The sequence below is a fragment of the Streptomyces sp. NPDC001717 genome (genome assembly GCF_042892775.1).
In the GTDB taxonomy this organism is placed as follows: domain Bacteria; phylum Actinomycetota; class Actinomycetes; order Streptomycetales; family Streptomycetaceae; genus Streptomyces.
The window spans coordinates 280,760-326,574 of record NZ_JBIAUK010000007.1 but is presented as its reverse complement, the minus strand read 5'-3'; the positions used below and the strand labels follow the sequence as shown (position 1 = coordinate 326,574).

The following is a 45,815-nucleotide window of genomic DNA, read 5'->3' as shown; positions in this document are numbered from 1 at the left end:
GTCGGCGGGGGGCCGCCGCAACTGGTTCGGGGTGGGGGCTTTGTTGGCGGCCATCATGGGCTCCCGCCCTTTTAATTCGGCCCGGGGGGGGGCCCCCCCGTGGGGGGCCCCCCCCACCGGCACGTCACGCGCCGATCCGATCCTGGGACCGGCCTCTGCCAACGTCTGCCGACCTGCCTAGGAGACCTTGAGCAGCGAGTCGTCGCGCCACTTCAGCATCTTGTCGAAGCTGACCACCGCACCCCGGCCCGGCCGGTTGCGGAAACGGACGTGGTCGGCCAGTTCCGCGATCAAGTGCAAACCCCGGCCGCTCTCGGCCAGGGAGGGTCTGCGACGGGCCACCGTCGCGGCGGGAAAGCCCGGCCCCGAATCACTCACCTCGATGCGACAGCGATCCCCGTCCAGATAGGCCGTGACGTGGTACGCCTCGGCCTCGTCCGGAAGATCGCCGTGCCCGCCGTGCTCCACCGCGTTCGCACACGCCTCGCTCAGGGCCACGGAGAGGTCGAAGGAGATGTCCGGGTCCACCCCCGCGGTCTCCATCGTCCCGAGCAGCAGTCGCCTGGCGAGCGGCACGCTCGCGGCTTCGCGCCTCAAGTGGAGAGACCACCAGATGCTCATAGGGTTACGTATTGCCGCCCGCGGGCGGTCGTAAGCGCTCCGCAAGCGCTTGGACACGCAATGCCCCCGTTCGGCCGATGGCGACTCTCCCGGGCGGCGGTGTATGCGGGCACCGGCACCTCTCCGCGGACCGGCCTCGAGCCATCCCCAGAGCGGACTCAAGGGACCTTCCGGACCTGCCGTATGAACCGCCCAAGCCCAGTGCGATGATGACCCGGCCATGACTGCCCCCCACACGACACACTCCGGAGCCGGGCTCCGGATGATCCGGGCCGCGGTGTTCACCGCGGTCTGTGTCGTGCTGTCCGGGGCCGGGCACGCCCTGGCGTCCTGCGCCACCGTGCCCTGGTGGTCACTGTGCCTCGGCTTCGTGGCCGTCCTCGCGGTCGCGGCCCCGCTCGCGGGACGCCGCCGCACACTGCCCGGCATCACCGCCGCGCTCGCCACCGGACAACTGGCCCTGCACACGCTGTTCGGCCTCGGCCAGCACAGCGCCGCTGCCGGGCAGGCACCGGCCGGTGACGCCTCGCTCGCCGCGCTCGCCGCCCGGCTGGTGTGCGGGGGCAACTCCGTACCGCTCAGCCCGGCCGACGCCCGGCAGGTCCTGGAGAGCGCCGGCCTGGACCCGGCGGCACTGGCCGCACAGGCCGGGAACCTCGCCGCGCAGGGCCACAGCGGGCACGCGCACCTGGCCCATGCCTCCACCGGCGCACCCGCCACCGCGCTGCTCACCCCGGGCATGATCATCGGCCACCTGCTGGCCGCACTCGCCGCCGGCTGGCTGCTCGGCCGCGGCGATGCCGCGCTCTCCCGACTCCTCGAACTCTCCCGGCTCTCCGCAGAAGCCGGCCCGGTACGACCGCTGCGCGTCGCGCTGGCCCTCGTACGGGCCCTCGGCGCCGGACTCCCCGCCGCGCCGTCCCCGGCCCGGCGAACCCCGCGGACCGGGACCGACCCGTCGGCCTCCACCGGCCGTGAGGCACTCCAGCACACGGTGATCAGGCGCGGACCGCCCACGGCGCTCGCCCTCGCAGCCTGACGCGGCACCCGCCTTCCCCCGACACCCGACGGGAACACCGGTGCCGCGAACTCCGCGCGCGCCCGTGCGCGGAGCCGACGTCACCACTGCTTCCCCGGAGTGTTTCTGCCATGAAGACCTCTCGCGTCTCCTTCGCCGCCGCCCTCGCCGCCGGTACCGTCCTCGTCCTGTCCGGTACCGCTTTCGCCCACGTCGGCGTCCAGCCCATCGGAGAGGCCGCCAAGGGTGGCTACGCGACGCTCAACTTCAAGGTCCCCAACGAGCGCGACAACGCCTCGACCACCCAGCTGGAGGTCAACTTCCCGATCGACCAGCCGCTGACCTCCGTCATGCCGCAGGACATCCCCGGCTGGACGTCCACCGTCGAGAAGACCAAGCTCGACAAGCCGCTCACCGTCCACGGCAAGCAGATCAACGAGGTCGTCACCAAGGTGACCTGGACCGGCGGCAAGATCGAGGCCGGCAAGTTCCAGCAGTTCCCGGTTTCCGTCGGCAAGCTGCCCGAGAACGCCGACCAGATGGTCTTCAAGTCCATCCAGACCTACGACAACGGCGAGGTCGTCCGCTGGATCGAGGAGGCCAAGGAAGGCGCCGCGGAACCGCAGAACCCGGCGCCCGTCCTGAAGCTGACCGCCGCCAAGGGCGCGGACGACCACCACGACGACGACAAGAACGCCAAGGACGCGAAGACGGACAAGGACGCCCACGGCCACGACGAGGCGGCCTCCGAGCACGGCGCCGACAACACGGCGCGCGCCCTCGGCATCGCCGGCATCCTCGTCGGGCTCGGCGGTGTCGCCTTCGGCGTCGCCTCGCGCCGCCGCTCCTCCTGACCCGTCCGACCCATCCCCGATCACAGGGACACCTCTTTCATGCGCACCACACGTGTGACGGTCGCCGCCCTCCTCGCGGCGGCCGCACTCACCCTCACGGCCTGCGGCAGCGAGCCCACCAAGCCCGGCTCGGTCACCCAGATCGCGGGCGGCCAGAGCGGCGCGAAGGCCGCGACCGTCCTCGACCGACCCTTCACCAAGCCGGAACTCGTCCTCACGGACACCACCGGCAAGCCGTGGAACCTGCGCGAGCAGACCAAGGGCCGGCCGACGCTCATCTACTTCGGCTACACCAACTGCCCCGACGTGTGCCCCCTGACGATGAGCAACATCGCCGTCGCCAAGAAGGCTCTCCCCAAGGCCGACCAGGACAGGCTCCAGGTCGTGTTCGTCACCACCGACCCCGACCGGGACACTCCCGAATCCCTCGGCGCGTGGCTCAAGGCCCAGGACCCGGCGTTCGTCGGACTCACCGGGGACTTCGCCACCATCCAGGCCGCCGCGCGCACGCTCGGCATCGGTATCGAGGCCGCCAAGAAGGAGGCCGACGGCAGCGTCGTCTCCATGCACGGCGCCCAGGTCATCGCGTTCTCGCCCAAGACCGACGAGGGCTACGTCCTCTACGGCGAGGGCGCCACCGTCGACGACTACACCAAGGACCTGCCGAAGATCATCAAGGGAGAGAACCCGTGAACGCCCGCACCACCCGCACCCTCGCCGCCGCCCTCTCCCTGACGGCAGCACTCGCCATATCCGGCTGCTCCTCGGACGCCGGCGGCTCCGGCGACTCCGCCGGCGGCAAGCCGAAGATGACGGTCAGCGGCGGGTACATGCCCGAGCCCGTCAACGACAAGATGGCCGGCGCGTTCATGGTCATCAAGAACGACTCCAAGACCGCCGACAAGCTCACCGGCGTCACCTCCCCGCTCTCCGACGATCTCCAGATCCACGAGTCGAAGGACCAGAAGATGCAGCAGGTCCACTCCATGGACGTGCCTGCCAACGGTGAACTCGAACTGGCGCGCGGCGGCAACCACGTCATGTTCATGGGGCTCAAGAACACCCCGAAGGTCGGCGACAAGGTCACGGTCGAGCTGCACTTCGAGAAGGCCGACCCGGTCAAGGTCGAGCTCGACGTGAAGGAACGGACGTACAACGCCCAGAACAGCAACGGTCACTGACGGACCCGCACCGAGGGACTGACACGCCATGACGACCACCGCCCCCGCCCCCTCCGCGGCCCGCGTCCGCGCCACGGCACTCCTGCCACGGCTCGCGCTGGTCCTCGCAGCCCTGCTGGCAACCCTGTTCACCGCGGCCACCCCGGCCACGGCACACGCAGCACTCACCGCGAGCGACCCCAAGGACGGGGCGGTGGTCGCCACGGCCCCCGCCCAGGTCACGCTCTCCTTCTCCGAGCAGGTCGCCATGGGCGGCGACTCCATCCGCATCCTGGATCCCCAGGGCAAGCGCGTGGACACCGGCGAACTGCGCGACCTGTGCAGCGGGAACACCGTCCGCTACGGCACCGCCCTTCGCAGCGGCCTGCCCAACGGGACCTACACCGTCGCCTGGCAGGCCGTCTCCGCCGACAGCCACCCCATCTCCGGCGCCTTCACCTTCTCCATCGGCGCCCCGTCCGCCACCACCGTCAAGCCGGCAGCCCAGCCGGCGGGCGGCGGCCCGGTGGGCATCGCCTACGGGATCGCCCGTTACGCCGCCTACGCCGGCTTCACCGTCCTCGTCGGTGCGGCCGCCTTCATCCTGCTGTGCTGGCGCCGGGGTGCGGCGCAGCGGCCGCTCCAGAAGCTCGTCGTCCGGGCCTGGGTCACCCTGACCGCCGCCACCCTCGTGATGCTGGTGCTGCGCACCCCCTACACCGGGTCCGGGAAGTTCGCCGACGCCTTCGACCTCGACGGGCTGCGGGCCGTCCTGGCGACCAAGACCGGCGCCTCTCTCGTCTCCCGGCTGCTCCTGCTGGGCGCGGCCGCCCTCTTCATCGCGGTACTCCTCGGCGTCTACGCCCGCCGCCAGAACGAACCCGAAAACACCGCGGAGGCCTCGGCGGAAGAATCCGAGGAGACCCGGGACACCGACGACCTCACCTTCGGCCTGGCCATCGGCGGCACGGTCGTCTCCGCCGGCATCGCCGCCACCTGGGCCCTGTCCGAGCACGCCTCCACCGGCATCCAGCCCGGCCTCGCCATGCCGGTCGACATCGTTCACCTGCTGGCCGCGGCCACCTGGCTCGGCGGTCTCGCGGCCCTGCTCGTCGCCCTCCACAAGGTCCCCGGGATCGAGCGGGCCGCCGTCCTCCGGTTCTCCAAGGTCGGCTTCGTCAGCGTCCTGGTCCTGGCCGTCACCGGCGTCTACCAGTCCTGGCGCCAGATCGGCAGCTGGTCCGCGCTGACCGGAACCGACTACGGACGGCTGCTGCTCCTGAAGGTCGGCCTGGTCGCCGTCCTCATCGGCCTCGCCTACGTGTCCCGCAAGTGGACCGGCCGGCTCGCCGATGTTTCACGTGAAACGACCACCTCGGTCGCCGCGACCACCGATGTTTCACGTGAAACCGAGTCCGTCACCGTCCCGGCCGACCCCAAGCGCGCCGCCCAGCTCGCCCGCCAGCGCGCCGCCCGCGAGAACGCGCGAGAGAAGCAGGTCCGCAATGCGGACACCGACCGCGTGGGCCTGCGTCGTTCCGTCCTCGCCGAGGCCGCCGTCGCCGTGATCCTGCTCGCCGTCACCACGGTCCTCACCAGCACCGAGCCCGGGCGCACCGTGGAACGGGAGGCAGGCAGCGGTTCCGCCGCCCCCGCCGTCCCCGACCGGGCGGTCAAGATCACCCTGCCGTTCGACACCGGCGGCTCGAACGGCAAGGGATCCGTCCGGCTGGAGCTCGACCCCGGCCGGGTCGGTGCCAACACCCTGCACCTGTGGGCCGACTCCGGGGACGGCCGGCCCCTCGACCTCCCCGAGGTCAAGATCGCCTTCACCCTCCCCGCCAAGGACATCGGACCCCTGCCGCTCGTCCCCGACCACGCCGCCCCGGGACACTGGACCGCGTCCGGAGTCCAGCTGCCGCTCGCCGGGGAATGGCGCATCGACGTGACCGTCCGCACCTCCGACATCGACCAGACGACCGTCCAGAAGAACGTGAAGATCGGCTGAACAGCGTGACCGAGAGCAACTCCGACATCGAGATCTCCCGGCGCCGACTGCTGGGCACCGTCGGTGCCGCGGGCGCCGCGGGCCTGGCGCTGGGCGCAGCAGGCGGCGCCCTGGCGCACTCCGCACTCGCCGACTCCGCTCCCGGCTCCGCCGCGGGCGCAGCCGGGAGCCTGTCCTCCCTCGGTGCCACCCAGGTCGCCTTCGACGGGGACCACCAGGCCGGAATCACCACACCCCTCCAGGCCAAGGGCCACGTCCTCGCCTTCGACCTCGCCGCGGGCGCCGGCCGTACCGAGGCGGCGGCGCTGCTGCGCCGCTGGTCCGAGACGGCCCGGCGACTGATGGCGGGCGAGACCGCCCCGACCTCCGACAGCGGGATCGCCCTCGACGCCGGCCCGTCGTCCCTCACCGTCACCTTCGGCTTCGGCCACTCCTTCTTCGACCGCACCGGCCTCACGGCCCGCCGCCCCACGGCCCTCGACCCGCTCCCGGACTTCTCCTCCGACCGGCTCGACCCCCAGCGCAGCAACGGCGACCTGTGGATCCAGATCGGCGCGAACGACGGACTCGTCGCCTTCCACGCCCTGCGCGCCCTGCAGAAGGACGCGGGGGACGCCGCCAAGGTCCGCTGGCAGATGAACGGCTTCAATCGGTCTCCCGGGGCCACCGGCACTCCGATGACCGCCCGCAACCTGATGGGCCAGATCGACGGCACGGGCAACCCGAAGCCGGCGCAGCCCGACTTCGACAGGCGGATCTTCGTTCCCGCTGCGGGTCCCGGACCGGTCGAACACGCGTGGATGGCAGGAGGCTCGTACGCAGTCGTACGGCGCATCCGCATGCTCCTGGACGACTGGGACAAGCAGTCGCTCGCACAGCAGGAGCAGGTCATCGGCCGCACCAAGGCCACCGGTGCCCCGCTGACCGGCGGCACCGAGACCACCCCGCTGGACCTGAACAAGTTCGGGACCGACGGCAAACCCGTCATCCCGTCCAACGCCCACGCGCGGATCTCCGCCCCCGCGCAGAACGGCGGCGCCGCCATGCTGAGGCGCCCCTTCTCCTTCCACGACGGGATCGCCGCCGACGGCACCCCCGACGCGGGGCTCCTCTTCATCTGCTGGCAGGCCGATCCGCTGCGCGGTTTCGTGCCCGTCCAGCGCAAGCTCGACCGCGGCGACGCGCTGTCGGAGTTCATCCGGCACGAGTCCAGCGGCCTGTACGCCGTGCCGCCCGGCCCGCGCTCCGGGGAGTACGTGGGACAGAGACTGCTCGAAGGATGAACGGCACCACGGGGGCGGGCACCGCGGCATTAGGCTGACCGCATGTCGGCCACCCGCTTCACGTATCTCGGTCCCGAGGGCACCTTCACCGAAGCCGCCCTGCGTACGCTCCCGGAAGCCGCCACCCGGGAGCTCGTCCCGATGGTGTCCGTTCCGGCGGCCCTGGACGCCGTGCGCAACGGCGAGGCCGCCGCCGCCCTCGTCCCGATCGAGAACTCGGTCGAGGGCGGGGTCACCGCCACCCTGGACGAGCTCGCCTCCGGCGAACCCCTGATGATCTACCGCGAAGTGCTGCTGCCCATCGCCTTCGCACTGCTCGTGCGGCCCGGTACGGCGCTGTCCGACGTCAAGACCGTCACAGGGCACCCGGTGGCCCAGCCGCAGGTGCGCAATTGGCTGCGGGCGAACCTCCCGGACGCGGTGTGGGAATCGGCGGCCTCCAACGCCGATGGCGCCCGGCTGGTCCAGGAGGGTCGCTTCGACGCGGCCTTCGCCGGCGAGTTCGCGGCCGCCACCTACGGGCTCGTACCGCTCGTCACCGAAATCCACGACGCGGAGAACGCCGAGACCCGGTTCGTGCTCGTGGGACGCCCGGCCCGGCCGGCTGCCCCGACGGGCGCCGACAAGACCTCCGTCGTGCTGTGGATGGGCGACGACCGTCCCGGTGCGCTGCTGGAACTCCTCCAGGAGTTCGCCGTGCGCGGGGTCAACCTGATGCTGATCCAGTCCCGCCCGACCGGTGCCGGCATCGGCAACTACTGCTTCGCCGTCGACGCCGAGGGACACATCTCCGATCGGAGGGTCGGGGAGGCACTCATGGGGCTCAAGAGGACCTGTCCCCAGGTCCGCTTCCTCGGTTCCTACCCGCGGGCCGGTGTCGCTCTGGGTGACGTCGGTGCGCCCAGGCCGGGGACCTCCGACGGTGACTTCACGGACGCCTCCGACTGGCTGACTCGCTGCCTCGACGGCCGCGCGTAGTCCTCCGTCCGCTGTCCACAGAGTTATCCACAGGCCGAGAGGCAGACCTGGGGACAAGTCGACAGAGTCACGCGACAAGGTCGACATATCGGTCGGAGGACTCAGGTTTCGCGCTGGAGAGCGGAAGGTGAACGGCGTCACCCCCGTATCACCGATCAACTCTTTGGGGCGAGCCATTCCCACCCGAATGAGTGTGTGAGGGCGGTTTGAACCCTGATTCACCTTGGTCGCCCACCGATCGGGAATGATCTATTTCCGTGTCCACAGATGCGGCACACAGCCTGTGGATAAGATCGGCCGGCCGCGAATTCCTGTGGACAAGAGAGGGCTCCGGCCCTGCTCAGGGGTCGACCACCGGTCGACCCCCTGTCCCTTTTCCGGAGAATGGGCCGCTTTTATCGACCGCCCGGTCACGATCACTTCCGGCCGCCCACTCAAGGCTTACCCTTTCGCCGCAATTAGGACATAGCGACACGCAGCGTGATATCGGTGTGATCCCAGGAACCCCAGCCCGGTAGCCTGGAGGGGTGATTGACCTCCGGCTGCTCCGTGAAGACCCTGACCGTGTCCGCGCCTCGCAGCGCGCCCGTGGGGAGGACGTCGAACTCGTCGACGCACTGCTCTCCGCCGACGAGCGCCGCAGGTCGTCGGGCATGCGCTTCGACGAACTGCGCAATGAGCAGAAGTCGCTGGGCAAGCTCATCCCCAAGGCCTCCCCCGAGGAGCGTGCCGAGCTGCTCAAGAAGGCCGAGCAGCTCAAGCAGGACGTCAAGGCGGCCGAGGCCGAGCAGAACGAGGCCGACGAGGTCGCGAAGCAGCTGCTCCTCAAGCTCGGCAACATCGTCCACGAGGACGTCCCCGTCGGCGGCGAAGAGGACTTCGTCGTCCGGGAGACGCACGGCACCATCCGCGATTTCGCCGCAGAGGGCTTCGAGCCCAAGGACCACCTGGAGCTCGGCGAGGCGCTGGGCGCCATCGACGTCGAGCGCGGCGCGAAGGTGTCGGGCTCGCGCTTCTACTACCTGACCGGTGTGGGCGCCCTGCTGGAGCTCGCCCTGGTCAACGCGGCGATCGCGCAGGCCACCGCCGCGGGCTTCGTCCCGATGCTGACCCCGGCGCTGGTCCGCCCGCGTGCCATGGAGGGCACCGGCTTCCTCGGTCAGGCCGCGGAGAACGTGTACCACCTCGAGAAGGACGACTACTACCTGGTCGGCACCTCCGAGGTCCCGCTCGCCGCGTACCACATGGACGAGATCATCGACGCCGACAAGCTTCCGCTGCGGTACGCCGGCTTCTCGCCGTGCTTCCGCCGTGAGGCCGGTACGTACGGCAAGGACACTCGCGGCATCTTCCGCGTCCACCAGTTCGACAAGGTCGAGATGTTCTCGTACGTCGCGCCGGAGGACGCCGAGGCCGAGCACCAGCGGCTCCTGGAGTGGGAGAAGCAGTGGCTGACCAGCCTGGAGCTGCCCTTCCAGGTGATCGACGTGGCGACCGGTGACCTGGGCGCCTCCGCCTCCCGCAAGTTCGACTGCGAGGCGTGGATCCCGACGCAGGGCAAGTACCGCGAGCTGACTTCCGCCTCGAACTGCGACGGCTTCCAGGCCCGCCGCCTGTCGATCCGCTACCGGGACGGCAAGAAGACGCAGCCGCTGGCCACGCTGAACGGCACGCTGTGCGCCGTACCGCGCACGATCGTCGCGATCCTGGAGAACCACCAGCAGGCGGACGGTTCGGTGCGGGTGCCCGAGGTGCTGCGTCCGTACCTCGGCGGCCGCGAGGTCCTGGAGCCGATCACCAAGTGAGCCCGGTCCCGTTCCCGTACAAGCTCGTCGCGACCGATCTCGACGGCACGCTGCTGCGTGGCGACGACACCGTCTCGGAGCGCACCCGTGAAGCGCTCGCCGCGGCCACCGCGGCGGGCGCGGCGCACATCATCGTCACCGGCCGGGCCGTGCCCTGGACCCGGAACGTCCTGGACGACCTCGGCTACAAGGGGATCGCCGTGTGCGGGCAGGGCGCCCAGGTCTACGACGCCGGTGCGCACCGGCTGCTGACCTCGGTGACGCTGGACCGGCAGCTGGCCGGTCTGGCGCTGTCGAAGATCGAGGCGGAGATCGGTCCGCTGGCCCTGGCCGCCAGCCGGGACGGGGTCGACGGCGAGGTCCTCTTCGGGCCCGGCTACCAGGTGCAGGAGGGCCTCCCGGCCCTCTACCTGGAGGACACCGCCGCGATGTGGACGGCCCCGCTGAACAAGCTGTACATCCAGCACCCGGGGCTGGACGACGACGCGCTCGTCCAGGTGGCCCGGCAGACCGTGGGCAGCCTGGTCGACATCGTGATGGCCGGTCCGGGCATCGTGGAGATCCTGCCTCTGGGGCTGACCAAGGCCACCGGGCTGTCGCTGGCCGCTCGCCGGCTGGGGGTGAAGGCCGCGCAGACCATCGCCTTCGGTGACATGCCCAACGACATCCCGATGTTCGGCTGGGCCGCGCACGGGGTGGCCATGGCCAATGCCCACGCGGAACTCAAGGCGGTGGCCGACGAGGTGACGACCTCCAACGAGGAGGACGGCATCGCGGTGGTGCTGGAGCGCCTGCTGGGCGCCGCGTAGCCGGTACGGACGTACGAGAGGTCCGGGACAGCCCGCGCCGCAAGGCGCGCTCGAAGTGGCTGTCCCGGACCTTTTGTTGCTCCCCGCACGACCAACTGTGCCCCTGTCGGAAGCCCCTTACCAGCGAATTTCGGCGCGTCAGCCGTGGAGCCGGCGGCGGCGCCAGTAGGCGGCGGTGACGACCGCGAGCAGCGGTCCCCAGAGCACCAGAGGGGTGTAGCAGAGGGTCATGAGCCACCAGTCGCCGCCGGTGGGGGTGTTCGTGTCCGCCATGTTGGAGCCCCAGGTGAACAGGCCGAGCACGCCGAGCGCGGTGACGGCGGCCGCTCCGAGGGCGGCGGGGACGACCGCGGCGAGGGGCGGGATCCGGCGGTTGCCGAGCCACGGGACCCAGCCGGGCAGCACCTCGCCCCAGCGCTGGACGAGGCCGAGGGCGAGCAGGCCGAGGCACTCGGCGAAGACGCTGAGACCGACCAGGTAGAAGGACCACACGCCGGGGAACAGTTCGGCCTTCAGGCCGCTCCCCGGTCCCCAGCCGACGTCGATGCCGACCGCGATGGCGATCCTCCACAGTCCGCTGGGCAGGAGGGTGAGGGCGGCCGCGTGGGCGGCCCATCCGACCGGGCGGCTCACGCCGGGAACGGTGGAGGTGGCGCGGACGCGCTCGGCGGGTGCGGTGAGTGCGGTGGACGAGGCGGCTGCGGTGGACGAGGCGGGTGCGGTGGTGAGCGTGGTCATCGTCCAGTCCCTTTCGGAAGGCCTTCGGTGATGGCTCAAGCCTGGTGGGGTCGGCCCGCCGGAACCATCCGCCGATCGGCATGACCTGGGAGCGGGCGGCCTTTCGGGATCTGCCGATCGGCATATCCCGAAGGGGCGGGTCGGCTCGTAGGGTCGGAGGGTGACCTTGCGACCGAGAGCGTTCTGCGCACCCGCGCTGGCCGTGGCGAGCCTGCTGTCCCTGGCCGCTTCGGCCGTGGGGCTGCCGAGCACCTGGACCCTGGCGGGGATGGCCGTCCTGCTGCCGCTGCTGGCCCTGGTGGCCCGGTGGTCCCCGGTACGGTCCGGGAGCCTCGCGGGCGCCCTGGGCGTGGCCGCGGTGGCGTTGTGGCCGGTCCCGATGGTGTGGGGGGACGGTTCGTGGCTGGAGGTGTGCGGGGCCGCGGCCTTCTGGGCGGTGCCCGCCTTCGGCGCGGTCGGCCTCGGCGTCCATCTGCGCCGCCGGCAGGCACTGATGCGGCGGGCCGTGCGGGACGCGCGACGCGACCAGCAGCTCGAACTGGCCCGCGATCTGCACGACTTCGTGGCCCACGACGTGAGCGCGATCGTCGTGCAGGCCCAGGCCGCCCGGTTCGTGGCCGCACAGGATCCCGGTCAGGCGGTTCCAGCGCTCGAACGCATCGAGAAGGCGGGGCTGAGCGCGCTGGAGTCACTGGACCGGACCGTGCACGCCCTCCGGGACGCCTCCGACGGTCCGACCGATCCGGTGCCGGGTCTCGCCGAACTCCCCCCGGTCGTCGAGCGGTTCGAGGGCGGAACGCTGGAGGCCGATCCGGAGGCGGTACGAGAGCTCTCGCGGGAGGCGGACACCACCGCGTACCGGGTGGTTGTGGAGGCCCTGACGAACGTACGCCGGCACGCGGCCGGAGCTGCTGAGGTGCGGGTGGCCGTGAGCCGGGCGGAGGGCGGCGTGGAGCTCACCGTGGCCAACTCCGCGACCCCGCGCGGCGCGGGCGGACCGCTGACCGGTCGGGGGCGGGGCGGGACCGGGCTGGCCGGGCTTCGCGGGCGGGTGGAGGCCGTCGGCGGGACCCTGTCGGCCGGTCCGGACCCGGACGGCGGGTGGCGGGTTTGTGCGGTCTTCCCGACGCAGGGGCACCCACTCGGGTGATCATGGCGGCGTGACCACACGCATCCTGATAGCCGACGATCAAGAGGACGTCCGCAGCGGTTTCCGGCTGATCCTGGACTCACAGCCGGACATGACCGTGGTGGGCGAGGCGGGGGACGGGGAGAGCGCGGTGGCGCTCGCCCGTGAGCTGAGGCCCGACGTGGTGCTGGCGGACATCCGGATGCCGCGCCTCGACGGGCTGGAGGTGACCCGGCTGCTCTCGCCGCAGACCCGGGTGGTGGTCGTGACCACCTTCGACCTGGACGAGTACGTGCAGACCGCGCTGCGCAACGGTGCCTGCGGCTTCCTGCTGAAGCGGTCGGGTCCGGCGCTGCTGATCGAAGGCGTACGGGCGGCGATGGCCGGGGACACCCTGATCAGTCCGCAGATCACGGTGCGGCTGCTGAGCCGGCTGACCCAGGCGGGTCCGGTCGCCAGGCCGACGGCCCATCCGCTGACGGGGCGGGAGCTGGAGATCGTACGGCTGGTGGCGAGGGGGCTGACGAACGCGGAGATCGGGGCGGAGCTGTTCATCAGTGCGGGGACGGCGAAGACCCACATCGCGAACGTCCAGTCGAAGCTCGGGGCGCGCAACCGGGTGGGGATCGCCGCTTGGGCGTGGGAGCACGGGCTGGTCACCGCGGAAGGGGAGGGCGACCAGTCGTGATTCACAGGGGGCGCCTTCCTTCACAGGGGGCGCCTCCCGGCGTTAGCCGGGGGAGAAACGTGACCCGGTTGTTTCACGTGAAACGACGTGGCGGGTGAGGGGCCAGGCGAGCAGCCCGACGGCGAGCGAGATGGCGTGGCCGAGGTCGGTGAAGTTGCCGCCGGTGAGGAGGGGGATCCCGAAGAAGGCGACCGCTCCGGCGAGGTAGAACCATCGCCAGGGGCTGGGGATCCGGTACGTGAGGACTCCGACGGAGGCCGCGAGTCCGTAGCTGACGCCGATGTCGACCACGTGGGTCATGCTGCGCGGGGCCTCGTGGGCCTGGATGGCCGTCAACAGGACCTTCTGGCTGATCAGGGTGGCGACGACATGGGCGGTCGCGACGATCGCGAGCCAGCGCAGGGTACCGAGCCAGCGTTCGACGGGGGCGTGGAAGACCTCGAAGAGCACGACGTACAGGGCGAGTGAGGCCGGGTCCTCGATCCAGAACGCGCTGCTGAGGAGCGCCCGGACCGGGTACTTGACGAGCTGGTGGATGTTGCTGCTGTTGCGGTGGAGCAGGACGTGCTCCACCCGGTCGGGCGCGATCGCGACGACGATGCTGGTGACGGCGATGATGAGCAGCCATATGTGCGTTCCGGGGGAGGAACGTATCCAGGACCGCAGTGGCCTGGACGGCTCCGGGTCGCTCTGCTCCATCATGAACCGATCATTGCCCCAAAACCTGTGCCCCGCCTGGCCGAATGGGCCGGGCGGGGCACAGCGGGCGAAGCGGTCGCGCGTGCCTACTCCTCGCCCGCCAGGGTGAGGCGGCGCAGCTTCTGGCCTGCGTAGACGGTGGCGCCCACGGTGACCGCGGCGAGCAGGATCGCTGCGGTGGGCAGGGCGACGGTGGCGTCCACGTAGCCGGGTCCGGCGACCTTCTCCGCGAGGGCGAGGGCCCACTGTTGGACGCTGAGGGTCTTGGCACCGGCGACCAGGCTGCCGAAGAGCGACTCCCAGATCAGGGCGTAGACCAGGCCGAAGACGACCGCGTGCCGGCTGATGGTGCCCAGCAGCAGGAACAGCGCGCTGTAGGCGATCGAGGCGACGAGGGCGGCGATGGTGTAGGCGACGGCGATCTGCTGGCCGTTGCCGTTGAGGATGAATCCGGCGATCAGGGTGGGGATCGCGGAGAAGGCCATGGTGACGGCGATGGCCACGGTCAGCTTGGTCATGATGATCGTCGGGCGCTTCACCGGCTTGGCGAGCAGGTAGACGATCGAGCCGTCGTCGATCTCGGGCCCGATGGCACCGGTACCGGCGATGACGCCGATCAGCGGAACCATGGTGGCGAGGGCGAAGCTTCCGAGGAGGTCGGCCGCGACCTTGTCGTCCACTCCGGCGAAGGCGCGCACGGCGATCGCGATGACGATCAGCAGGGCGGGCAGTGCGAAGAGGATCATTGCGCGGCGTCGGCCGAGCAGGGCCCGGTAGGTGAGCCGGGCGACGGTGGGGTCGTACATGGGTGCCAGCTCCTTTCAGGCCGTGACGAGGTAGGAGAAGACCGACTCGAGGGACTCGTCGGAGGGCGAGACCGTCATGAGGCGGATGCCGTGCTCCCGGGCCACCCGGGGCAGCAGTTCGGTGAACCGGCCGAAGTCGACGGCCTGGATGCGCAGCGCGCCCTCCTTCACGTCGACCTCGATGCCGGCGGTGGAGGGGTCGGCGATCAGGGCCGCGGCGAGGGCCCGGTCGTCGGAGGAGCGGACCAGGTAGCGGTGCGGGCGGTCCGTCATGAGGCGGCGGATCTTGCGGAAGTCGCCGGAGGCCGCGTGCCGGCCGGCGACGACGACCTCGATGTGCGAGGCGAGCTGCTCGACCTCCTCCAGGATGTGGGAGGAGAACAGGACGGTGCGTCCCTCGTCGCCCATGCGCCGCAGGAGGTCCATCAGCTGCATGCGCTGGCGCGGGTCCATGCCGTTGAACGGCTCGTCCAGGAGCAGCACGGACGGGTCGTGGACGAGCGCGGAGGCCATCTTCACGCGCTGGCGCATGCCCTTGGAGTACGTGGAGATCTTGCGGTCCTGGGCGTACTCCATCTCGACGGTGGCGAGTGCCCGCTGGGCGGCTGCGTCGTCGAGGCCGTGCAGTTCGGCGTTGGCGACGACGAACTCCCGGCCGGTGAGGAAGTCGTACATGGCCTCGCGCTCGGGCACGACGCCGACGTGCTTGTAGATCTGCTCGTTCTGCCAGATCGGTGCGCCGTCGAGGGTGACGGTGCCCGTGGAGGGGGCGAGGAACCCGCCCATCATGTTGATGAGCGTGGACTTGCCGGCTCCGTTGGGGCCGAGCAGGCCGGTGACGCCGGGACCGATGCGCATGGTCACGTCGTTGACGGCGACGACGTTCCCGAACCAGCGTGAGGTGTGGTCGATGTCGATGACGGTCACAGCCCGGCCTTCCGGTAGCGGGCCATCAGAGCGGCGTAGGAGCCGGCGATGAGGGCGAGGATGACGAGCAGGTAGGCGACACCGGCACCGGCCGAGGGACCCTCACCGCCGGGGAAGGCGGAGTCGGCGCCGAGGAAGGCGGTCTGGAAGCCGTCGATGAGGGTGATCGGGGAGAACAGGCCCATCCACTCGATGGCCCCGGTGTTCCCGGTGGAGTAGGCGACACCCTGCACCGCGGTGACCGCGCCGTAGGGGATGAGCAGCAGGGCGATGACGGCGGCGACGCCGAACCCGCGGCGCGGGGTGAGCGCGGCCATGACGAGGCCGAGGCCGGCGAAGAGCAACGACAGCAGCAGAACCGACACCAGTCCCTGCCCGAATCCCTTGGTCTGGTCGGCGAAGTCGAACTTCGCCAGGAGCGATCCGATCCACATGATCAGCAGTGGGGTGGCCGTGAGGATGAACAGGGCCGAGGCCATGGCGGCGAACTTGGCGACGACGTAGTCGACGCGCTCGATGGGCCGTGAGAAGTAGAGCGGCACCGTCTTGAAGCGCAGGTCCCGCGAGACGGACTGCGGGGCCTGTGAGGCGAGGTAGAGGTAGACGATGACCTGGGTGGTCACGGCGTACGTCGTGTACTTGATCGGCAGGTCGGTGGAGCCGGGCAGGTTGATCGCGACCGCGACGAGGATCAGCGCGGGAACGCACATCACCGCGAAGAGGATCATCGGGAGGACCTTGGACTTGGCGGAGCGGCCCAGTCCGTAGGCGCCGCGCAGGGACTGCGAGTACAGCGACTTGCGGGCGTAGGCGCGGCCGAGCCGGGGCCCGTCGTAGGACCGGTAGCCGATGTTGTGGATCTGGGTCGAGGTGTCAGGCGCCATCGGAACCGGCTCCCTTCTGCTGGAGGAGGTGCGCGGGCTGGTCGTTGTCGCGGAAGACCTCCGCGATGTGGTGGCGGCGCTGCTCCATGCGGACCAGGCCGAGGCCGAGGTCGGCGACGGTGTCGCGGACGGTGTCGTACGCGCGCTCGTCGGTGGCCTCGACGAGGAGGATGTGGCCGGCGCCGGGCAGGCCCTGCTCCTCGCCCGCGTGGAGGGTGAGGCCGGCCGCGCCGAGTGCCTTGCGCAGGGCGGTGGTGCCGTCCGGGTGGGCGTCGGAGTCGGTGACCTCGACCGCGAGGGTCGTGGTGGTCTGGGTGAAGTCGCTGGTGGAGCTGGAGCGCAGCAGTTTGCCGCCGTCGACGACCACGACGTGGTCGCAGGTCCGCTCCAGCTCGCCGAGGAGGTGGGAGGTGACCAGGACGGAGATGCCGAAGTCGGTGTAGACGCGCCGGATCAGGCCGAGCATCTCGTCGCGGCCGACCGGGTCCAGGCCGTTGGTCGGCTCGTCGAGGAGGACCAGCTGGGGGTCGTGGACCAGCGCCTGGGCGAGCTTGACGCGCTGCTTCATGCCGGTGGAGTAGCCGCCGATGGGGCGGTAGCGCTCCTCGTACAGCCCGACGTGGCGCAGGGTGTCGGCCGTGCGCTCGCGGGCGGCGGTCGGCGGCAGCCCGGACATGCGGGCCATGTGGACGACGAACTCGGTGGCCGACACGTCGGCCGGCAGGCAGTCGTGCTCGGGCATGTAGCCGACGCGTTCACGGATGGCGCTGCCATGCGTATTGACGTCGAGGCCGAGTACGGCGGCGCTGCCCTCGGTGGCGGGGGACAGTCCCAGCAGGATCTTGATCAGCGTGGACTTGCCGGCTCCGTTGGCGCCCACGAGGCCGGTCACACCAGGCCCGATGTCCAGGGAGAGCCGGTCGAGGGCGGTCACTCGGGGGTACCGCTTGCTCAGGCTTTCGGTCGCGATGACAGTCACGGGTTCGACGTTAGTGGCGTGGGCCTCGCGAATCGTCAGACCTTGAGCTGTATCCGGTCTCCGCCTTCCGGCGTATGCACCCGTACTGGAGGCTGATGTGACCCGGACAAGTTTGTCCACAGGTCCGTGCACGGGCCTTGACGTGATCTCCAGCCATTGTCACATTCATCAGTGTCAACTTACGGACGCGTACGGCTACAGGGACGGGACTGCCGGCATGGCTGGGGACACCAAGCAACGCACCGCACGACTCGACACCGACCTGCGCGGGTTCAGGGAAGTGCAACGCCTCTCCTACGAGTGCGCGGAGGCCGTCGCGGCCCAGCTGCGGCCCGGGGTGACCGAGCGCGAGGCCGCGCGCATGCAGCGCGAGTGGCTGCGCGAGCGGGGTGTACGGGACTGGTTCCACCTGCCGTTCGCCTGGTTCGGTGACCGCACCGCGTTCGTGAACTTCAAGATCCCGCTCCAGTTCTTCCCCACCAACCGGAAGCTGGAGCCGGGGATGCCGTTCATCCTCGACATGGCTCCGGTCTACAAGGGGTACGCGGCCGACATCGGGTACTCGGGCAGCCTCGGGCTCAATCCGGTGCAGGACCGGCTCATGTCCGACCTGCGCGAACACCGGGTGCTGATCCTGGAACAGGTGCGCGAGCGCCGGTCGCTGCGCGAGATCTACGAGAACGTCGAGCGGCTGATGACCCGGCAGGGGTACGCCAACCGGCACCGCGCGTACCCCTTCGGCGTCATCGCCCACAAGATCGACCGGGTCAAGGAGCGGCGCTGGTCGCCGACCGCGTTCGGCTTCGGCACGCAGTCCCTCAAGGGGCTGGCCAGTGACGCCCTGCACGGACACCGCGAGGGCTGGTCCCCGCTGTGGAGCCCGTACCACTTCTCCGACCATGCGCCGCAGCCCGGCCTGTGGGCGGTCGAACCCCATCTGGGCTTCCGGAGCACGGGGGCGAAGTTCGAGGAGATCCTGGTCGTCACCGACTCCCGGGATCCCGAGGAGAGCGCGTTCTGGCTGGACGACGATCTGCCGCACGTGCGGCGCTGGGCCGAGGAGAAGGCAGCATGAGCGGCATGAACCGTATGAACGGCACCGGTGGAGCGGGCGCGGCAGGACTGGCCGGCGCGCGCGAGAGCCGGGTGAGCACCGGCGGCATCGAACTGTGCGTCGTCGAGCTCGGCGAGAGGGACCGGCCGACCGTGGTGCTGGTGCACGGCTATCCGGACAGCAAGGAGGTCTGGTCGGAGGTGGCCGAGCGGCTCGCGGAGCGCTTCCACGTGGTGCTGTACGACGTGCGCGGCCACGGGCGCTCCAGCGCGCCGCAGCCGTTGCGCGGCGGCTTCACCCTGGAGAAGCTGACCGACGACTTCCTGGCCGTGGCGGACGCGGTCAGCCCCGACCGGCCGGTGCACCTGGTCGGCCACGACTGGGGCTCGGTACAGGGCTGGGAGTTCGCGACGGTCGCCCGCACCGAGGGCCGCATCGCTTCCTTCACCTCGGTGTCGGGGCCCTCCCTCGACCACTTCGGACACTGGATCAAGAAGCGGATGTCGCGGCCCACCCCGCGCCGGGCGGCGCAGCTGCTCGGCCAGGGTGCCAAGTCCTGGTACGTGTACATGCTGCACACGCCCGTGCTGCCGGAGCTCGCCTGGCGCGGGCCCCTCGGCAAGCGGTGGCCGAAGATGCTGGAGCGCGTCGAGAAGGTCCCCTCCGGCTCCTACCCGACGGCCTCGCTGCCCTCGGACGCGGCGCACGGGGCCTGGCTCTACCGGGACAACGTGCGGCCCCGTCTGCGCCGGCCCCGCGAGGACGCCTTCGCGCACGCCCCGGTGCAGCTGATCACCCCGACCGGGGACGCCTTCCTCTCGGAGCGGCTCTACGACGACCTGGAGCGGTGGGCTCCGGACCTGCTGCGCCGGACGCTGCCCGCCAAGCACTGGGTGCCGCGGACCCGCCCCGACCAGTTGGCCGCCTGGGTCGGCGACTTCGTCACGGCCCGGGAGGAGCCGGCGACCCGCGCACCGGAGCTGAAGGCCCCGGGCAAGTACGCCGAACACTTCGGCGGCCGGCTGGTGCTGGTGACCGGCGCGGCCAGCGGCATCGGCCGGGCCACCGCCTTCTCCTTCGCCGAAGCCGGGGCCCGCGTGGTGGCCGTGGACCGGGACGGCGAGGGCGCGGCGCGCACGGCCGACATGGCCCGCCTCATCGGTGCTCCGGAGGCCTGGGGCGAGTGCGTGGACGTCAGCGACGAGCAGGCGATGGAGAAGCTCGCCGCGAAGGTCGCCGCCGAGTACGGGATCGTGGACGTCCTGGTCAACAACGCCGGGATCGGCCTGTCCGGGTCCTTCCTCGACACCAGCGCCGAGGACTGGAAGAAGGTACTCGACGTCAATCTGTGGGGCGTCATCCACGGCTGCCGGATATTCGGGAAGCAGATGGCCGAGCGCGGCCAGGGCGGGCACATCGTCAACACCGCCTCCGCCGCCGCCTACCTCCCCTCGCGGACCCTGCCCGCCTACAGCACTTCGAAGGCCGCGGTGCTGATGCTGTCGGAGTGCCTGCGCGCCGAACTGGCCTCCAAGTCGATCGGCGTCTCGGCGATCTGCCCCGGCATCGTCAACACCAACATCACCGCCACCTCGCGGTTCGCCGGGGTGGACGCGGCCGAGGAGAAGCGCCGCCAGGAACGCTCCTCGCGGCTGTACGGGCTGCGCAACTTCCCGCCGGAGAAGGTCGCCGACGCGATCCTGCGGGCCGTGGTGCGCAACGAGGCGGTGGTGCCGGTGACTCCGGAGTCCAAGGGCGCCCTGTGGATGTCCCGCTTCGCGCCGCGCACCCTGCGGCGGATCGCGAGGCTGGAGCCCCGGCTGTGAGCGGTGGCCAACGGGCCGCTGCCCACGAGGAGAGAGCCCGGCACGGCCATACCCCCCTCCATCCGGCGGTCGTACCATCCCTCGCAGGAGGGCTCGCTGCGCAGGGCGGTCGAGCACCTTGCGGCACCTGCCGCCCGGGCCGCGGCGGGCGCGGTCGGCCGAGCCGCGATGTCGTAGGGAGCCGGGATTGTCCGATCAGGCGGTAGCCGAGTACCGGATCGAGGATCTGGCGCACCACAGCGGGGCCACGGTGCGCACGATCCGTGCGTACCAGGACCGCGGGCTGCTGCCGAAGCCGGAGCGGCGGGGCCGCTCCAACGTCTACCGGGACACGCATCTGGCGCGGCTGCGCCAGATCGCGGACCTGCTGGACCGCGGCTACACCCTGGCCTCCATCAAGGAACTGCTGGAGGCCTGGGACGCCGGGCGCGGGCTGGGCGGCGTGCTGGGGCTGGTCGCCGAGGTCCACGGGCCGTGGACCGACGAGGAGGCCGCCCGGATCACCCGGGAGGAGCTGAACGAGCGGTTCGGCGGCAAGCCCGACGACGACGCCGTGGGCGAGGCGTGCGAGCTGGGGGTGCTGGAGCGGATCCCGGGCCGCCCGGACCAGTTCCTGGTGCCCTCCCCGCAGGAACTGGCCGTGGCCGCCGAGCTGTACGCGGCGGGTGTGCCGCTGTCGGCGATCACCGGGCACCTGCGGGAACTGCGCGGGCAGGTCGAGCACATCGCCTCGCGGTTCCTGGAGTTCACCACCGAGCACGTCTTCGCGCGCTACCTCGGGCAGGTCCCGCCGACCGACGCGGACGCGGCGGAGGCGGCGACGATGGTGCGGCGGCTCCGGCCACTGGCCCAGCAGACGGTGGACGCGGAGCTGGCGCGGGCGATGCGGCTGTTCGCCACACGGCACCTTCAGCGGCACCTGGGGGCGTCCGGGACACCCCAACCGTCGGGTCCCTCACCGGTGGTGCTGCCGGCCGGGACGGTCCGGGCGGTGCAGGAGCTGGTCGGCGCGGAGCACGTCGCCGAGTTCGTCCGGGCGGCGACCGAGCGGGAACTGCAGGCCCGGACGATGAACGATCTGGCGCGCAGGGGTGAGCGCCAGGCCACGCCGTAGGGCGTGCGGAAGGATGTGCGTCCGCCCGTTCGGTAGTCCACAGGGCGGATCACGCGTTTGCCGTCAAAACCGGCCCAATCGGCTGTGGACAAGTCCACTTCGCCTGTGGGCAACGGAGCCTGCGTCTCAACCGATGGTCTCGAACTTGTCCTTGGCGGGCGAAGTGGCGGCCGGCACGATCTCGGCCGGCACCGTCCTGGTGGTGCGCGCGCTCCCGTAGAGGATGCCCGCGAGGGCGAGACCCAGGACCCCGCCGATCAGCTGGGCGCCGACGAACCCGGGCAGGGACTCCGGGGCGATGCCCGTGAAGGAGTCGCTGAAGGACCGCCCGATGGTGCCGGCCGGGTTGGCGAAGGAGCCGGAGGAGGTGAACCAGATCGCGGCGGCGATGTACGCGGCGACCGCGGCCGGGATGAGCCTCGGCCGCCCGATGCGCCCCAGGCCCTGGATGACCAGGACGAGCCCGGCGGTGGCGATCACCTCTCCGAGGAGCAGGTTCCCGCCGTCGCGGACCTGGGTGGCGAAGGCGCCCGGAGTCCGGCCGAACATGACTTCGGCGAGGACGGCGCCGCTGATGGCCCCCGCGGTCTGGGACGCGGCGTAGACGAGCGCGTCCCGCCCGCTGAGCCCGTCGCCGCCGGTACGCCGGGCCCACCAGCTGGTCAGGGTGACCACCGGGTTGAGGTGGGCGCCGGACAGCGGCCCGAGGAGGGTGATGATCAGCCCGAGGCCGATGGCCGAGGCCAGCGAGTTGGCCATCAGGGCCACGCCCGTGTCGGCGCTGAGCTGGGCGGACTTGATTCCGGAACCGATCACGACCACGAGGAGGCCGCAGGTTCCGATGATCTCGGCGGCTGCGCGGCGTGGCAGAGAGGTACGGGCTGTCATGATTTCTCCCCCTGGGCAGAAGTGGCAGCGGAAAAGATATTCCGTATCTTGGAAAAACGATAGCGGTGCCCAGCCCCTCCCGGTACCACGAAAATCCCTTTTCGGAAGGTCCTCCACCCGGCACGCTGGGCGTATGGATGAAAGACGCACGGTCAAGGTCTCCAAATACGTCTCGAAACACCTGCGCCATCAGCCGGAACGGATCGGACTGGTGCTCGACCTCCACGGCTGGGTGGAGATCGACGATCTTCTTCGCGCCGCCTCCGCGCACGGGTTCCCTTTCACCCGCGCCGAGCTCGACCATGTCGTAGCCGCCAACGACAAGAAGCGGTTCGCCGTCGACGGCACCCGGATCCGCGCCAGCCAGGGCCACACCGTCCCCGTGGACCTCGATCTCGCGGAGGCCGAGCCGCCCGCGTACCTCTACCACGGCACCGTCGCCGCCGCCCTGGACGCGATCCGCGCCGAGGGCCTGCGCCCCATGGCCCGCCACCACGTGCACCTGTCCCCCGACCGGGAGACCGCAACCCGGGTCGGCGCCCGGCGCGGCCGGCCGGTGGTGCTCGCCGTGGACGCCGCGGCGATGCGCGAGGCCGGCCACGTCTTCATGATCAGCGCCAACGGAGTGTGGCTGGTCGACTCCGTACCACCGCGTTTCCTGCGCTTCCGGTAACGCGCGGGGACCGCGGGAATTCACGCTGAGATTGTCGGACCATCCCCCTAATGTGTGTCCCACTCCGGGATCCGTGAGGGGGGGTACCTCGCGATCGCCGAACCAACCATGCACGCACGCGAGGTGACGCACCATGACGTCCGAATCCGAATCCGAATCCCACAGCTTTCAGGTAGATCTGCGCGGCCTGGTCGACCTCCTCTCCCACCACCTCTACTCCAGCCCGCGCGTCTACGTCCGCGAACTCCTGCAGAACGCCGTGGACGCCGTCACCGCCCGCCACGCCCTCGACCCCGACGCGCAGGTCCGCATCCGACTGTCGGCCACCGGCGGCCGGGTGACCATCGAGGACAGCGGCATCGGCCTCACGGCCGACGAGGCCCACTCCCTCCTCGCCACCATCGGCCGCAGCTCCAAGCGCGGCGGCGACCACGGACTGGAGGCCGCCCGCCGCGAATTCCTGGGCCAGTTCGGCATCGGACTCCTCGCCTGCTTCGTCGTCGCCCGCCGGATCCGCGTCGTCACCCGCTCCGCCCGCGACCCCCACGCCTCACCCGTCGAATGGCTGGCCACGGACGACGGCTCGTACACGGTCCGCGAACTGCCCCACGAGGCACGCCCGGAGCCCGGCACCACCGTGGTCCTGGAAGCCCGCCCCGGCGCCGCGGAATGGACCGAACCGGCCAAGGTCGAACAACTGGCCCGCGACTACGGCTCCCTCCTCCCGTACGACATCACCTTCGACGACGGCGAGGGCGGCGAGCCGCGCCGGGTCACCGACCTTCCCGCCGTGTGGGACCGGCCCTTCCCCACCCCCGCCGCCCGCCGCGTCGCACTCGCCGGCCACTGCTCCGCACTCTTCGGTTTCACCCCACTCGACAGCATCGACCTCGACCTGCCCGTCGCCGGGGTGCGCGGCGTGGCGTACGTGCTCCCCGAGCCGACCAGCCCCGCCCACCGGGCCGGACACCGCGTCCACCTCAAGGGCATGCTGCTGACCGACCGGGCCGACAACCTGCTGCCCGACTGGGCGTTCTTCGTGCGCGTCGTCCTCGACACGGACACCTTGCGCCCCACCGCCTCCCGCGAGAACCTGTACGACGACGAGACCCTCTCCGCCGTACGCGAGGCCCTCGGCTCCCGCGTGCGCGGCTGGCTCGCCGAGCTCGCGGCGAGCGACCCGGACCGTCTGGCCGCCTTCCTCCGCGTCCACCACCTCGGTGTGAAGTCCATGGCCCGGCACGACTCCCAACTGCTCGGACTGATGCTGCCGTGGCTTCCGTTCGAGACCAGCGACGGCTCGATGAGCCTCCAGGAGTTCGCGGCCGCCCACACGGACATCCACTTCACGCGTACGGTCGAGGAGTTCCGCCAGATCGCCCCGATCGCCGCGGCCCACGGCCTCGGCGTCATCAACGCCGGCTACACCTACGACGCCGATCTGCTGGCCCTGCTGCCCTCCGTGCGGCCGGAGTTGAAGGTCACCGAGCTCGACGCCGGAGCCGTCACCGAGCGGCTCGACCCGGTTGCGACCTCTGCCGAACTGGCACTCGCCCCCTTCCTCGCCACCGCCCGCACCCGCCTGGAACCCCAGGGCTGTGACGTGGTGCTGCGCGCCTTCCAGCCCGTCGCCGTCCCCGCGCTCTACCTCGACGACCGCCAGGCCCGTCAGGAACGCGACCGGACCGCCGCACTGGAGAGCGCCGACTCCCTGTGGAGCGGCATCCTCGGCGCGCTGCGCGGCTCGGCGCCCCGCGCACGCCTGGTCCTCAACCACAACAACCCGCTGATCCGCAGGATCTCCGCCCTCCCCGACGAGGCGCTGACCGGCACCGCCGTCGAATCGCTGTACGGACAGGCCCTGCTGATGTCCCAGCGGCCACTGCGCCCGGCCGACTCGACCCTGCTCAACCGGGCCTTCCTCGGGCTCCTGGAGTGGGCGACCCACTCGACGGCCCACCCGAGCGGCCACCCGACCGCCCACCCGAGCGGTCCCTCGACGAGCCCCTCGACGAACCCCTCCGCAGATGACACCGACGCCCGCGACGCCCAGGAGGACCAGAAGTGACGAGCCTGACGCGCGAGGACATCGTGCGGGGTCTGGCCGAGAACCGGGAAGCGCCGAACGGCTCCGCGCGCAACGCGCACGCCGAGGCACTGGCCGGGGCGGCCGAGTCGAGCGGTGACCGGGACCTGTTCCGCGAGGCCCTGGACAATCTGATCAACGCCTACCTCTACAGCTCCGAGTCCTCGAAGATGCTGGTGCCCTTCGCCCGGCTGCTCCAGGAGTACGACAAGGACCCGGGCGCCTTCTCCGAATGGGACGCGCACTCGCTGTTCTGGCAGTTCAAGTGGGTGGCCACCGCCATCTCCGACTCCCCCGGGATCCCCCTGGAGTCGGCCAGGGGATGGCTGGAGGAGATGGAACGCCGGTACCGGACCGCGGGCTACAGCGAGCGGCCCGTCCGTGAGGCCGAGCTGTGGCTCGCCCACGCCACCGGCCAGGACGAACGGGCCGAGCAGGCCTTCGCACGCTGGCAGGCCGCGGACCGCGACACCATGAGCGACTGCCGGGCCTGCGAACTCAACGGCCAGGGACAGTACGCCGTCCTGCACGGGGACGACGCCGAGGCCCTCGACATCTGGAAGCCGGTCATCGAGGGCGACCTGACCTGCGCCGAGGAGCCCCACCGGGTGCTCGCGACCTCGCTGCTGCCGCTGCTGCGGCTGGGCCGGACCGACGAGGCCCGCTCCAACCACCTGCGCGGCTACCGCCTGGCCCGGGGCAACGACAGCCTGCTCCCGTCGGTCGGCCGGCACATCGAGTTCTGCGCGCTCACCGGCAACGAATCGCGCGGCCTGGAGATCCTGGTCGAGCACGCCCCGCACGTGACCCCCCTGGCCAACGTCGACGACCGGCTGGCGTTCCACGGGGGCATCCTCGTACTGCTGCGCCGCCTGGAGGAACTGGGCCACGGGCGGCTCCCCGCCGTCGCCTACGAGGGGATCCCCCGCACCGTCTCCGAGCTGTACGAGGTCCTGCACGCGGGTGCCCTCGACATCGCCCGGCAGTTCGACGCCCGCAACGGCACCACCCGCGTATCGGACCGGTTCCTGGAGCGGGTCGCACGGCAGCCGCTGGTCGGCGTGCTGCCGCTGGGCGTGCGGGGCACCGCGCTGCCGCAGCCCGGGCCGGAGGCGCCCGCGGTGGCCGGTCCGGCCACCGCGGGCGACCCGGCGTCGACGGCAGACGGCTCCCACCCCTCCATCGACTTCGAGGAGTTGGTGGACCGGGCCCGCAGCGCCCGTGCACTGGGGCACCCGGCTGCGGACGCCCTGTGGGCCGAGGTCGCCGTACGGGCGGACGCGCTGCCGGAGACCGACCCGCTGGTCCGCGCCGACCTCGCGGACCACCGCGCCCTGGCCGCCGCGCGGAGCGGCGCCGAGAATGCGGCCGGGCTGCTCGCCGCGGCCCGGGACGAGTACCGGGCGCTGGGCCGGGCGGAGCGGGCTGCGCTGGCCGAGCTGCGGCTGGCGAGCGAGGCCGCCCAGTCCGGGGCCGCCCCCGCACGGATCCGGGAGCTGCTGGCGACGGCCGTGCGGGCCGCCGAGGCCCTGGACCCGGCCGAACCGCTCCGCACCCGCCGGATCGCGCTCGCCGAACTGTCCGTGATCCGTGTGGAGTCGTACCTGCGCTCGGTCGAAGCGGAGGGAGCCGAAGACCACGGTCAGGAGCACGGACACGGTGAGCTCGCCGCCGAACTGACCGCCTTCGTCACGGCGTACGGGGACACTCCCCTGGCGGACCTGGTCGCGGAGGCCGAGGAGATGCTCGGTCGGGTCGCCCTGTCGCAGGGTGATCCGGAGCGGGCCGTGACCCTGCTGGCCGATGCCGCCGCGCGGGCGGTCGGAGCGGGCCGGCCCTGGCAGGCGGTGGACCCCCTCGTGCTGAGGGCGGGGCTGCTGATGTCGCTGGAACGTCCCGAAGAAGCGGAACGATCGGCGCGTTCCGCTCTGGAGCACTCGGCCGAGGTGACCGGCGCCGAGGAGCAGGGCGTCGTACGGCTGACCCTCGCGGACGTCCTGCTGCGGCGGGGTACCGCCGGGGCGGAGACGGCCGAGCACGCGCTGGCGGCGTCCCACTGGTTCGACCAGGCAGGTCTCACCGCCGACGGCGGGGCACAGGCCCGGCTGCTGCTGGCCCGGGCGTACGCGCAGGACGGCCGGTCGGCCGAGGCTGCGGAGGTCCTGCAGTCGACGCTGCCCGACCTGCTGGAGCACGGCGACCGGCAGGCGGTGTTCGTGCGGGAATTCCTGGGCGACCTGCTGCGCCGGCTGAACGAGCTCCGGCCGGCGGCCGAGCAGTTCCTCCTCGCCGCGGAAGCGACCGAGGGCTGGGAGGACCCCCGCCCGCAGGCGAACCTCGCGCAGTCGGCCGCCGACACCCTCTCCGACGCGGGTCTGCCCGAAGAGGCGGTCGCCGCCTACGAGCGCTCCCTCGCCCTGCACCGGCTGGCGGGCGGGGCCCCGGTCGCGGAGGTGCGGATCCTGCGCTCCCTGGCCTGGCTGGGACTGCGCGAGGAGATCACGGGGGAGACCGTGGAGCGGGCCCGGACCCGGATGGCCGAGGCCGCCGCGGTGCTGGAAGCCGCCTTGGCGGCGGAGCCCGGGGACCCCGAGCTGCGCTCCGAACTCGCCCAGACCTGGCACCAGCTGGCGCAGGTGCTCGACCGGCACGTCAACGCGAACGGCCAGTCCCACGACGAGGACGACGACGAGGGCTTCGAGGGCTTCGAGGGCGAAGACGGCTCCGAGCCGTCGCTCGACGCCTCGGAGGTCGACGGACTGCGGGTGGAGGAGATCGAGCTGTGGGACCGGGCCGCCCAGACCTACGCGGACCTCGGCCCGGGCCATCTGCGCGACCGGTTCCAGTGCGTGACCAACGCCGCGTGGACCGAGCATGAGCGGGATGACGCGGAAGCGGGTGCCACCCGCGTCTCCGCCCTGATCGACGAGCTGCGTCCGCTGCCCGAGGGCGAACTGCCGGACTGGCTGCTCCCCTCGGCGGAGCGCGTGCTCGGTCAGCTGCGGAGCTGAGCGTCGCGCCGTCGCTTCCCTTGCCCGTGCACGGGAAGCGACGGCGGACGGCCGGTCAGCCCTTCAGCTGGGCCAGACCCTCGGTGGCGATCTTCTCGAAGACGCTCTCGTCCGCGGCGAAGTCGGAATCCGGGATCGGGGCGTGGATCACCAGCTCCGTGAAGCCGAGATCGCGGTGTCGGCCGGCGAAGTCGACGAAAGCGTCCACGGACTCCAGCACCCGGTTGGCCTCGGGCGTGAAGCCCGTCAGAAGGATCTTCTCCATCGGCTCGGACTCCCGCCCGATCTCCGCCAGCGCCTTGTGAAGGCGTTCGAGCTGCCCGCGCAGAGCCTCCCTGGACTGCTCGGGCGTGCCCTCCTCGAAGAGCTTCGGGTCGCCCGTGGTCACCCACGCCTGGCCGTGGCGGGCGGCGAGCCGCAGGCCGCGCGGTCCGGTCGCGGCGACGGCGAACGGCAGCCTCGGCCGCTGCACACAGCCGGGAATGTTGCGGGCCTCCTCGGCGGAGTAGAAGGTCCCCTCGTGGGTCACCGCGTCCTCGGTCAGCAGCCGGTCCAGCAGCGGCACGAACTCGGCGAACCGGTCGGCCCGCTCACGCGGACTCCAGGCCTCCTGGCCCAGCGCGGTCGCGTCGAAGCCGTTGCCACCCGCGCCGATGCCGAGGGTGATCCGGCCGCCGGAGATGTCGTCGAGGGAGATGAGCTCCTTGGCCAGGGTCACCGGGTGCCGGAAGTTCGGCGAGGTCACCAGCGTGCCCAGGCGCAGCCGTTCGGTGGCGGTGGCCGCCGCCGTCAGGGTGGGCAGCGCACCGAACCACGGCCCGTCGCGGAAGGACCGCCACGAGAGGTGGTCGTAGGTGTAGGCGGTGTGGAAGCCGAGCTGCTCGGCTCTGACCCACTGGTCGCGGCCTCCCTCGTGCCATCGCCGTACCGGAAGGATCACCGTGCTCAGACGCAGACTCATGCGTCGAGCCTACGGCGAGGCGATGTTTCACGTGAAACACCGCCTCGCCGCGGCAGCCGGCCCCGGTCGTGGTCCGGCCGTGGTCAGGCCGTGGTCAGGCCGTTCGGGGCCATGGGCGAAGATGGGGCGGTGACCTCGGCCTCCCAGCGCCCGGACGGGACGATCCCCGTGCCCCGGCTCATCGCCACCGACCTCGACGGAACTCTGCTGCGCGACGACAAGTCCGTATCGGAGCGCACCGTCGCCGCGCTCGCCGCCGCCGAGGAGGCGGGCGTCGAGGTCTTCTTCGTGACGGGCCGCCCGGCCCGCTGGATGGACGTGGTCGCCGACCACGTCCACGGACACGGCCTCGCGATCTGCGCCAACGGGGCCGCGGTCGTCGACCTCCACGCGGGACGCGAGTTCGTACTGGTCAGGGCCCTTCCCCGGGCCGCGGCGCTCTCCGTCGTGGAGGCCTTGCGCGCGGCGGCTCCCGGCACCTCCTTCGCCGTCGAGATGACGACGGGCATCAACTACGAACCCGCCTACCCGCCCTTCTTCAAGGACCCGGGCGCGATCCTGGCCACCGCCGAGAAGCTGCTCCAAGAGGAGACGGACGACAGCGCCGCACCCGTGCTCAAGCTGCTCGCCCACCACGACGAGCTCGCCCCCGACGAGTTCCTGGAGCTGGCGCGTTCCGCCGCCGGCTCGTACGCGTCGATCACCCGGTCCAGCCCGACCGCCCTCCTGGAGATCAGCGGGCACGGGGTCTCCAAGGCGAGCACCCTGGCGCTGTGCTGCGCCGAACGGGGCATCTCCCCCGACGAGGTGGTCGCCTTCGGGGACATGCCGAACGACATCGAGATGCTCGCCTGGGCCGGCACCTCGTACGCGATGGGCAACGCCCACCCCGCCGTGATCGCGGCCGCGTCCGGCCGTACGACCGCCAACGACGAGGACGGGGTCGCGGTCGTCATCGAGCGCATCGTGGCCGAGCGCATCGGCCGGCGGCAGCAGGGCCACGTCTAGAGCGGAGCTTCCGGAGAGGAGCTTCTAGAGCGGGGCCTCCCACACCAGGGTGGTTCCGCCCCCGTCCTCGCCGATGCCCGGGCCGTACCAGCTCGCCCCGCCCAGCGACTCGGCCCGTCGACGCAGGTTTCGCAGCCCGCTGCGCCGGCCGCCCTCGGGGATGCCCACCCCGTCGTCGGCGACCTCCAGCCGGACTCCGGGCCTCCCGTCCTTCAGGGTGGCGGTGGCGTCGACCACCACCTCGATCCGGGACGCGTCCGCGTGCCGGAAGGCGTTGGACAGGGCCTCGCGGAGCGCGGCGATCAGGTTCTTGCCCACGAGCTCGCCGACGACCGCGTCGATGGGGCCGAGGAACCGGTGCGCGGGCTTGAAGCCCAGGGGCACGGCGGCCATGTTGATCTCGCGCAGCACTCGGGTGCGAAGTCCGGACGGGGCCTCCGCAGGGCCCTGCTGGAGGGCGAAGATCGCGGTGCGGATCTCCTGGATGGTCACGTCCAGTTCGTCCACGGCCTTGCCCACGCCGTCGCGCACCTCGGGGACGATGGAACGGCGCTGGGCGCCCTCCAGCATCATCCCGGTGGCGAACAACCGCTGGATGACCAGGTCGTGCAGATCGCGGGCGATCCGGTCGCGGTCCTCGAAGACGGCGAGCCGCTCCCGGTCCCGCTGGGCCTCGGCCATCATCAGGGCAAGGGCCGCCTGCGAGGCGAACTGCGTGGCCAGCGTCCGCTCGGATTCGCTGAAGGGCCGCCCGCCGCGGGCCCGAGGGGTGACGAGCGCACCGAGCACGCGTCCGCCGCTGTGCAGCGGCAGCATCATGCAGGGGCCGTACTGACTGGTCAGCTTGCTGATCATGCGGGGATCGGAGGCGGCGTCCTCCACGAAGACCGGCTCGCCCCGGAGCAACCTGTCCACCACGGGGCTCTCGGCCGGGATCAGCATCCCCAGCGAGGTGGCCGGGTGCTCGGCGGAGACGGCGACGATCTCCATGCCGCCCTCCTCGGCCGGGAGCATCACGATCCCGGCTGCGGAGTCGGCCAGGTGGCGGGCCTGTTCGGCGACCACGGCGAGGGCGTCGTCGGCGTCGCCGCCGGACAGCAGGGCGGTGGTGACGGCCACCGAGCCGTCGATCCAGCGCTCCCGCTGGGTGGCGGCCTCGTAGAGCCGGGCGTTGCCGATGGCGATGCCCGCCTCGGTGGCCAGCACCCGGACCATGTGGACGTCGTAGTCGTTGAACTCGACGCCGCCGTTCTTCTCCGCGAGGTAGAGGTTGCCGAAGATCTCTCCCTGCACCCGGATCGGGACCCCCAGGAAGGTCTTCATCGGGGGGTGGTGCGGCGGGAAGCCGGCCGATCTCGGGTCTTCGGTCAGGTCGGCGAGCCGCACCGTTTCGGGGTGCGAGATCAGCGCCCCGAGCAGGCCCCGCTTCCCGTCGGGGCGGCGCCCGATCTTCCGGGCGTGTTCGGAGCCGATGCCGTGGGTGACGAAGTCCGAGAGCCCCCGGCCCTCCGTGTCGACGACGCCGATCGCCGCGTAGCGGGCGCCGGCCAGCTCGGCGGCGGTCTCGCAGATGCGGTCGAGCGTGGAGTGCAGCTCGAGTCCCGTACCGACCGACCTCATGGCCTCCAGCAGCTGCGGCACCCGGGCCGTGAGCTCGGTGGACAGGCCGTGCAGACTCCGGGTGGCCTGGGTGGCGGCCTCCAGCGGGTCCGACGTTCCGGCGGTTCCGGCGGTTCCGGCGGTTCCGGCGGTTCCGGCGGTTCCGGCGGTTCCCTGTGACGGATCGGGGGATTCCTGCGACTCCTGCACTGACATGCCCTTGAGCCTAGTTAGTACCTATTAGCGGGGAAAGTCGGCCAAAGTCCCGTCTGCTTCCCGTTCCCGCTCCAGCAGCCCGCGCAGCGGGCCCTCGGCGGCGGCCAGCTCGGCGTAGGCGCCACGCTGCACGACCGCCCCCTGATCCAGTACGAGCACCTCGTCGACCGCTTCCAGACCGGCCAGCCGGTGCGTGATCAGCACGGTCGTACGGCCTTCGGTCGCGGCCAGCAGGTCCGCCGTCAAGGCGTCCGCGGTGGCCAGGTCGAGGTGCTCTGCCGGTTCGTCGAGGACCAGTACAGGGAAGTCGGCGAGCAGCGCCCGGGCCAGGGCGAGGCGCTGGCGCTGGCCGCCCGAGATCCGTTCGCCGTGTTCTCCGACCAGGGTGTCCAGCCCGTCCGGCAGGCCGTCCGCCCACTCCAGGAGCCGGGCCGCGGCCAGCGCCCCGCGCAGTTCCTCCTCGCTCGCGCCGATCCGGGCGAGGCGCAGGTTCTCCCGTACGGAGCTGTCGAAGATGTGCGCGTCCTGGGCGCACAGGCCGACGAGCGTGCGGACGTCGTCCCCGTCGAGGGTGCGGGCATCGCTCCCGCCCAGGGTGTACGTGCCTTCGCTCGGGTCCAGGAACCGGAGCAGGACCTGGGCCAGGGTGGTCTTGCCGGAGCCCGAGGGTCCGACGACGGCGATGCGCCGACCGGCCTCCAGGGTCAGGTCGATCCCGTGCAGCGCGTCCCGGTCCCGGCCCGGGTGGCGGGCGGCGAGCCCGGTGAGCCGCAGCGGGAACGGCGAGGCGGGGGCCGCGGCGGGCCGCTCCGGCTCGGCCACCGGCGCCGGGGCGTCGATGACCTCGTACAGTCGCTCGGCGCTGCGGCGCACCCGCTGGCGGTACTGGACGGCGAGCGGCAGTCCGCTCACCGCCTCGAACGCGGCGAGCGGCGTGAGCACGGCGACGGCCATGGCCACCCCGGACAGGCGCCCGGCGTGCACCGCGTTCGCGGCGAGCGCCGCGGAGACCACCACGGTGAGCCCGCACACCAGGGCGGACAAGCCGCCGCCGAGCCCGCTCGCGGCGGCGCCCCGTGCGGCGATGGATGTCAGCAGGCCGTCGCTCTCGCGCGTGCGGCCCTTGCGGTCCTCCAGCGCGCCGGCCACGGTCAGTTCCGCGGTGCCGGTGAGCAGATCGGCCACCCGGGTGGCGAGTTCGCCCCGGGCGGGCGCGAGCCTGCGTTCGGCTCGGCGGGCGCAGGCTCCGCTGACCAGCGGCACCCCGACCCCTGCGGCGAGCAGTCCGGCGGCGAGGACCGCTCCGGCCTCGGGCAGCAGCCAGGCGGTGAAGGCGACGGAGCCGGTGCCGACGATCAGCGCGGTGCCGACCGGCAGCAGCCAGCGCAGCCAGTAGTCCTGCAGTGCGTCGGCGTCGGCGACGAGGCGGGCCAGCAGGTCCCCGCGCCGGTGCTCGCGCAGTCCGGCGGGTGCGATGCGCTCCAGCCTCCGGTACACGGAGACCCGCAGGTCGGCGAGCATCCGCAGGACGGCGTCGTGGGAGACGAGCCGCTCGGCGTACCGGAAGACGGCCCGGCCCATGCCGAAGGCCCGCGTGGCCGTGACGGCCACCATCAGATACAGCACCGGCGGTTGTTCGGAGGCCCTGGAGATCAGCCACCCGGACACGGCCATCAGGCCGACGCTGCACCCGACGGCCAGCGCCCCCAGCAGCAGCCCGAGTCGGAACCGCCCCCGCCAGGCCTTGGCGGCGGCGCGCACCCGGGCGAGCGGGTTCGCTCCGGGCGTCCGTCCCGGCACGGTTTCGGCGGCCGGGGAGTCGTCCGCGTCCGGCACCAGGGCGCGCTGCGGATCCCGGGGCCGGAGCGCGGGAGCGGCGGACGGAGCGGCGGACAGTGCGGGGGAGGACAGCCCCTCGGGGCGCACCTCCACGACCCGGTCGGCGAGTGCCAGCAGCGCCGGGCGGTGCACGACCAGCAGCACGGTCCGCCCCACGGCGAGCCGGCGCACGGCCTCCACGATCCCGGCCTCGGTCTCCCCGTCCAGGGCGGCGGTGGGCTCGTCCAGCAGCAGTACGGGCCGGTCCGCCAGGAACGCCCGCGCCAGGGCGAGCCGCTGGCGCTGGCCGGCCGACAGGCCCGTCCCGCCCTCGCCGAGCGGGGTCGCCGTCCCCTGCGGGAGTGCGGCGACGAACGGCCACGCCCCGGCGTCCTCCAGGGCGGCGGTCACCTCGGCGTCCGTGGCCCCGGGCCGGGCCAGCCGCACGTTCTCGGCGATGGTCCCGGCGAACAGGTGCGACCGCTGCGGCACCCATGCGATGCGTGAGCGCCACTGCTCCGGCGCCAGCTCGGCCAGGTCCACGCCGGCCACCCGGACCCGCCCCGCGGTGGGGGCCGTGAACCCGAGCAGCACCTGGAGCAGCGTGGACTTGCCCGCCCCGCTGGGTCCGGTGAGGGCCACGCACTCCCCCGGTCCGACGGTCAGCGAGACGGGACCGGGGGAGTCCTCGCCCCGGCCCTCGTGGCGGACGGCGACCCCGTCGATCTCGATCCGCAGCGGAGCCCCGGCGGGCAGCTCCGCGCGGCCGGCGGATCCGGGGAGGGGGGTCTCCAGTACGTCGAAGATCTCCTCCGCGGCGGCCAGCCCCTCGGCGGCCGCGTGGTACTGCGCCCCCACCTGCCGCAGCGGCAGGTACGCCTCGGGGGCCAGGATCAGGATGACCAGCCCGGTGTAGAGGTCGAGGCCGCCGTGGACCAGCCGCATGCCGATGGTCACGGCCACCAGCGCCACCGACAGGGTGGCCAGCAGCTCCAGTGCGAAGGAGGAGAGGAAGGCGATGCGCAGGGTGCGCATCGTGGCGCGCCGGTAGTCATCGGTGATCTTGCGGATCGACTCGGCCTGCGCCTTGGCCCGCCCGAAGACCTTCAGGGTCGGCAGGCCCGCCACCACGTCGAGGAAGTGCCCCGACAGCCGCGACAGCAGCCGCCACTGGCGGTCCATCCGCGACTGGGTGGCCATGCCGATGAGGATCATGAACAGGGGGATCAGCGGCAGCGTGACCACGATGATGGCCGCCGACACCCAGTCCTCGGTGACGACCCGGGCGAGCACCGCCGCCGGTACGACCACGGCGAGCCCCAGCTGGGGCAGGTAGCGGGAGAAGTAGTCGTCGAGGGCGTCCACCCCCCGGGTGGCCAGTTGCACCAGCGAGCCGGTGGGCCGGTCGGTCAGCCGGCCGGGCCCCAGGTCCGCGGCCCGTTCCAGGAGCCGTCCCCGCAGCTCCGACTTGACGGCCGCGCCGGCCCGGTGGGCGGCCAGTTCCGTCAGCCAGGCGATCAGGCCGCGCCCCAGCGCCACCGCCGCGAGCAGCAGCAGCGGCGTCCGGAGCGCGGCTCCGTCCAGCCCCTCCTCGAAGGCACCGACCACGATCTCGGCGATGAGCATCGCCTGACCGACGACCAGCCCCGCGCCGGCGACGCCCAGGGCCACCACCGCCCCCAGGAAGAGGCGGGTGGAGCGGGCGTACCGGAGCAGGCGCGGGTCGATCGGTTTCACGTGAAACATCCCTCGGGCAGGGGGGTCGAACGGGTGGGTCGTGCGTCAGTGCGCGTCGACGATGTGCTGCGTGCCGATGCGCTTGCGGAACACCCAGTACGTCCAGCCCTGGTAGAGCAGGACGAGCGGGGTGGCCAGGGCCGCCAGCCACGTCATGATCTTCAGCGTGTACGCGCTGGACGAGGCGTTGGTGACCGTGAGGTTCCACGCGTCGTCCAGCGAGGACGGCATGACGTTCGGGAACAGTGTCAGGAAGAGCATCGCGACGGCCGCCGCGATGGTGACCCCGGACAGTGCGAACGACCAGCCCTCACGGCCCGCCCGGTTGAAGCCCAGGGCCCCGAGCAGTGCGATCACCGCGACGGCCATGGCGACCAGGCTCTTGGCATCGCCGCGGGTGAACTGGGTCCAGGTCAGGAAGACCAGGGCCAGCACCGCGGCCACCGCGCCGAGCCGGGTCGCGAGTCCGCGCGAGCGCTCCCGGATGTCACCCACCGTCTTGAGCGAGGCGAAGACCGCGCCGTGGAAGGTGAACAGGGTGAGGGTGACCAGGCCGCCGAGGATCGAGTAGCCGTTGAGCAGGTCGAGGAAGGTCCCGACGTACTCCTTGTGCTGGTCGATCTTCACGCCGCGCACGATGTTGGCGAAGGCCACGCCCCACAGGAAGGCGGGGATCAGCGAGGTCCAGAAGATCGCGTGTTCCCAGTTGGCCTGCCAGCGCTCCTCGGCGCGCTTGTGCCGGTACTCGAAGGCGACACCGCGGACGATGAGGCAGACGAGGATGATCAGCAGCGGCAGGTAGAACCCGGAGAAGAGGGTGGCGTACCAGTCGGGGAAGGCGGCGAAGGTCGCGCCGCCCGCGGTGAGCAGCCAGACCTCGTTGCCGTCCCAGACGGGCCCGATCGTGTTGATCAGGACCCGCTTCTCGGTGCGGTCGCGGGCGAGCAGCTTGGTCAGTACGCCGATCCCGAAGTCGAAGCCCTCCAGGAAGAAGTAGCCGATCCACAGGACGGCGATGAGTACGAACCAGACGTCGTGGAGTTGCATGGTGTGGTCTCCCCAGCCTCAGTACGAGAAGGCCATCGGCCGGTCGGCGTTCTTGTCGTCCCCGCCGATCTTGGTGGGCGGGTTCAGGTCGGCCTCGGTGAGCTCGGGCGGGCCGGCCTTGACGTACTTGACGAGGAGCTTGACCTCGATGACGGCGAGCACGGCGTAGAGCAGCGTGAAGCCGATCATGGAGGTGAGGATCTCGCCCTGCGAGACGTTCGGCGAGACCGCGTCCCGGGTGCGCAGGACCCCGTAGACCACCCACGGCTGGCGGCCCATCTCGGTGAAGATCCAGCCCCAGGAGTTGGCGATCAGCGGGAAGCCCATCGTCCAGAGTGCGACGACCCAGTACAGCTGTCCCCACTTCGGACTCAGCGCCTTCTTGAAGAGGACCAGGTTCGGGACCTCGTCCTCCGAGGTGCGCAGCCCCGGCGGCAGCATGAACTTCTTGCGGGTCAGCCACAGGCCCAGCACGCCGATGCCGAGCGAGGCCATGCCGAAGCCGATCATCCAGCGGAAGCCCCAGTAGGCGACCGGGATGTTGGGCCGGTAGTCGCCGGGCCCGAACTTCTCCTGCTCGGACTTGTTGACGTCGTTGATGCCGGGGACGAAGGAGCTGAAGTCGTCGTTGGCGAGGAAGGACAGCAGGCCGGGGATCTCTATCGCGACCTTGTTGTGGCCCTTCTCGACGTCGCCGTAGGCGAAGACGGAGAAGGGAGCCGGCGCCTCGCCGTCCCAGAGCGCCTCGGCGGCCGCCATCTTCATGGGCTGCTGCTTGAACATGACCTTGCCCAGCAGGTCGCCGCTGATGGCGGTGCCCATGCCGGCGATGATCAGGGTGACCAGGCCGACCCGCAGCGAGGTCCGCATCACGGGGATGTGCTTCTTGCGGGCGAGGTGGAAGGCGGAGATGCCGACCATGAACGCGCCGCCGACCAGGAAGGCGGCCGTGATGGTGTGGAAGAACTGGGTGAGGGCGGTGTTCTGGGTGAGCACGAGCCAGAAGTCGGTGAGCTCGGCCCGGCCCCGCTCCCCGTTGATGCGGTACCCGACCGGGTGCTGCATCCAGGAGTTCGCCGCCAGGATGAAGTAGGCGGACAGGACGGTGCCCATGGACACCATCCAGATGCAGGCCAGGTGGATCTTCTTGGGCAGCTTGTCCCAGCCGAAGATCCACAGGCCGATGAAGGTCGATTCGAAGAAGAAGGCGATCAGCGCCTCGAAGGCCAGCGGCGCTCCGAAGATGTCACCCACGAATCGCGAGTAGTCGGACCAGTTCATGCCGAACTGGAACTCCTGGACGATGCCGGTGACGACACCCATCGCGATATTGATCAAGAAAAGCTTTCCCCAGAACTTCGTGGCCCTGAGGTACTTCTCCTTCTCGGTGCGCACCCAGGCGGTCTGCAGGCCGGCCGTGAGGGCGGCGAGCGAGATCGTCAGTGGCACGAAGAGGAAGTGATAGACGGTGGTAATGCCGAACTGCCAGCGCGCCAATGTCTCTGGCGCCAAAGCTAGGTCCACGTCGTCTTCTCCTTGTCGTCGCCGTGGTCACAGCCGCAGTCTGCCTGGCGGGTTCCCCCCATACAGGGAGAAGCAGGACACGCTTGTGAACGCGTTCACATTCACAAGCATTATGGCGCACATCCTTTCGGCTCTGCACAGCGGGGGTCCCCTAGCCAACTCATTCAACAAATTGTTGAATATGGCTCATGAAGATTCGAATCTCCTGGCCCGCGGGCCTGCTCACCGCAACCCTCGACGAGACCCCGACCAGCAAGGCACTGGCCGCGGCCCTTCCGATCTCCGCATCCGCGAACACCTGGGGCGAAGAGGTCTACTTCGACACCGGCGTCTCCGTGGCCCTGGAAGACGACGCCCGGCAGGTCGTCGAGCCCGGCACCGTGGCGTTCTGGACCGAGGGCGACGCGCTCGCGCTGCCCTACGGCCCCACGCCCATCTCGCGCGGAGGCGAGAGCCGCCTGGCGAGCCCCTGCAACGTGCTCGGCTCCTTCGACGGCGACCCCCGCCTGCTGGCCACCGTCCGCGACGGCGACCCCATCCGCGTGGAACTGGTCTGACGACCAGCCGCTCTACATCTCCTTGAAGAACGCCTCCGCCGTGTGCAGGAAGAGGTCGTTCGCCTCGGGCTCGCCGATCGTGACCCGCAGGCCCTCGCCCGCGAAGGGCCGGACCACCACACCGGCCTTCTCGCAGGCCGCCGCGAAGTCGGCGGTCCGCTCCCCCAGCCGCATCCACACGAAGTTCGCCTGGGTGTCCGGCACGGTCCAGCCCTGCGCCAGCAGGGTCTCGTGGACCCGCGTCCGCTCGCCCACCAGCGCCCCGACGCGCCCCATCAGCTCGTCCTCGGCGCGCAGCGAGGCCACCGCCGCGTCCTGCGCGAGCTGGCTGACGCCGAAGGGCACCGCGGTCTTGCGCAGCGCCGCGGCGACCGGCTCGTGCGCGATCGCGAAGCCGACCCGCAGACCGGCGAGCCCGTACGCCTTCGAGAACGTCCGCAGCACGGCCACGTTCGGGCGGTCGCGGTACAGCTCGACGCCGTCCGGCACGTCCGTGTCGCGCACGAACTCCTTGTACGCCTCGTCCAGCACCACCAGGACATCCGACGGCACCCGGTCCAGGAACCGCTCCAGCTCGGCACGGCGCACCGCGGTGCCGGTCGGGTTGTTCGGGTTGCAGACGAAGATCAGCCGGGTCCGCTCGGTGATCGCCTCGGCCATCGCGTCCAGGTCGTGCACGTCGCCGTCGGTCAGCGGGACCTGGACGGAGGTCGCACCCGAGATCTGCGTGATGATCGGGTACGCCTCGAAGGAACGCCAGGCGTAGATGACCTCGTCGCCCGGACCGGCCGTCGACTGGATCAGGGACTGGGCCACGCCCACCGAGCCGGTGCCGGTGGCCACGTGCTCGACCGGCACGCCGAACCGCTCCGCGATCTCGTTCACCAGACCGGTGCACGCCATGTCGGGGTAGCGGTTGAAGCTGCCGGCGGCCGCGACCGCGCTCTCCAGCACCCCGTGCAGCGGCGGGTACGGGTTCTCGTTCGAGGACAGCTTGTACGCGACGGCACCGCCCGCGGCAGCCGGCTTGCCGGGCTTGTATGTCGGAATGCCGTCCAGCTCGGCGCGCAGCTTCGGGCTCTTCTCGCTCACCGCAGGTCCTCCTCGACCATCCCGTACGACGTCGCCGTCGACTCAATACTCCTCACCTTATGAGGATTCCGCTCTTCCGAGAATGGGGGCGCCTGGAATGCGGGGGAGCGCGCGCATATATGCGCGCGCCGGTGGCCTGCGCCGTGGCGCGCATCCCTCGTGCAGGTGAGTTGAGACCGGCCCGAGACCGCACCGGTTTGGCATGCCCGGACCCGCCGACAAGCGGCACCCTCACCCCAGACACCCAAATACCTTCGTTTCCAAGGTCATTGGGGGTGGCGAAACATGCAGAAACGTGCCTGTCAACGGGTGCATATGCACCCAGGCCGCCCCCGCCTCGGAGCCCTACTATCGGCTCGCCATGACAGCAGCAGGGAAGCATCAGGTGAGCCGGACCGAGACCACCCGGCGGGCCGCCGGCCGACAGGGCCGGGCAGGCATCAGGGACGTGGCCGCCGCGGCGGGCGTCTCCATCACGACAGTCTCCGACGCGCTCAATGGCAAGGGACGTCTCCCCGACGCCACCCGCCGCCACGTTCGCGAAGTGGCCGATCGCCTCGGCTACCGCCCGTCGGCCGCCGCCCGCACCCTCCGTACCGGCAAGTCGGGCCTCATCGGCCTGACCGTGACGACGTACGGGGATGAACCTTTCACCTTCACCGAATTCGCCTACTTCGCCGAGATGGCCAGGGCCGCCACCTCCGCCGCGCTCGCCCGCGGCTACGCCCTCGTCATCCTCCCCGCCACCTCCCGGCACGACGTGTGGTCCAACGTCGCCCTCGACGGCACCGTCGTCATCGACCCCTCCGACCACGATCCCGTCGTCACCGAACTGGTCCGCCAGGGCCTGCCCGTGGTCTCCGACGGCCGCCCCGCGGGCTCCCTCCCCGTCACCGCCTGGGTCGACAACGACCACGAGGCCGCCGTCCTCGGCCTGCTCGACCACCTCGCCGCCGCAGGCGCCCGCCGGATCGGGCTGCTGACCGGCACCACCACCGACACCTACACCCGGCTCTCCACCACCGCCTACCTCAACTGGTGCGAGCGCGTCGGCCAGGACCCCGTCTACGAGTCCTACCCCGCCCACGACCCCTGCGCGGGCGCCGTCGCCGCCGACCGGCTCCTCGCCCGCCCCGACCGGCCCGACGCCGTCTACGGACTCTTCGACCCCAACGGCACCGACCTGCTCGCCGCCGCCCGGCGCTACGGCCTGCGCGTCCCCGAGGACCTGCTGCTCGTGTGCTGCAGCGAGTCCACCGTCTACGCCAACACCGAACCGCCGATCACGACCCTCTCCCTCAAACCCCGGCGCATCGGCACCGCGGTGGTGCAGCTCCTCATCGACGCCATCGAGGGAGTGGACACCGGACGACCCGTGGAACAGGTCGTCCCGACCGAGCTCATCATCCGCACCTCGTCGCAGCGCAGGCAGCCCCGTACGACCGTCAGCCCGCCCCGATCGCCGGCACAGGACTGACCTCCGAGGAGATCGACAACGCCCATATCGGGAGAAAGCATCAGGAACGACTGGTTCCGCGCAGGATTCACCACCCCTGGTGCGTCACACAGCGCGAGCCGCATTCCTATGATGGGCGCACGACATCACGGACCCTCCGCCCCGGAGGTCAGGAGGGTCCGCAGGTGTACGGCAGCGCGACGGTGGTGGAGGGGTCGATGACTCAGGGGGCCGGTCAGGGACCCGTGATGCGGACGGAGACGCTGCGGGACTTCCGGGTGCCGGTCGACGAACCGGTCACCGCGTCCGCCCCGTACGCCGTGCCCACGGGAGTTCCCGGCGAGGCCCCCGTCTACGGCGAGTACCCCGCGTACTACGCCGACGGCGCCGGCGCCGGCGAGCCGCAGGCGGAACACTTCGCCGAGCCCGCCGCGGCCCCCCTCTCGGGACCCGTCGTCATGGTCAAGGCCCCCGAGGAGCCCGCGGACGCGGACCCGGAGGGCTACACCCCCACCTACCGCGATCTGCCGGTCATCGGCCGCGGCGCCCTCGGTGGCCCCGGCGACACCGTCCAGGTCCAGTACGTCCCCCAGGACGACCCGACCGGTCCCGGGCCGCTGTACGTCGTCGGCGACGTCCACGGCTACCTCGACGAACTCGTCACGGAGCTCCAGGTCCAGGGCCTGATCGACGCGAACGGCAGCTGGTCCGCCGGCAACGCCCGGCTCTGGTTCCTCGGCGACTTCACCGATCGCGGACCCGACGGCATCGGCGTCATCGACCTCGTCATGCGGCTCTCCGCCGAAGCCGCCGCCTCCGGCGGCTACTGCAAGGCCCTCATGGGCAACCACGAACTGCTGCTCATCGGCGCCAAGCGGTTCGGCGACACCCCCATCCAGTCCGGCGCCGGCACCGCGACCTTCCAGGCCGCCTGGCTCCTCAACGGCGGCCAGCGCACCGACATGGAACGCCTCCAGGACGTGCACCTGCAGTGGATGTCCCGCCTCGACGCGGCTGTGCTGGTGGAGGACCACCTCCTCCTGCACTCCGACACCACCGCCTACCTCGACTACGGCGACAACATCGAGGACGTCAACGACACCATCCACGAGCTCCTCAACCGCGGCGACGCCGACATCACCTGGGACCTCTTCCGCAAGTTCACCAAGCGGTTCGCCTTCCGCGACGAGGAGACCGGCCCGCAGGCCGTCCGCGAACTGCTCGGCACGTACGGTGGCAGCCGCGTGGTCCACGGCCACAGCCCCATCCCCTACCTCCTCGGCGAGGTGGGCACCGAGGACGGCGACGAGAACCGCGGCCCGGAGGCCATTCACGGCCCGCACGTGTACGCGGACGGCCTCGCCATCGCCATGGACGGCGGGGTCACGATGGCGGGCAAACTGCTCGTCCGACAACTCCCGTTGAACGACTGAGGGTTCCCCGCACGGGGTATTTCCGGAAAGCCCCTGTCAGCCTGTGGCGTGGGCCCTCTACCATCGCTCTATCCGTAGCAGGCTCTCCTCCGTTTGTGCCGGCGCCCGGGTCTACGCGGGTATCGGCCTCCACGGAGCATCGGGGGATGCACATGACCAGCGCTCCACACCTGCTGACCGAAGACCGACCGGAGTTCGATCGGCTCCTCGACGAGGCGCTGCGCACCGCGCACGAACGGCCCGAGCTCGCCACGCTCGGCGAACGTCTGAACGCCGAACAGCTGCGCACCATGGCCCTCGCGGCCCGCGCACTGCTCACCACCGCGGCCGCCGCCGAGTACGACCACTACGTGAAGATCCGCGGGGAATCGCGCGACGAGCTGCTGTCCACACCCGGCACCACGGGCGAGGAGGGCGCCGAGCAGGACACCGGCACGGGCGCCGGCATCAGCGCCGTGGTCGCGGTCCTCGCACCGGTCCTGGCGGGCACCGCCATGCTCATCTTCCTGCTCGTGGGCTACTGCCTGAAGATGATCGAGCCCGAACCCGCCTTCGCCGAGACGATGCTGACGGCCGGCTGGCTGTTCGGCGCGCTCACCGTGGCCGCGCTGCTCTTCGCCGTGATCGGACTGCTGGTGACGGCCGTCCGCAACGGCTCGACGGAGGTGGCGGCGGACGAGGCGGAGGCGATACCCGACGAGGTCGCACGGGCCCGGGAGGCCTGGCGCAACGCCCTGTTGGAGCGGGGGATCATGCCGTTCCTGCGGGACGCGCTGGCCGACCCGAGCTCGGGCCCCGGCCTTCCCGGCCCCCGCAGGCGCGGCGGTCGGATGCCCGAACTGGGCTACACCGCGCCTGATTTCACAAGTCCGGGGACCCCCCATGAGGGTCCCCGGCCCGGTTACACGTCACCGGACTTCACGAGCCCGGACTTCGGCGGCCCGGAGCGCGAGCCGGAGTAGATCCCTCCGGCGGCGCGCTCCGGGCCGCGTGGTTCAGTACCTCATCACAGGGTCAGTGCGTCCCTGCGCTCCCGCGTCCCTGCGTCGGCTCCCGCCGCTTCAGGGGCGCGTGATCCCCTTCGGGACGTCCAGCTGCGAGGCCGAGTGCCGCGGCTGCTGCGGCTTGGCCCCGGAACGGTTCAGCGGGACCACTCCGCTCGGGCCGGGGATCCTCTGGACCCAGGGACCGGCACCGTTGTCCTGCGGGGTCTCCGGATCGTCCGTGCAGTCGAGCTCGAAGTTGCGGGTGCCCGGCGTCATGCTGACGTTGGTGACGAAGCAGAGCGTCTCCCACAGCTCGTTGGACTCGGTGAGCACCTGGATCGAGACGTTGTTCGCCTGGTGCGCGATGGAGATCGCGCACGCGTCGGACGGGTAGTCCGTGTGCGGCGGGTCGATGGTGAGGTTGTGCCAGCTGAACTCGGTCGTGTTGTTGCCGTTGAACGAGCCCTGGGTGTCGCGGATGCCGACGAAGGCGGTGCGGTCCGCCGTCAGGGCGGCCTTCACCTCCCAGGCGTTGTTGTCCGCGATGGCGTCGACGTCGATGCACCGCGACGGGCCGGTGGGGCCGGTCGGACCCGTGCCGCCCGTCGGGCCGGTCGGACCCGTCGCACCCGTCGCGCCCGGACCGCCCGATGCGCCCGTCGGGCCGGTCGGACCGGTCGGGCCCGTTTCGCCCGTCGGACCGGTCGGGCCGGTCGGGCCGGTCGGGCCGGTGGGGCCCCGCTTGCCCTTGTCGCACTTGTCGTCGCCGCCACCCCGCATGCCGTCCTCGGAGACTCCGGCCCGCGGCTTGTGGTTCGGCTTGTGGGACTCGCAGCGGTCCTTGTCCCCACCCGCGGGACTCACCGCCGACCCGGCGGGCTGGATGGTCTGGGCCGCGCCGAGCGCGGGGCTGGAGATTCCCACCAGCACCAGGGCAAGCGATGCGAGGGTGCCGCCGGCCCGCCAGCCGTTACGCCTGGGCAGCGGGCCTAGGTTTGACCTGGTCTTGCGCTCGGGACTCATGTACGCCGCTCCTTCTCGAAACCGGATCGAACGATGTGCGTCGGGGCCATCGGGCCGCCTCAGTCATCGTGGGGATCGCGGTCTCGGACGCCGCGACGCCTCGCATACAAGTCCACTTATTGGACGAATGGCACGCCCCCGATGGGCTCTTGCCGGGTGGCGGCGTCGACCGGCGTCAGGCGCCCGGAAATGCCGACGGCCCGGAGCGCCGGCCGGACTGGATCGTCCGACGGTGCTCCGGGCCGCGGTGGCGCCGCGTGTCCGTTACTTCATGGTCTTCGGACGGTGGTTGAGCGCGTCGGGAGCCAGCATGCTGTGGGCGGCGCGACGGGTGGGGTTGTACGGAACCGGCGGGTCCGCCGGGGTCCACACGCCGTCGCACGTGAGCGTGGTCGGGTTGCCGTTGACCACGTCGCAGAAGGTCTCGTAGACGACGCCGCCGTCGGTCACCACCTCGACGACGATGCCGTTGGCCTGCTGCGCGATGGAAACGCCGCAGGCGTCAGCCGGGTAGGTCTCGCCCGTGCTGAGGTTGTACCAGATCCACGTGAACGGCGGCTGCCCCGACGTCTGGCGTACACCGACGTAGGTGTTCCCGTCGCCCGGAAGCACCGCCTTGAACTCGCGGCTGCTCTGGTCCGTGATGGCGTCGACGTCGATGCACTTCGCCGGACCGGTCGCACCCGTCGCGCCCTGCGGGCCGGTCGGACCCGTGGCACCCGTCGCTCCGGGCTCACCCTGCGGACCGGTCGGACCCGTCGGGCCGACCGAACCCGTTCCACCCGGACCCTGTGGACCGGTCGCACCCGTCGCGCCGGCCGGACCCGTCGGGCCCGTCGGGCCGACCGAACCCGTTCCACCCGAGCCGGGAGGACCGGTCACGCCGGTCGCACCCGTGGCGCCGGCCGGACCGGTGGCACCCGTGGCGCCGGCCGGGCCCGTCGGGCCCGTCGAACCCGTACCGCCACCGCCGGCCGGACCGGTGGGGCCGGTGGGACCGGTCGGTCCCGTCGGGCCCGTCGCACCGGCAGGGCACTTGTCGTGCTTGTCCTTGCCGTCCTCCCCGCCCCAGACCTCGTCGTCCCCGCCACCCAGGAACTTGTCCAGCAGCTGGGCGTGCAGCGGCTTGTCGTGCGGGGGCCGGCCGTCCTCCGACTTGCAGTCGTCGCCCCCGCCCGCCCGGTTCGCCGCGCTGACGGGGCCGGACGCCTGGACGGTCTGGCCCGCGGCGAGCGCGGGGCCGGCGACTCCCATCAAGACCAGGGCAAGCGATGCGAGGGTTCCGCCGGTCACCAGGCCGCTCCGCCTGGGCAAGGGACC

38 protein-coding genes and 1 pseudogene are annotated in these 45,815 nt (G+C 71.4%); 23 read left to right on the top strand and 16 right to left on the bottom strand.

Annotated elements, in window-relative coordinates; translation table 11 throughout:
- Positions 1 to 177 precede the first annotated feature (177 nt).
- Positions 178 to 621 (bottom strand): ATP-binding protein, encoded by a 444-nt coding sequence (locus ACFYZL_RS16125; protein ID WP_384751463.1) that lies wholly within the window; start codon positions 619 to 621, stop codon positions 178 to 180.
- 220 nt (positions 622 to 841) lie between these two features.
- Between ACFYZL_RS16125 and ACFYZL_RS16120 the strand changes: the two genes are divergently transcribed.
- The 9 genes from ACFYZL_RS16120 (at position 842) to ACFYZL_RS16080 (ending at position 10,536) form a co-directional block, all read left to right on the top strand.
- Entirely contained in the window at positions 842 to 1,660 is an 819-nt protein-coding gene (locus tag ACFYZL_RS16120; RefSeq protein WP_388679446.1) for a hypothetical protein, read from the top strand.
- 110 nt (positions 1,661 to 1,770) lie between these two features.
- Entirely contained in the window at positions 1,771 to 2,493 is a 723-nt protein-coding gene (locus tag ACFYZL_RS16115) for a YcnI family protein (protein WP_388679443.1), read from the top strand.
- Between the two features lie 39 nt (positions 2,494 to 2,532).
- On the top strand, positions 2,533 to 3,186 hold the full coding sequence (locus ACFYZL_RS16110) for an SCO family protein (protein WP_384751471.1): 654 nt from the start codon (positions 2,533 to 2,535) through the stop codon (positions 3,184 to 3,186).
- Positions 3,183 to 3,674: a copper chaperone PCu(A)C gene (locus ACFYZL_RS16105; RefSeq protein ID WP_388679440.1), complete on the top strand. Its 492-nt coding sequence runs from the start codon at positions 3,183 to 3,185 to the stop codon at positions 3,672 to 3,674. Before ACFYZL_RS16110 ends, ACFYZL_RS16105 begins: the two co-directional genes overlap by 4 nt.
- Before the next feature lie 28 nt (positions 3,675 to 3,702).
- Positions 3,703 to 5,661 (top strand): copper resistance CopC/CopD family protein, encoded by a 1,959-nt coding sequence (locus ACFYZL_RS16100; protein ID WP_388679437.1) that lies wholly within the window; start codon positions 3,703 to 3,705, stop codon positions 5,659 to 5,661.
- The gene (efeB, locus tag ACFYZL_RS16095) at positions 5,586 to 6,944 is read left to right on the top strand and encodes an iron uptake transporter deferrochelatase/peroxidase subunit (protein WP_384751480.1); all 1,359 of its coding nucleotides are present in this window, start codon (positions 5,586 to 5,588) and stop codon (positions 6,942 to 6,944) included. Before ACFYZL_RS16100 ends, efeB begins: the two co-directional genes overlap by 76 nt.
- A 42-nt stretch (positions 6,945 to 6,986) precedes the next feature.
- Positions 6,987 to 7,922: a prephenate dehydratase gene (gene pheA / locus ACFYZL_RS16090; RefSeq protein WP_384751482.1), complete on the top strand. Its 936-nt coding sequence runs from the start codon at positions 6,987 to 6,989 to the stop codon at positions 7,920 to 7,922.
- Positions 7,923 to 8,449: 527 nt separating this feature from the next.
- Positions 8,450 to 9,727 (top strand): serine--tRNA ligase, encoded by a 1,278-nt coding sequence (gene serS, locus ACFYZL_RS16085; RefSeq protein ID WP_384751485.1) that lies wholly within the window; start codon positions 8,450 to 8,452, stop codon positions 9,725 to 9,727.
- Positions 9,724 to 10,536 (top strand): HAD family hydrolase, encoded by an 813-nt coding sequence (locus ACFYZL_RS16080; protein WP_388679432.1) that lies wholly within the window; start codon positions 9,724 to 9,726, stop codon positions 10,534 to 10,536. The genes serS and ACFYZL_RS16080 overlap by 4 nt, the downstream gene beginning before the upstream one ends.
- Before the next feature lie 138 nt (positions 10,537 to 10,674).
- Here ACFYZL_RS16080 and ACFYZL_RS16075 read toward each other — a convergent pair whose 3' ends face one another.
- Positions 10,675 to 11,274, bottom strand: a complete 600-nt coding sequence (locus ACFYZL_RS16075; protein WP_388679429.1) for a hypothetical protein — start codon at positions 11,272 to 11,274, stop codon at positions 10,675 to 10,677.
- Positions 11,275 to 11,434: 160 nt separating this feature from the next.
- Here ACFYZL_RS16075 and ACFYZL_RS16070 point away from each other — a divergent pair, with 160 nt between their 5' ends.
- Complete coding sequence (locus tag ACFYZL_RS16070; RefSeq protein WP_388679426.1) at positions 11,435 to 12,424, top strand: sensor histidine kinase; 990 nt, start codon at positions 11,435 to 11,437, stop codon at positions 12,422 to 12,424.
- 10 nt (positions 12,425 to 12,434) lie between these two features.
- Positions 12,435 to 13,091 carry a response regulator gene (locus tag ACFYZL_RS16065; RefSeq protein ID WP_388679423.1) on the top strand — a complete coding sequence of 219 codons (657 nt, stop codon included), beginning with the start codon at positions 12,435 to 12,437 and terminating at the stop codon, positions 13,089 to 13,091.
- Positions 13,092 to 13,133: 42 nt separating this feature from the next.
- On the opposite strand, the gene ACFYZL_RS16060 is transcribed toward ACFYZL_RS16065, so the two are convergent.
- The 5 genes from ACFYZL_RS16060 to ACFYZL_RS16040 all read right to left on the bottom strand — a co-directional run bounded on the left by ACFYZL_RS16060 (position 13,134) and on the right by ACFYZL_RS16040 (position 17,386).
- Positions 13,134 to 13,793 carry a rhomboid-like protein gene (locus ACFYZL_RS16060; RefSeq protein WP_384751497.1) on the bottom strand — a complete coding sequence of 220 codons (660 nt, stop codon included), beginning with the start codon at positions 13,791 to 13,793 and terminating at the stop codon, positions 13,134 to 13,136.
- A gap of 83 nt (positions 13,794 to 13,876) precedes the next feature.
- A complete protein-coding gene (locus ACFYZL_RS16055; protein ID WP_384751499.1) occupies positions 13,877 to 14,596 on the bottom strand; it encodes an ABC transporter permease in 720 nt (239 codons plus the stop codon).
- Between the two features lie 15 nt (positions 14,597 to 14,611).
- Complete coding sequence (locus tag ACFYZL_RS16050; protein ID WP_384751501.1) at positions 14,612 to 15,523, bottom strand: ABC transporter ATP-binding protein; 912 nt, start codon at positions 15,521 to 15,523, stop codon at positions 14,612 to 14,614.
- Positions 15,520 to 16,407, bottom strand: a complete 888-nt coding sequence (locus ACFYZL_RS16045; protein ID WP_384751504.1) for an ABC transporter permease — start codon at positions 16,405 to 16,407, stop codon at positions 15,520 to 15,522. The genes ACFYZL_RS16050 and ACFYZL_RS16045 overlap by 4 nt, the downstream gene beginning before the upstream one ends.
- Positions 16,397 to 17,386, bottom strand: coding sequence for an ABC transporter ATP-binding protein (locus ACFYZL_RS16040; protein WP_384751506.1), 990 nt, complete (start codon positions 17,384 to 17,386; stop codon positions 16,397 to 16,399). Before ACFYZL_RS16040 ends, ACFYZL_RS16045 begins: the two co-directional genes overlap by 11 nt.
- 217 nt (positions 17,387 to 17,603) lie before the next feature.
- Between ACFYZL_RS16040 and ACFYZL_RS16035 the strand changes: the two genes are divergently transcribed.
- From ACFYZL_RS16035 to ACFYZL_RS16020, 4 genes and pseudogenes are all read left to right on the top strand, one after another.
- Positions 17,604 to 18,461 carry a M24 family metallopeptidase gene (locus ACFYZL_RS16035; RefSeq protein ID WP_388679418.1) on the top strand — a complete coding sequence of 286 codons (858 nt, stop codon included), beginning with the start codon at positions 17,604 to 17,606 and terminating at the stop codon, positions 18,459 to 18,461.
- Positions 18,458 to 20,266, top strand: coding sequence for an SDR family oxidoreductase (locus ACFYZL_RS16030; RefSeq protein ID WP_388679415.1), 1,809 nt, complete (start codon positions 18,458 to 18,460; stop codon positions 20,264 to 20,266). Before ACFYZL_RS16035 ends, ACFYZL_RS16030 begins: the two co-directional genes overlap by 4 nt.
- Positions 20,267 to 20,443 (top strand): annotated as a pseudogene (locus tag ACFYZL_RS16025) (metal-dependent hydrolase); the annotation flags it as partial.
- 10 nt (positions 20,444 to 20,453) lie between these two features.
- On the top strand, positions 20,454 to 21,380 hold the full coding sequence (locus ACFYZL_RS16020; protein ID WP_384751511.1) for a MerR family transcriptional regulator: 927 nt from the start codon (positions 20,454 to 20,456) through the stop codon (positions 21,378 to 21,380).
- Positions 21,381 to 21,506: 126 nt separating this feature from the next.
- Here the strand turns inward: ACFYZL_RS16020 and ACFYZL_RS16015 are convergent, their stop codons facing one another.
- On the bottom strand, positions 21,507 to 22,268 hold the full coding sequence (locus tag ACFYZL_RS16015) for an aquaporin (RefSeq protein ID WP_384751514.1): 762 nt from the start codon (positions 22,266 to 22,268) through the stop codon (positions 21,507 to 21,509).
- A gap of 133 nt (positions 22,269 to 22,401) precedes the next feature.
- On the opposite strand from ACFYZL_RS16015, the gene ACFYZL_RS16010 reads away from it, so the two are divergent.
- From ACFYZL_RS16010 to ACFYZL_RS16000, 3 genes are all read left to right on the top strand, one after another.
- The gene (locus ACFYZL_RS16010) at positions 22,402 to 22,941 is read left to right on the top strand and encodes an RNA 2'-phosphotransferase (RefSeq protein WP_384751517.1); all 540 of its coding nucleotides are present in this window, start codon (positions 22,402 to 22,404) and stop codon (positions 22,939 to 22,941) included.
- A gap of 133 nt (positions 22,942 to 23,074) precedes the next feature.
- Positions 23,075 to 25,009: an HSP90 family protein gene (locus ACFYZL_RS16005; RefSeq protein WP_388679411.1), complete on the top strand. Its 1,935-nt coding sequence runs from the start codon at positions 23,075 to 23,077 to the stop codon at positions 25,007 to 25,009.
- Positions 25,006 to 28,038 carry a tetratricopeptide repeat protein gene (locus tag ACFYZL_RS16000; RefSeq protein ID WP_388679408.1) on the top strand — a complete coding sequence of 1,011 codons (3,033 nt, stop codon included), beginning with the start codon at positions 25,006 to 25,008 and terminating at the stop codon, positions 28,036 to 28,038. Before ACFYZL_RS16005 ends, ACFYZL_RS16000 begins: the two co-directional genes overlap by 4 nt.
- Before the next feature lie 55 nt (positions 28,039 to 28,093).
- Here ACFYZL_RS16000 and ACFYZL_RS15995 read toward each other — a convergent pair whose 3' ends face one another.
- Positions 28,094 to 28,999 (bottom strand): LLM class flavin-dependent oxidoreductase, encoded by a 906-nt coding sequence (locus ACFYZL_RS15995; protein ID WP_388679405.1) that lies wholly within the window; start codon positions 28,997 to 28,999, stop codon positions 28,094 to 28,096.
- Positions 29,000 to 29,110: 111 nt separating this feature from the next.
- On the opposite strand from ACFYZL_RS15995, the gene ACFYZL_RS15990 reads away from it, so the two are divergent.
- A complete protein-coding gene (locus tag ACFYZL_RS15990) occupies positions 29,111 to 30,007 on the top strand; it encodes a Cof-type HAD-IIB family hydrolase (RefSeq protein ID WP_384748245.1) in 897 nt (298 codons plus the stop codon).
- Between the two features lie 24 nt (positions 30,008 to 30,031).
- Here ACFYZL_RS15990 and ACFYZL_RS15985 read toward each other — a convergent pair whose 3' ends face one another.
- Genes ACFYZL_RS15985 through ACFYZL_RS15970 form a run of 4 tightly spaced genes read right to left on the bottom strand, consistent with a single transcriptional unit; the run spans position 30,032 to position 37,948 of the window.
- Positions 30,032 to 31,822 carry a GAF domain-containing sensor histidine kinase gene (locus ACFYZL_RS15985; RefSeq protein ID WP_388679402.1) on the bottom strand — a complete coding sequence of 597 codons (1,791 nt, stop codon included), beginning with the start codon at positions 31,820 to 31,822 and terminating at the stop codon, positions 30,032 to 30,034.
- Between the two features lie 24 nt (positions 31,823 to 31,846).
- Entirely contained in the window at positions 31,847 to 35,377 is a 3,531-nt protein-coding gene (gene cydD, locus ACFYZL_RS15980; RefSeq protein WP_388679399.1) for a thiol reductant ABC exporter subunit CydD, read from the bottom strand.
- A gap of 45 nt (positions 35,378 to 35,422) precedes the next feature.
- A complete protein-coding gene (gene cydB / locus ACFYZL_RS15975) occupies positions 35,423 to 36,424 on the bottom strand; it encodes a cytochrome d ubiquinol oxidase subunit II (protein WP_384748236.1) in 1,002 nt (333 codons plus the stop codon).
- Between the two features lie 18 nt (positions 36,425 to 36,442).
- Complete coding sequence (locus tag ACFYZL_RS15970; protein WP_388679395.1) at positions 36,443 to 37,948, bottom strand: cytochrome ubiquinol oxidase subunit I; 1,506 nt, start codon at positions 37,946 to 37,948, stop codon at positions 36,443 to 36,445.
- Positions 37,949 to 38,136: 188 nt separating this feature from the next.
- On the opposite strand from ACFYZL_RS15970, the gene ACFYZL_RS15965 reads away from it, so the two are divergent.
- The gene (locus tag ACFYZL_RS15965) at positions 38,137 to 38,505 is read left to right on the top strand and encodes a cyclophilin-like fold protein (RefSeq protein ID WP_384580138.1); all 369 of its coding nucleotides are present in this window, start codon (positions 38,137 to 38,139) and stop codon (positions 38,503 to 38,505) included.
- Between the two features lie 12 nt (positions 38,506 to 38,517).
- On the opposite strand, the gene hisC is transcribed toward ACFYZL_RS15965, so the two are convergent.
- Complete coding sequence (gene hisC, locus ACFYZL_RS15960) at positions 38,518 to 39,597, bottom strand: histidinol-phosphate transaminase (protein ID WP_384748231.1); 1,080 nt, start codon at positions 39,595 to 39,597, stop codon at positions 38,518 to 38,520.
- Between the two features lie 361 nt (positions 39,598 to 39,958).
- Between hisC and ACFYZL_RS15955 the strand changes: the two genes are divergently transcribed.
- From ACFYZL_RS15955 to ACFYZL_RS15945, 3 genes are all read left to right on the top strand, one after another.
- Positions 39,959 to 41,074, top strand: a complete 1,116-nt coding sequence (locus ACFYZL_RS15955; RefSeq protein ID WP_030028209.1) for a LacI family DNA-binding transcriptional regulator — start codon at positions 39,959 to 39,961, stop codon at positions 41,072 to 41,074.
- Positions 41,075 to 41,256: 182 nt separating this feature from the next.
- The gene (locus ACFYZL_RS15950) at positions 41,257 to 42,486 is read left to right on the top strand and encodes a metallophosphoesterase (protein ID WP_384748251.1); all 1,230 of its coding nucleotides are present in this window, start codon (positions 41,257 to 41,259) and stop codon (positions 42,484 to 42,486) included.
- Between the two features lie 146 nt (positions 42,487 to 42,632).
- Positions 42,633 to 43,448 (top strand): hypothetical protein, encoded by an 816-nt coding sequence (locus ACFYZL_RS15945; RefSeq protein WP_384748228.1) that lies wholly within the window; start codon positions 42,633 to 42,635, stop codon positions 43,446 to 43,448.
- 99 nt (positions 43,449 to 43,547) lie between these two features.
- Here the strand turns inward: ACFYZL_RS15945 and ACFYZL_RS15940 are convergent, their stop codons facing one another.
- Positions 43,548 to 44,495 carry a hypothetical protein gene (locus tag ACFYZL_RS15940; RefSeq protein WP_388679390.1) on the bottom strand — a complete coding sequence of 316 codons (948 nt, stop codon included), beginning with the start codon at positions 44,493 to 44,495 and terminating at the stop codon, positions 43,548 to 43,550.
- A 264-nt stretch (positions 44,496 to 44,759) separates the two neighbouring features.
- On the bottom strand, positions 44,760 to 45,749 hold the full coding sequence (locus ACFYZL_RS15935) for a hypothetical protein (protein WP_388679387.1): 990 nt from the start codon (positions 45,747 to 45,749) through the stop codon (positions 44,760 to 44,762).
- Between the last annotated feature and the right edge of the window lie 66 nt (positions 45,750 to 45,815).

Excerpts from the sequence above, each read along its gene's own strand:
- ACFYZL_RS15945 (WP_384748228.1), top strand. The coding sequence starts at position 42,633 with ATGCACATGACCAGCGCTCCACACCTGCTGACCGAAGACCGACCGGAG.
- ACFYZL_RS16120 (WP_388679446.1), top strand. The coding sequence starts at position 842 with ATGACTGCCCCCCACACGACACACTCCGGAGCCGGGCTCCGGATGATC.
- pheA (WP_384751482.1), top strand. The coding sequence starts at position 6,987 with ATGTCGGCCACCCGCTTCACGTATCTCGGTCCCGAGGGCACCTTCACC.
- ACFYZL_RS16100 (WP_388679437.1), top strand. The coding sequence starts at position 3,703 with ATGACGACCACCGCCCCCGCCCCCTCCGCGGCCCGCGTCCGCGCCACG.
- ACFYZL_RS15990 (WP_384748245.1), top strand. The coding sequence starts at position 29,111 with ATGGGCGAAGATGGGGCGGTGACCTCGGCCTCCCAGCGCCCGGACGGG.
- ACFYZL_RS16125 (WP_384751463.1), bottom strand. The coding sequence starts at position 621 with ATGAGCATCTGGTGGTCTCTCCACTTGAGGCGCGAAGCCGCGAGCGTG.
- ACFYZL_RS15935 (WP_388679387.1), bottom strand. The coding sequence starts at position 45,749 with ATGGGAGTCGCCGGCCCCGCGCTCGCCGCGGGCCAGACCGTCCAGGCG.
- ACFYZL_RS15985 (WP_388679402.1), bottom strand. The coding sequence starts at position 31,822 with ATGTCAGTGCAGGAGTCGCAGGAATCCCCCGATCCGTCACAGGGAACC.
- ACFYZL_RS16115 (WP_388679443.1), top strand. The coding sequence starts at position 1,771 with ATGAAGACCTCTCGCGTCTCCTTCGCCGCCGCCCTCGCCGCCGGTACC.
- ACFYZL_RS16005 (WP_388679411.1), top strand. The coding sequence starts at position 23,075 with ATGACGTCCGAATCCGAATCCGAATCCCACAGCTTTCAGGTAGATCTG.
- ACFYZL_RS16015 (WP_384751514.1), bottom strand. The coding sequence starts at position 22,268 with ATGACAGCCCGTACCTCTCTGCCACGCCGCGCAGCCGCCGAGATCATC.
- ACFYZL_RS16030 (WP_388679415.1), top strand. The coding sequence starts at position 18,458 with ATGAGCGGCATGAACCGTATGAACGGCACCGGTGGAGCGGGCGCGGCA.
- ACFYZL_RS16075 (WP_388679429.1), bottom strand. The coding sequence starts at position 11,274 with ATGACCACGCTCACCACCGCACCCGCCTCGTCCACCGCAGCCGCCTCG.
- efeB (WP_384751480.1), top strand. The coding sequence starts at position 5,586 with ATGGCGCATCGACGTGACCGTCCGCACCTCCGACATCGACCAGACGAC.
- cydB (WP_384748236.1), bottom strand. The coding sequence starts at position 36,424 with ATGCAACTCCACGACGTCTGGTTCGTACTCATCGCCGTCCTGTGGATC.
- ACFYZL_RS16055 (WP_384751499.1), bottom strand. The coding sequence starts at position 14,596 with ATGTACGACCCCACCGTCGCCCGGCTCACCTACCGGGCCCTGCTCGGC.
- ACFYZL_RS16045 (WP_384751504.1), bottom strand. The coding sequence starts at position 16,407 with ATGGCGCCTGACACCTCGACCCAGATCCACAACATCGGCTACCGGTCC.
- ACFYZL_RS16110 (WP_384751471.1), top strand. The coding sequence starts at position 2,533 with ATGCGCACCACACGTGTGACGGTCGCCGCCCTCCTCGCGGCGGCCGCA.
- ACFYZL_RS15995 (WP_388679405.1), bottom strand. The coding sequence starts at position 28,999 with ATGAGTCTGCGTCTGAGCACGGTGATCCTTCCGGTACGGCGATGGCAC.
- ACFYZL_RS15965 (WP_384580138.1), top strand. The coding sequence starts at position 38,137 with ATGAAGATTCGAATCTCCTGGCCCGCGGGCCTGCTCACCGCAACCCTC.
- ACFYZL_RS16035 (WP_388679418.1), top strand. The coding sequence starts at position 17,604 with ATGGCTGGGGACACCAAGCAACGCACCGCACGACTCGACACCGACCTG.
- ACFYZL_RS16010 (WP_384751517.1), top strand. The coding sequence starts at position 22,402 with ATGGATGAAAGACGCACGGTCAAGGTCTCCAAATACGTCTCGAAACAC.
- ACFYZL_RS16060 (WP_384751497.1), bottom strand. The coding sequence starts at position 13,793 with ATGATGGAGCAGAGCGACCCGGAGCCGTCCAGGCCACTGCGGTCCTGG.
- ACFYZL_RS15940 (WP_388679390.1), bottom strand. The coding sequence starts at position 44,495 with ATGAGTCCCGAGCGCAAGACCAGGTCAAACCTAGGCCCGCTGCCCAGG.
- ACFYZL_RS15955 (WP_030028209.1), top strand. The coding sequence starts at position 39,959 with ATGACAGCAGCAGGGAAGCATCAGGTGAGCCGGACCGAGACCACCCGG.